At 31.4% G+C, this 57,671-nt stretch carries 33 protein-coding genes and 1 pseudogene (1 of these 34 running past the window's edge); 18 read left to right on the top strand and 16 right to left on the bottom strand.

Features of this window, described 5'->3' with window-relative positions; all coding sequences use genetic code 11:
- Positions 1-4,017: pseudogene (locus GFV01_RS07035) on the bottom strand (hypothetical protein); its annotated part reaches 1,517 nt to the left of the window's first position; the annotation flags it as partial.
- A gap of 279 nt (positions 4,018-4,296) precedes the next feature.
- Positions 4,297-6,420: a Tex family protein gene (locus GFV01_RS07030; RefSeq protein ID WP_160565873.1), complete on the bottom strand. Its 2,124-nt coding sequence runs from the start codon at positions 6,418-6,420 to the stop codon at positions 4,297-4,299.
- A 305-nt stretch (positions 6,421-6,725) separates the two neighbouring features.
- Here GFV01_RS07030 and rsmG point away from each other — a divergent pair, with 305 nt between their 5' ends.
- The 4 genes from rsmG (at position 6,726) to GFV01_RS07010 (ending at position 12,389) form a co-directional block, all read left to right on the top strand.
- Positions 6,726-7,352 (top strand): 16S rRNA (guanine(527)-N(7))-methyltransferase RsmG, encoded by a 627-nt coding sequence (gene rsmG, locus GFV01_RS07025; protein WP_160542450.1) that lies wholly within the window; start codon positions 6,726-6,728, stop codon positions 7,350-7,352.
- Between the two features lie 4 nt (positions 7,353-7,356).
- Positions 7,357-10,326: a tetratricopeptide repeat protein gene (locus GFV01_RS07020; RefSeq protein ID WP_160565871.1), complete on the top strand. Its 2,970-nt coding sequence runs from the start codon at positions 7,357-7,359 to the stop codon at positions 10,324-10,326.
- Between the two features lie 21 nt (positions 10,327-10,347).
- Positions 10,348-12,096, top strand: coding sequence for a hypothetical protein (locus tag GFV01_RS07015; RefSeq protein WP_160565869.1), 1,749 nt, complete (start codon positions 10,348-10,350; stop codon positions 12,094-12,096).
- Between the two features lie 71 nt (positions 12,097-12,167).
- Positions 12,168-12,389: a PspC family transcriptional regulator gene (locus GFV01_RS07010; RefSeq protein WP_105296274.1), complete on the top strand. Its 222-nt coding sequence runs from the start codon at positions 12,168-12,170 to the stop codon at positions 12,387-12,389.
- 33 nt (positions 12,390-12,422) lie between these two features.
- Here the strand turns inward: GFV01_RS07010 and GFV01_RS07005 are convergent, their stop codons facing one another.
- The 5 genes from GFV01_RS07005 to GFV01_RS06990 all read right to left on the bottom strand — a co-directional run bounded on the left by GFV01_RS07005 (position 12,423) and on the right by GFV01_RS06990 (position 15,873).
- Positions 12,423-12,563 (bottom strand): hypothetical protein, encoded by a 141-nt coding sequence (locus GFV01_RS07005; protein WP_160565867.1) that lies wholly within the window; start codon positions 12,561-12,563, stop codon positions 12,423-12,425.
- On the bottom strand, positions 12,556-13,188 hold the full coding sequence (locus GFV01_RS07000; RefSeq protein WP_160565865.1) for a rhomboid family intramembrane serine protease: 633 nt from the start codon (positions 13,186-13,188) through the stop codon (positions 12,556-12,558). Before GFV01_RS07000 ends, GFV01_RS07005 begins: the two co-directional genes overlap by 8 nt.
- A 132-nt stretch (positions 13,189-13,320) precedes the next feature.
- Positions 13,321-13,545: a hypothetical protein gene (locus GFV01_RS10285; protein ID WP_370513735.1), complete on the bottom strand. Its 225-nt coding sequence runs from the start codon at positions 13,543-13,545 to the stop codon at positions 13,321-13,323.
- Positions 13,517-14,179, bottom strand: a complete 663-nt coding sequence (locus GFV01_RS06995) for a DUF2911 domain-containing protein (protein ID WP_370513734.1) — start codon at positions 14,177-14,179, stop codon at positions 13,517-13,519. Before GFV01_RS06995 ends, GFV01_RS10285 begins: the two co-directional genes overlap by 29 nt.
- An 11-nt stretch (positions 14,180-14,190) precedes the next feature.
- Complete coding sequence (locus GFV01_RS06990) at positions 14,191-15,873, bottom strand: glutamine--tRNA ligase/YqeY domain fusion protein (RefSeq protein ID WP_160565862.1); 1,683 nt, start codon at positions 15,871-15,873, stop codon at positions 14,191-14,193.
- Between the two features lie 178 nt (positions 15,874-16,051).
- Here GFV01_RS06990 and GFV01_RS06985 point away from each other — a divergent pair, with 178 nt between their 5' ends.
- From GFV01_RS06985 to GFV01_RS06940, 10 genes are all read left to right on the top strand, one after another.
- On the top strand, positions 16,052-17,608 hold the full coding sequence (locus tag GFV01_RS06985; protein WP_160565859.1) for a sensor histidine kinase KdpD: 1,557 nt from the start codon (positions 16,052-16,054) through the stop codon (positions 17,606-17,608).
- A gap of 7 nt (positions 17,609-17,615) precedes the next feature.
- On the top strand, positions 17,616-18,320 hold the full coding sequence (locus tag GFV01_RS06980) for a response regulator transcription factor (RefSeq protein ID WP_105296279.1): 705 nt from the start codon (positions 17,616-17,618) through the stop codon (positions 18,318-18,320).
- 121 nt (positions 18,321-18,441) lie between these two features.
- Positions 18,442-19,806 (top strand): MATE family efflux transporter, encoded by a 1,365-nt coding sequence (locus GFV01_RS06975; protein WP_185150335.1) that lies wholly within the window; start codon positions 18,442-18,444, stop codon positions 19,804-19,806.
- Positions 19,807-19,979: 173 nt separating this feature from the next.
- Positions 19,980-27,122 (top strand): type I polyketide synthase, encoded by a 7,143-nt coding sequence (locus GFV01_RS06970; protein ID WP_160565856.1) that lies wholly within the window; start codon positions 19,980-19,982, stop codon positions 27,120-27,122.
- 8 nt (positions 27,123-27,130) lie between these two features.
- Complete coding sequence (locus GFV01_RS06965) at positions 27,131-31,456, top strand: type I polyketide synthase (protein ID WP_160565853.1); 4,326 nt, start codon at positions 27,131-27,133, stop codon at positions 31,454-31,456.
- The gene (locus tag GFV01_RS06960; RefSeq protein WP_105296282.1) at positions 31,444-31,743 is read left to right on the top strand and encodes an acyl carrier protein; all 300 of its coding nucleotides are present in this window, start codon (positions 31,444-31,446) and stop codon (positions 31,741-31,743) included. Before GFV01_RS06965 ends, GFV01_RS06960 begins: the two co-directional genes overlap by 13 nt.
- On the top strand, positions 31,721-32,482 hold the full coding sequence (locus GFV01_RS06955) for an alpha/beta fold hydrolase (RefSeq protein ID WP_160542460.1): 762 nt from the start codon (positions 31,721-31,723) through the stop codon (positions 32,480-32,482). Before GFV01_RS06960 ends, GFV01_RS06955 begins: the two co-directional genes overlap by 23 nt.
- Before the next feature lie 15 nt (positions 32,483-32,497).
- Positions 32,498-33,685 (top strand): glycosyltransferase, encoded by a 1,188-nt coding sequence (locus tag GFV01_RS10190; protein WP_160542461.1) that lies wholly within the window; start codon positions 32,498-32,500, stop codon positions 33,683-33,685.
- Between the two features lie 5 nt (positions 33,686-33,690).
- On the top strand, positions 33,691-34,884 hold the full coding sequence (locus tag GFV01_RS10185; protein ID WP_160565850.1) for a glycosyltransferase: 1,194 nt from the start codon (positions 33,691-33,693) through the stop codon (positions 34,882-34,884).
- A gap of 23 nt (positions 34,885-34,907) precedes the next feature.
- Positions 34,908-36,476 carry a hypothetical protein gene (locus GFV01_RS06940; RefSeq protein WP_160565847.1) on the top strand — a complete coding sequence of 523 codons (1,569 nt, stop codon included), beginning with the start codon at positions 34,908-34,910 and terminating at the stop codon, positions 36,474-36,476.
- 77 nt (positions 36,477-36,553) lie between these two features.
- Here GFV01_RS06940 and pyk read toward each other — a convergent pair whose 3' ends face one another.
- The 6 genes from pyk to GFV01_RS06910 form a co-directional block, all read right to left on the bottom strand.
- Complete coding sequence (pyk, locus tag GFV01_RS06935; protein ID WP_105296287.1) at positions 36,554-37,981, bottom strand: pyruvate kinase; 1,428 nt, start codon at positions 37,979-37,981, stop codon at positions 36,554-36,556.
- Positions 37,981-38,463 (bottom strand): IPExxxVDY family protein, encoded by a 483-nt coding sequence (locus tag GFV01_RS06930; protein WP_160542464.1) that lies wholly within the window; start codon positions 38,461-38,463, stop codon positions 37,981-37,983. Before GFV01_RS06930 ends, pyk begins: the two co-directional genes overlap by 1 nt.
- On the bottom strand, positions 38,460-39,212 hold the full coding sequence (gene rnc, locus GFV01_RS06925) for a ribonuclease III (protein ID WP_160542465.1): 753 nt from the start codon (positions 39,210-39,212) through the stop codon (positions 38,460-38,462). The genes GFV01_RS06930 and rnc overlap by 4 nt, the downstream gene beginning before the upstream one ends.
- Positions 39,213-39,231: 19 nt before the next feature.
- Positions 39,232-40,482: a beta-ketoacyl-ACP synthase II gene (gene fabF / locus GFV01_RS06920; RefSeq protein ID WP_105296290.1), complete on the bottom strand. Its 1,251-nt coding sequence runs from the start codon at positions 40,480-40,482 to the stop codon at positions 39,232-39,234.
- A 23-nt stretch (positions 40,483-40,505) separates the two neighbouring features.
- On the bottom strand, positions 40,506-40,745 hold the full coding sequence (locus GFV01_RS06915; RefSeq protein ID WP_055424989.1) for an acyl carrier protein: 240 nt from the start codon (positions 40,743-40,745) through the stop codon (positions 40,506-40,508).
- 234 nt (positions 40,746-40,979) lie between these two features.
- Positions 40,980-41,756: an HAD-IIB family hydrolase gene (locus tag GFV01_RS06910; RefSeq protein WP_160565845.1), complete on the bottom strand. Its 777-nt coding sequence runs from the start codon at positions 41,754-41,756 to the stop codon at positions 40,980-40,982.
- An 81-nt stretch (positions 41,757-41,837) separates the two neighbouring features.
- Here GFV01_RS06910 and GFV01_RS06905 point away from each other — a divergent pair, with 81 nt between their 5' ends.
- Positions 41,838-42,533, top strand: coding sequence for a ribonuclease H-like domain-containing protein (locus GFV01_RS06905; protein WP_160565843.1), 696 nt, complete (start codon positions 41,838-41,840; stop codon positions 42,531-42,533).
- Between the two features lie 6 nt (positions 42,534-42,539).
- Here the strand turns inward: GFV01_RS06905 and GFV01_RS06900 are convergent, their stop codons facing one another.
- The 3 genes from GFV01_RS06900 to GFV01_RS06890 form a co-directional block, all read right to left on the bottom strand.
- Positions 42,540-44,603, bottom strand: coding sequence for an LTA synthase family protein (locus GFV01_RS06900; protein ID WP_160565841.1), 2,064 nt, complete (start codon positions 44,601-44,603; stop codon positions 42,540-42,542).
- Positions 44,604-45,147: 544 nt separating this feature from the next.
- Complete coding sequence (locus GFV01_RS06895) at positions 45,148-45,648, bottom strand: hypothetical protein (RefSeq protein ID WP_160565839.1); 501 nt, start codon at positions 45,646-45,648, stop codon at positions 45,148-45,150.
- A 47-nt stretch (positions 45,649-45,695) separates the two neighbouring features.
- On the bottom strand, positions 45,696-51,479 hold the full coding sequence (locus tag GFV01_RS06890) for a hypothetical protein (protein ID WP_160565837.1): 5,784 nt from the start codon (positions 51,477-51,479) through the stop codon (positions 45,696-45,698).
- Between the two features lie 751 nt (positions 51,480-52,230).
- Here GFV01_RS06890 and GFV01_RS06885 point away from each other — a divergent pair.
- The 3 genes from GFV01_RS06885 to carB all read left to right on the top strand — a co-directional run bounded on the left by GFV01_RS06885 (position 52,231) and on the right by carB (position 57,522).
- The gene (locus GFV01_RS06885; RefSeq protein WP_160542472.1) at positions 52,231-53,106 is read left to right on the top strand and encodes an aspartate carbamoyltransferase catalytic subunit; all 876 of its coding nucleotides are present in this window, start codon (positions 52,231-52,233) and stop codon (positions 53,104-53,106) included.
- 34 nt (positions 53,107-53,140) lie between these two features.
- Positions 53,141-54,214, top strand: a complete 1,074-nt coding sequence (locus GFV01_RS06880; protein WP_160557562.1) for a carbamoyl phosphate synthase small subunit — start codon at positions 53,141-53,143, stop codon at positions 54,212-54,214.
- 131 nt (positions 54,215-54,345) lie between these two features.
- Positions 54,346-57,522, top strand: a complete 3,177-nt coding sequence (gene carB / locus GFV01_RS06875; protein ID WP_160565835.1) for a carbamoyl-phosphate synthase large subunit — start codon at positions 54,346-54,348, stop codon at positions 57,520-57,522.
- Positions 57,523-57,671 lie beyond the last annotated feature (149 nt).

The raw sequence follows: 57,671 nt of genomic DNA, 5'->3' as shown, positions 1-57,671 counted from the left end.
AAATTCTACTTTACGGATTATATAGCACCCCGTTTTTTTGTAAATAAACTTAACCCAAACTTCATCTCCACCAAAAACTTCATATTCTTCTAAATTTGCCTCAGGTATAACGATACCATTAATTGCATTGTATCTACTAGCATAATAGGAAACAGTAAAATCACTTGTTTTATAAGAACTTCCTATCATTTGGGGTGGATAATCCTTTAAGTTAACTTTTACCTTTTTTTCTTCATTACATAATAAGGTAGCAAAATGATTTACCTCTAATTCAGGATATGCTTCAACTACTATAGGTGCAATTGAAAAACAGTTACTTTTTATATTTCTTACTCTAACCCAAAAAGTGGTTGGAAATCGGGTAACCGCAGCACTTCCATATATACGATTTTGATTTTTAAGTGCATCATCCTCTCTAGTAAAATAAATAAATTCAAAATCCTTATTATCTATGTTGGAATCTAGAAAAAGGCTATTATAATATCCCAAATTAATAGTTTCATAAATGCTGTCTTGATCATTTTTCGTGTTATTATTGCATATGGTAACAGTTACATTTTGCTTTAAAATGGGAGATTCAATTAATGAAAAATTTAACATATAATAATCCGAACAATCTTTGGTTTTAATCTTCACCCAAATTTTTGAGGAGTTGGTTACATCAAATTCACTTACCGGATTAGTTCCATTTTTTGCATCATTTTCTGTTACATAATATTCATAACCCATTTGATTCGTCAACTTTGAATTATTTGATATAAGTGGGGCCGTTACCAGTTGATATAAATTTGATGAATTGATTTTTTCTGTTCCGTTATTTCCAAAATCACATATATAGATGTTTGGATTACTAACTGTCGGTACAGGAATTAAGTTTATTGTAACTCGAATAATCTTAAAACACTTAGTTACCGGATCCTCCACTCTCATGCATATCTCATTATTGGTAATATTTGTTGTCGTATTTACCAGATACTTAATTGGAGTATTGCTATCCGTATATGTTCCTAACAATTCACCGGGAGCATCTATTTCATATTCTGCATCGTATATCAACCGATAAAATTGAATGGTTGTCCCTTTTGAATCAAGTATGATTTTAGACAAATCTACTTCTTCTTTATAGTCATCCCCTATGTCACAAACCTCTAAGTCTGTATATTCCGGTAATTGTACTGATGGCACTAAATTAAATTTAATCTCTACAATAATGGGACATTGGTTTTTAAATTCTAATTTGACAAATGCCGATAAAGTACCTAGACCAATTTGAAATTTAGTAGGATCTGTAATCGTTGCTTTACCCCCTTCGTGTGCTTCATTTTTGGTTTTATAATACCTTAAATTTTTTATATCTTTTATAGGAGTTTTTAAACTTGATAACTGATCTTGAGTTAGAAGTTCTTCCAGCTTGTTTGGATCAGTCTTTTTAGAACCTTTTATAAATTCTAATATATTAACAACCTCAATTCCATCATCATTAAAATCACAAATAGTATGGGGACCCAATACTTTTTCTTCAATTGTTATCAAATTGAATTTCAAATCATAAGCATAGCTGCATCGGTTATATCGGACCGCAGGATATATTATTTTTGGATTTTCATCCGAAGTTAGATCAAAACTCTTTTTAATCATTCCTTTTTCATGTTTAGGATCTGCCAAATACATATCCCGATCACGTTGATTGTCAAAAAATACAATTTTATCACCTGAATCATTTCCAAAGGATGGATGAGAATATGAATAAGTATAAAGATCTTTAAGTAAATCTTCGTAATCTTTTAAGAATATTTTCTCGATGCCATCATTGTATGTGTCGCATATATCAAATTCCCTCTTATATAATGTTTGATTTTTAGATACGAAGATAGTTATTGAGCTTACTGCTATAATTCCGCTTTTTTTAATCTTATATTTTAAATAAACAGTAGATTTAGCCGGTGCCTCTACACTGTAGATATAGCCGGGTGATGATTCCTTTAATTTAAGTTTTTCCGTACATGCCAAATCTTTATAAAAACCTTCAATCTCAATATCTTGAGGAGTTAATGAAGTACCGGACAAAAAGTTAGGAAGATACGATTCTAAATCCACTTCTTCTGTATCATTGGCATCACATATTGTTGGAAATAGCAATCCATCTCCGATGCCGCCACCACCGCCTCCGCCACCATCGCTACAATCTACGATGGCTTTTAAAATTAATTTTGTTTTTACTTCTCCACAAAAATTCGGATGAGTCGCTTTGATGTAAATAGTGTTATTTAATCTCAACATACAATTATCCGGATTTAAAATTTCGTTGCTGTAATAGGAATCTTTATAGTATTTCCATTTTACTGTAGTATGGGAAGGATTGATCGGAGAATTTGTTAGTAAGTTAGAGTTATATTTGGTTAAATCCATCATTACGGATTGACCTTCTCTAACATCGCAGATTTCAGCTAAATACTCTTCTAACTCTAATTTTTTCACCAATTTTACAGTAAATGCGATTAAGGTATAACACGACTTATCCCTTATGGATTTATTCCATGCTTTAAGGTAAAACTTTACGTTATCATCGCTAGTTCCTGATAAATCAATCGGATAATTACGTATAACCACATCGGGCAATTCTCTCATCTGATCATCCAGTATTATATACTCTGTAGTCCGTTTATTTATTCCATAATTAAAATTATTCAGGTTTACATTCTCCTTATCGTCATTGCCTTCATCGCAAACAATGAATTGCTGGTTATCTTTTAAATCAGGCCTCTTATTTAATTTAAGATTTATCTCTGTAGAAACAAAGCAAACTCCGCTTTTCAATACTTTTACATAGACCGTCATATCATTAGAAAAAGTAAAGGATTTTGCTTCTTCATCTGAAATCTGATTGGTTAAATTTTTATACCGGTAATAGGTAAATTTTAAAGTTGTATCCGGGTTTATCAGTTGTTGATATGAGGTTAAATCAACTGTATAACTTTCTCCATTATTGATACAAAAAGGTGCAGGTGATTGTTTTACTGCCGTAGGAAATTCTTTGCTAAACTTCACCTGTAGGGTATCAGTAAGTGAAAAACTATTACATCCATTATAAGTAACCTTTGCTCTAAAGTAAGTGTTAGAAGTGGGAGTGACTACCCAAGTATTCCCCCAATTACTTGGACTTGAAGAATTTCCTTCATACCAAGTAACAGAAATATCCGTATTTCCATTCGGAGTAAATCTCCATGCTTCTTTTTTTGCTTCCCAATCTCCCCTATTTCTTCCCGGGGGAGAAATTCCTATGTATCCATTGGAATTGATGATCCCTATTAAAGCGTTTTTATCTTTAGTGGTGTTGGGGTTTTTACTTTTATTTCCAACATATATATCTATGATATTAAAAGTTTCATACAAAACAATTTGAGAAGATGAATAAATTCGATCTGGTCCGTATTGTTTTAAATTATCAAAATTAATTATGAATTTTCTATAGGGAGCTTTCCCTTCATAAGCAACTTTTACCTTGCTCGGCGTGGTATTATTCATGTCATGATAAACACCAAATATTGAATTTTTAGGTAATCCGGAATTTGGATTATTACCTGAAATAATATACGGGCATTCTTTATTTTTTTGTGACAGGTCAAAGCTGACTACTCCATTATCACTGACAATAATTTGATTATAACTTTTTCCATAAAAGCAAAAATTAAAACCTATATCGATGATATCGTTACCAAAAACATCATCGTTTTTACCATTGGAGTTACTGGTTGATACCGGATTACCTTTGGTAAAATCTATATTTGAAGGATATTGAATGGAAGAAACTTCATATTTATCTGTTTGTTTGATTATAGGATAATCTACACTTAGTTTAATATTTTTATTTCTAAAAAACTTATAATCACAGTCAACATACACAGTATCAGAATTTCCATTATGATCTTTGATCAAGATATTGGGTTCTTTAAAATCCTGTGAAAAAATTTTACCAATAAAAAATATTAAAATAACGAACGAATAAAAGTTTTTCATTTTTTAATTTTATTTATATTATTTAACTAAATAATACCCTATTAAATCAGATTTTATGATAAATACGGATAATGAATGGATAAAGATATTAATTCTTATTTTTTTTTACTACTATTAGAGGAATAATTATATAATTTAAAAGTTTTTAGGTCTTTTATATTTTTATATATTTTTTATTTTATGAAATAAAAAATAAAGTATTTGTATTCTAAATATTTAAAATAATTATACATTCTGTAATAGAACACTTATTTTTTTAAATATTATTTTATTAATTTTTTAATCAATCATAGATAATTGAATTCTCTTTCGTTCCTTATCTATATCGATTATTTTTACTTCAACATGCTGATGAAGATGCACGACTGTGCTAATGTCTGTTATGAATTCATTACATACTTTAGAAAGATGTACTAATCCATTCTCTTTAATTCCTATATCAACAAAACAACCGAAATTGGTGATGTTATTGATTATTCCGTGAACTTTCATTCCTGGTTTTAAATCATCTATGGTTTTTAAAGAAGGATCGAAAGTAAACATTTTTACCTGTGTTCTTGGATCTAAACCGGGTTTTTCCAATTCTTTACAAATATCTTCCAAAGTTAAAATCCCTACATCCTCGTTTACGTAATTGTTTAAATTTATTTTTTGAATTAATTCTTTATTTCGGATTAAATCTCCCAATTTTACTCCTAAATCTTTCGCCATTTTCATAACTAGAGAATAGCTTTCGGGATGAACAGCGGAATTGTCCAAAGGATTTTCAGACGTTGGAATTCTTAAGAATCCGGATGCTTGTTGAAATACTTTTTCACCAAGTCTGGGAACTTTTTTCAGGTCTTGCCTGGTTGAAAATGCTCCCATTTCCGAACGGTACTGAACAATATTTTCAGCCATCTTTTCTCCTATACCCGAAACATAAGACAATAAGGATTTACTGGCTGTATTAAGGTTAACCCCTACACTGTTTACGCAAGAAATAACAACTGCATCCAGTTCTTTTTTCAATAATGTTTGATCTACATCGTGTTGATATTGTCCCACTCCTATGGCTTTAGGTTCTATTTTCACCAATTCTGCAAGTGGATCAGACAACCGTCTTCCTATGGAAACTGCTCCTCTTACCGTAACATCATAGGATGGAAATTCTTCCCGAGCCAATTTAGATGCAGAATATACGGACGCTCCGGCTTCATTTACTACAAAAACTTTTAGGGGACGATCAAAAGCTATGGATTGTATTAATCGTTCCGTTTCTCGGGAGGCTGTACCGTTACCTATGGATATGGCTTCAATTTTATAGGCATTAATTAAAGATTTAATTTTTTTAATCGATTCTTTGGTTTCTTTTTGGGGAGGATGAGGATATAGGGTATCATTATGTAATAAATTACCATTTTCATCTAAACAAACCAACTTACAACCTGATTTATATCCGGGATCAATTGCCAGAATTCTTTTTTCCCCCAAAGGAGATTGCAGTAACAATTGTTTTAAATTGGATGAAAACACTTGAATGGCTATTTGGTCGGCTGACTCTTTGGCTTTCTGGAAAACTTCATTACTTAGCGCCGGTTCTAATAAGCGTGAAAAAGAATCTTTTATTGCTAAAAGTAGTTGATCTTTAATTATTTTTTCATCGGTTTTAATTATATGTTTGCTTATTATATGTAAGGCTTCCTCTGAGTCAACTTTAACTTTAACGCGTAGAATTCCTTCCTTTTCCCCTCGTAAGATTGCTAAAAACCGATGAGATGGCGAACGTTTTAAATTTTCAGAAAATTCGAAATAATTTGAAAATTTTTGTGCTTCTTTTTCCTCCTCTTTTCCTTTAATCAGCTTAGATTCCAATACGGCAGTTTGTTGAAAAAAACGTCTTAAATTTGAACGTACATAATTATTTTCGTTAATCCATTCCGCAATAATATATCCGGCTCCTTGAAGAGCATCATCTACTGACAACACCTCATCTGAGGTGTATTTTGAAGCTAATAGGGTTAAATCTGAAATCGGTTTTTGCGCCATTAAGATTTTTGCTAAAGGTTTTAAACCGTTTTCAATTGCAACAGACGCCTTTGTTTTTCTTTTCTTTTTATAGGGTAAGTAATAATCTTCTAAAAGAGTAAGTTCGAAACAATTTTCTATTCTTTGCTTAAATTCTTCGGTTAATGCTCCTTGCTCGTCAATGCTTTTTATAATAAACTCCTTACGTTTTTGAATTTCTTCAAAATCTGTTTTTAACTTAAATATATTGAATAATTGAACTTCATCCAGATTTCCGGTCATTTCCTTTCTATAACGGGCAATAAAGGGTATGGTATGATCTTCGTTTAATAATTTTACCGTATTTTCTATGCTTTTTTGAGAGATATCAATTCGTTTCTGAATGAAGGAAATCATATTTATAGTAATTATTTTATATTTAAGTAGTGTAGGCTCGTTTTTTATTTTATAAAAATAGGTAATATAAATTAATTGTCGAATCAAAAATAACTTGCTTTCAAAATAAATTATAATTTATATTAATAGCATTCCAATTAAATTTTATCTTTACCATCTGATCTTTATAAATTTTGTTAAATGACTTTAAAAAGTCTTCTACATACTCTTAAACCCTTATTTTTGTTGTAATAAAAGCAAATGTCTATTATAAAATAGAGTCTTATATTATTAAAACTTATATTTTTGTATATCTATTAATACCCATGACAAACTTAATACAAAAGTATTTTCCGGAGATAACTGAAAAACAATTGCATAGTTTCGAAAAACTCCCTGATTTGTATTCAAATTGGAATGAAAAAATCAATGTTATATCAAGGAAAGATATAGATTCTTTACTTGAAAAACATGTGCTTCATTCTTTGGGAATAGCAAAAGTAATGCAGTTCGCTCCTTCGACCAAAGTTTTGGATATTGGTACAGGTGGCGGATTTCCGGGGATACCTTTAGCTATACTTTTTCCGGAATCTCAATTTACTTTGGCCGACTCCATTGGAAAAAAAATTAGGGTTGTTAATGAAATTGCACAAGAATTACAGTTAGAAAATGTCATTGGTATTCATACACGAGCCGAAAAAATTAAAGAGAAATTTGATTTTGTAGTAAGCCGAGCGGTTACCCAAATGCCTGTTTTTATGTCTTGGGTTAAAGGAAAATTTACATCTAAGAATATCAATAGTTTACAAAATGGCGTTTTATATTTAAAAGGAGGAGATCTAACTGAAGAATTGAAAAATTTTCCCGAGGCTACACTCTATGAATTAAAAGATTATTTTGACGAGGAATTTTTTAAAACTAAAAAAGTCGTTTATATTAAAAATATGCACTAAAGTTATGCGAAAAAAAATCCAATGGCTTATCCCATTATTAGGAGCAAATTTATTTGTGAATGCTCAACTATCTGAAATTTATTATAACAATTACCAGATAAGCAACGCAAAGGAATTATATGAAAATGAAGCCTATAGAGGAACTCAATATATAATTAATGATTTAATTAACTTTTCTAATCTAAGATCTTATCAATTGGAAATTGCCAATTTTTACGATGCTCTGATAAGCCTTATCTTACAAGATGAAGAAGCAGAAAAGAAATTTGATGCTTTTACCAATAAATATCCGCAAAGCGTATTAACTGAAAGAGCTCACCTCCAATTGGGAAATTACTATTTAATACATCAGGATTATTTTCGTGCAGCAGAAGAACTCTCTAAAGTAGCTATAGATAAACTTCCTCCTAATAAAAGAGCCAATCAATACATCAAACTCGGGTATGCTCAATTTATGAATCAGGATTTTGAAAATGCTGAAAAAAACTTGGAAAAAGGATCCTATAGCAACCAATACAAAAATCAAATAGACTTTTTGTTAGGTCATATAGCTTATGCTAACGGTGAGCATATTGAAGCTAAGAAAAAATTCACATCCTTATTAAATCAACCGGAATTTACAGAAAAAATAAAGCCTTATATGGTTCAGATTTATTTTAATGATGGTGAATATGATTCTGCCATATCTACCGGTAAAACCTTATTAGCCTCTAATCAATATCCTGAATTAAAAAATGAGATAATAAAAATTATAGGAGAAAGCTATTTCAAATTAAAAAAGTATGCCGAAGCCGAACCCTATCTTTCATCTTATATAAAAAATAGTGCTTCTCCAACTTTGAGCGATTATTATCAAATGGGATATGTTTTGTATCAAGCCAAGAAATATGAAGAAGCAGTTACTTATTTTAATAAAATAACTGTTGGAGATATTTCTCCCATTTCACAAAATGCATATTACCAATTGGGGAATTCCTACCTGAAAACAAATAAAAAGAAAGAAGCTTTAACTGCTTTCAAAGCTGCTTCTGAAATGGATTTTGACAAAAAAATTCAAGAAAACGCCTATTTAAATTATGCGAAATTGAGTTATGAAGTAGGTAATCCTTATGAGCCTGTTTCCAAAGTTTTAAATACCTATTTAAAAAGATATCCCGCTTCCAAGCATCAATCGGAAATCAATGAATTGCTGGTTAAATCATATATTAATTCCGGAAATTTCTCAGAAGCCTCTCAACTTCTATCTTCCATACCCAATAAATCTTCGGAGTTGAAACTTAAAGAGCAAGAAGTTGCTTATGCCTACGGAGTACAATTATACAATCAGGGTAAAATAGAATCGGCTTCTCAAGAATTCGAAAAAGCCATACTTTTAAAAAATAATTCTCAATTTTATGCTCGTTCACTCTATTGGTATAGCGATTGTCAATACCAATTAGGAAATTTTCAAAATGCTATTGATAAATTACAACTTTTGCAAAATTCCGGAATTACCATACCGGAAAGTTCGCAAGTGATGTATCAAAAAGGATATTCTTATTTAAAATTGAAGAATTTCGATTTGGCAGCAGTTTCATTTCAAGAATATCTTAAAAATCCAAAGCAAGAATTTAAAGCAGATGCAGAATTACGTCTTGCCGATGCATTATTAGGCAGCAATCAGCTTAACCAAGCAATTCAAATGTATGATCAAGCGTATACCTCTTCTATCGAAGACAGAGAATATTCTCAATATCAAAAAGCTATTGTATATGGTCTGCAAAAAGATTATAAAAATAAAATTGTTGAACTTGAAAAGTTCATTAAAGCATATCCAAAATCGGAAAAAATTAGCGATGCATATTTTGAATTAGGTACAGCGTACGCTGAAACTGAAAATTTTCAGAATTCAAATAATTATTTTCAGAAAGTTATCAGTTCTTCCAAAAATAATGACTTAGTGGTTATGTCATATCTTGGCATTGCTGATAATTTGACCAGTTTAAAGGAATATCAAAAAGCTATTGTAAATTATGGAACTATTGCCGATAATTATCCTAAAACCGATTATGCCTTACAAGCTATAACCGGAGCTAAAACTGCATTTATTGAAAGCGGTAAAGAAAATGAATATATTGACTGGGCAAATAGAAAAGGCTATAATATGGACCGTGCGGAAGCTGAGGAATTGTCTTTTATGTCTGCTCAAAAGAAATTTTTATCTAAAGATTACTCTACAGCCTCTCAAGAATTTGCGACTTTTTTAACTAAGTTTCCAACTACAAATCGTAAAATAACCTCTCTCTATTATTTAGGAGAAAGTTATTTTCAGCTAACTAATTATAATCAAGCGGTAGAGGCATTAAAAGAAGTTTCAGAATCATCCAATGAATTCCAGGAAGATGCTTTGGTTAGACTTTCTCAAATTTATATAAAAGAAGAAAAAGACGAAGCTGCTCAAAATTCGCTTGAATCTTTGTATAAAATTACTTCCAATCAGAACTATAAATCTTTCGCCGAATTAGAATTAATGTATATCTATTCCGATCATAAAGAATATACTAAGGCTAATGAAATGGCCATAAAAGTTTTGAATAATTCCAAAAATCCTTCTACTGTAAAAGAACAAGCCACTTTGATAAAAGCGCGCAGTCTATACAATTCGGGAAAAATAAATGACGCAAAATCAATATTTACAACTCTTGAACAATCTAAAAACAATGCGGTAAAAGCTGAGGCCTTATACTATAATGCATTATTTAAAAATAAAGATAAAAAATACGATGCTAGTAATTCCGTAATATTTAATTTAACATCTAAATATTCTGATCAACAGTATTGGGGAGCTAAAGCTCTTCTTATAATGAGCAACAATTATCTAAACCTTAAAGATAATTATCAGGCTACTTATATATTGGAGCAAATTATAGAAAATTATAAAGAGTTTCCGGATGTTGTTCAAGATGCCCAAACTCAACTTAACCATATTAAATAATTATATCTCGTTTTGAAGTTTATGAATACTCAATATAAAATACTGATTTTAATTTTAATAGCAACTATTTCAACCACATCAGGATATTCTCAAATTAAAGAAGAAATATTAACCATTGGAAAAAAGAAAAATCCGAATGTTAATGTAAAAAATATTGAGAAAAAGAAAACAGATCCGGATAAATATCCACCGTCTAATGAAAAAAACTCAGTAAAAAAAGATTCACTAAATTATACGATTATTGATGTTCCTGCTGTTTCTGAATTTCAAACTTCTCAACTGCCTCCTCAATCCTTAAACACTGATTTTACTAATTCATATTATGACAATCATGCTAAGTTAGGTTATGGAACCAGAAATACGGTACTGGGGGATTTGTATTTTAATTATCCGATAAATAATAATTTGACCGGTATTAAATTGTCTGCACTTTCTACCGATGGTCCTAAAAACAAATACGATTGGAAAACTTCTTCTTCAACAATTGATGCAGAAGCTTTTTACATTTTTAAATTAAAAACGGGAAAATTACATTTTGCGGGAAATTATACCTATAACGGAACTAATTATTACGGTCTCAACACACCGGAAATACATGCAACACCCCACATGAACTTAAGGCAAAATACCAATCAACTTACATTTAAATCCGATTATGACATGTATAGTAATAATTATTTAGACAAAGCTTCTTTAAAAGCCGGATATATGTGGGACAAATTTGATTCAAATGAAACTTTTGTAGACTTAAAAGCAAAGCTGGCTAAGAGTTCTGAAAATGCAAATCTTATGCTTCCCGGTTTAAATTTTGGCGTGGAAGCAGATGTATTATTTAATTATACTTATACGCATTTTGGATTGGACACAAAAGATAAATATTCATTTTTAACAGCCGGATTTTCTCCTGTGTTACGAATTTCAAGTCAAGGTTCTTATTTGAAAGTGGGTGCTAATATTGCCTATAATGGCGAATTGGAAGGTAATAATACAAAAATTTTCTTCCATCCTAAGGCTGAATTTTTATTCAATGCTGCCAGAGAAATTAATGTATATGCCGGTATTGATGGCGGTTTAAAACTTAATAATATGTCCGACTTATTTTCGGAAAATCCGTATTTATACTCCAATCAATTGTTAAGACCTACCAATATATTATATAAAGTTTATGGAGGGGTTAAAGGGGATATAGATGAAAGCATTAAGTACGAAGCGGAAGGGTCATTCAGTAAAGCCGAAAACCTTTATTTTTTCATGAGAAATCCTTATGACCTTACCTTGCCTTCTGTGTTAAAGGCCTATAACCGATTAAATACCTTTAATGCTGTGTACGATGATGGTAATATTATTACTGTTAAAGGTGCTTTACAATATTTTTGGACCGGAGATTTGACTATTGGATTGGAAGGAGAATATCATAATTACAATCTGGATGAGCTTAAACATGCTTATAATTTACCCAATTTTAAAGTAGGTTTAGATAGTAATTATAAAACTTTAGAAGATAAATTAAAATTAGAAGCAAAATTATTTTTTACCGGTGAGCGTAAGAGTAATTATTTTTATTACGATCCTGCTTCTTCATCTGTTAGGGAGGGAATAACTACTTTAGATAGTTATGTAGATCTTAATCTTTCGGCTTCATATAAATTATATAAGAATTTTTCACTATTTGTTAACGGAACTAATTTATTCAGTAAAAATTACGAACGCTTTCAAGGTTATAAAGTCTTAGGAGCTCAAGTATTGGGAGGTATTTTGGTTCAATTTTAGCAAATTGATGTTTGTAAATAAAAAATTGTAATTTTTTACTTTATATGTATTAACTTAATAAATATTTTTTTATGATAGAAAAATTACGCACCCTATTTGAAGCAAACGGATTTGAAGTAATTTCACGTGTATCGGAAAAATTCGGAGTACGGGCGTCTAAATTAAGACTTTTATTTATCTACTTGTCATTTATTACTTTAGGTGGGATTTTTGCTTTATATCTTACCGGAGCATTTTTTCTTTGGATTAAAGACAGCATTATCACTAAACGACCTTCGGTTTTTGACCTATAGTTTCTCTTGATTTTTCAAAGAATCTTTTTCATCTTAGTAATGAACATTGTCTGTTTTATTAATCTCTGAAGTCGAATCAGATTTGGATGGATCTTCTTCTTGAAAATATTCAGGATATTCCAATTGGTATTTTTGCCAAAGTTTTTCATCATCAGAATGATCATATTCATCCATATCCCATTGATGTTCCTCTCTTTTTTCCCCTACTTTTTTTCCTCAACATATAAGCTAATATAAACCCGGTTACTGCTCCCGACAAATGACTTTCCCAGGAAACTGGGTGATTATCGTATATGCCTAAAAGTTCTCTGGGAAATATTCCCCAAACCAAACTTCCATATAAAAAAACAACAATAAAAGATACCGCTATTGAAGCAATTTCACGTCTGAAAATTCCACTAAAAAAAAGAAATGAAGCCAAAACATAGATAATTCCGCTGGCACCTATATGGCAAGATAAAACGTAGGAATTTAGTAAAGAGAAATTGGGTAATAACCAAACCACAAAACCGGATATAATCCAACCATTTAGTAAAATGAAACTTGCCAATTTTTCATAAAACTGAAAAGTAAAAAATGTTAAAACAAATAAAGGAATAGAATTACTGAGTATGTGGGTAAGGTTTCCATGAAATAGCGGAGCGAGCAGGATTCCTCTTAAACCTTTTTGGTTAAGAGGTATAATTCCATAACATTCTTTGAAAACCAATAAATTTTGCAAGAGAAATACTAACCATATGAACCCAACAAATACAATTGGAACAATAATAGCTTTTTTATGAATCGGAACTTTATACATTTACCTTATTTATAAATACAAATTTGAATAGATAATAAAATCCAAAAAATTTATCTACTGTTAACTACAAATACTACTGAAAACGGTAAGAAATCTCTTACTGTTCTGTTTTTTTATTTTTAAATCAATAATTTATAATATTTTTTTCCATTCTTTAATAGATTCAGTGTTTAATCTAATATAATCTTTATTACCTTCTTTCTGAGCTCCATCTAAAGATTTCTCAGCTGAATCTATTGCCCCTTTTATATCTCCTAACTTAGCTTGAATTTGCGATTTAACTCTGTAATACCAATAAGGGGATTCTCCTTGCTTTAAATCAATGGCTCTATTGATCCAATTTAAAGCTTTCTTCATATCTCCTAGACTGTAAATAATAATTGGCTGAAGCATAATAAGCATTAGCATCTGCTCTTGGGTTAGATAATATACCGTCAATACTTGCATTTGCTATTTTTTGTGTTGGTACATGGAAAGTTACATCTACCAAAACCTGATCCCACATAAATTGTAAATGTGCGGAATTATCTGAAAGATTATTTATTCCTATAGTAAATGATTCCACTGATTCTGCCAATTTTTTAACCGGTGCCGTTGTTTTTAAAACCACTTTTTTATCGTCCCATTTTTCAGGTGTCCCCCAATTTTCTGAATCGGAATAAAAAATTACATCCCAGGTATCTTCATGGGGAATTGTATAAATTGCATATTTACCTTTAGGAATAGTTTTTCCATCAATCTCAACATCATCCCCAAACTTAATGGTTGTATTTTCATTAGCCCCTGTTCTCCAAACTTGGCCGTAAGGTACCAATCCGCCAAAAATTACCCTTCCTTTTTTATTAGGTCGAGAATATTCATATTCAACATCTGTTAAACCTACCATTTGTTCAACCTCTGCTTTTAAACTTGCTGCCGGAGTTTTTACTTGTTGAGCTTCACTGAAAAGTGAAAAAGAAGAAAGAGCAATTAGAAAGATTATTTTTTTCATAATTTAAAACTTTATTTATTAGCGATTTTCGCCCAGGTATCTTTTAATGTTACAGTTCTGTTAAAAATTAGATGATTTTCTGTTGTATCGTCATCTACTGCAAAATACCCAAGTCTTTGGAATTGATATTTTGTTCCAATTTTTGTACCATTTAAGCCGGGTTCTGCAAAACCATAAATAGTTTTTAAAGAATCCGGATTTAAAAAATTTAAAAAGTCACCTTCTTGCGTATCCGGAGATTCTTCTTTAAATAATCGGTCATAGATTCTCACTTCTATAGGTAATGCGTGTTTAACGGATACCCAATGCAAAGTACCTTTCACTTTTCGCATGCTTTCTTCTGTTCCGCTTCCACTTTTACTTTTATCGTCATATGTGCAATAAATGGTTTGAATTACACCGTTTTCGTCTTTTTCTACAGATTCTGCTTTAATTATATAAGCTCCTTTTAATCGGACTTCTCCTCCTAAGGTCAATCGGAAAAATTTCTTAGGAGCTTCTTCCATAAAATCTTCTCTTTCTATATATATTTCTCTTGAGAAAGGAACTTCTCTTTCTCCTGCATCCTTATTTTCCGGATTGTTTTCAATAGTAACATTTTCTTCAAAATTTTCCGGGTAATTAGTAATTACAACTTTCACCGGATTGACCACAGCCATGACTCTTGGCGCAATCTTATTAAGGTGATCTCGTACCGTGAATTCTAATAAAGCAAAATCAATAATGTTGTCTCTTTTAGCCACTCCCACTCGTTCCATAAAATCTTTAATAGCTTCAGGAGTATATCCTCTTCTTCTCATACCCGATACGGTAGGCATTCGCGGGTCATCCCAACCGGATACATAATTTCCTTCTACTAAACGCAATAATTTTCGTTTGCTGGTAATCGTATAACTTAAATTTAATCTGGCAAATTCACGCTGCTTACTTTTAACTTTTGACGGATCGTATACTTGATCCAAAAACCATTCATATAAAGGTCGGTGATTTTCAAATTCCAGAGAACATAAAGAATGAGAAACTTGCTCTATGTAATCTGATTCTCCATGAGTCCAATCGTATAAAGGATATATACACCATTCGTTACCGGTTCTTTGATGATGTTTTTTTAAAATACGATACATTACCGGGTCCCTCATATTCATATTAGGAGATTTCATGTCTATTTTTGCGCGAAGTACACAACTTCCTTCCTCAAATTCTCCTTCTTTCATTCTTTGGAAAAGATCAAGGTTTTCCTCTATGCTCCTGTTTCTATAAGGACTTTCGATACCTTCTTCAAAAGGATTTTTTTTCTGCTCATTCATCTCTTCTGAAGTCTGATTATCAACATATGCTTTTCCTTCTCTAATTAATTTTATAGCCCACTCATATAACTGTTGAAAATAATCAGAGGCATAACATTCCTTATCCCAAGTATATCCCAGCCATTCTACATCCTTTCTAATCGCGTCAACATATTCTTGATCTTCTTTAACCGGATTAGTATCATCAAATCGTAAATTAACGGGTACATTATATTTCTGCCCCAATCCAAAATTTATCCAAATGGCTTTCATATGGCCTACATGAAGATAGCCGTTAGGCTCAGGTGGAAATCTAAACCTTAATTTCTCTTTAGGAAAACCATTTTCTAAATCTTCTTCAATTATCTGCTCTAAAAAATTTAAAGATTTTTTTTCTTCTTGGTGCATAATATAATATAGTTATAGACGTACAAATTTAAATCATTTTTAAAATTATTCTCCATATAATATTTTAAACGTACTAAATATTTCTTTAGCTTTATTTTTAATCAGATAAGATTTTAAAAATATTGAAAATTTTCGATATGTCGTAAATTTCATCGGTTAAAATGATTAATTTTGTACTATGAAGGAACGTTTCATCCCTATTTTATCGGGATTAATGACCATTTCCCTTATAGTTTTTGTGGGATTGCAGATTTTTTGGCTGAAACAGGCTATAGATGCAGGTGAACAGGATTTTTCATCTCGTGTATACAAAGCACTAAATAATTCTTCCAAAAAAATTAATACTATAGAGATTAATAAATTTTACAAACCATTTACTAATTTCTATCAAGACATCAATAATCAAAAAGATTCCAGCACCATTCAAACAGCCATGAGTGTTATTGACTCTCAGTCTGTTAAATACATCATTTATAAAAAAACAATCGTTAATAAAAAGCCTCTCATCATTCCTTTTTCAAAAAAAGATACTTTAAAAATCACCAATTTACTAACGGATGAAGGCGTATTAAAAATTAAAAAAGATTCGCTTCAAACCAATATTAAACCGATTGAAAAAAATATTGAAAATAGTTTTGTAAGCCCTAAATTTACCTTGGACGAATTTGCAAGATTGAGTGTAAACCAGATGAGTTTGGAATCCAGGATTAACATGCAGTTAATAGATTCAGTGGTTAGCTTAGAACTTAAAAAGCACAATATTAATACTGAATTTAAATGTGGAGTGCTCAACAATAAACTTAAATTAACTAAAATCCATAGTGATGATTTTATCTTAAGTAATAAGTTTACTCAAAATTACAATGTAGTTTTATTTTCTGACGGAAAAGATAATACCCAATATTATTTATCCGTTTATTTCCCTTCTAAACAATATTCCGTACTAAATCCTATTTTGGGAGCTATTGGAGTAACCATAGCCTCTACTTTGGTTATTATTGCTATATATATTGCTTCCATATATTATATGTCCCAGCAAAAAAAGATTTCTGAAATAAAAACTGATTTCATAAATAATATGTCTCATGAATTTAAAACTCCTATAGCAACCATTAATATTGCTACGGATGCGCTAAATTCGGAGAAAGTTCAATCAGAACCGGAAAAGATGAAATTCTATACTTCTTTAATCAAGCAAGAAAATGATAGAATGAAAAAACAAGTAGAGATGGTTTTGAGAATGTCGAAACTTGAACGAAATGCACTTCAACTGATCCGAAAAGAAACAGATATTCGTCAAATCCTGAAAAACAGCATTAAAACTGTTCGGGTACAAGTGGAACAACGGGGGGGAACAATCAAAGAAGAGTATTTAGCAGATAAATATATTGGAAATGTAGATGGATTTCATCTCACCAATGCTTTTGTTAACATATTAGACAACGCGAACAAATATTCATTAGAAAAACCTGAAATCTCGGTAAAAACTTACAACGATAAAAATGATTACGTAGTTGAAATTTCAGATAAAGGAAAAGGTATGTCTGAAAACGTTATAAAAAAAATATTTGAAAAATTTTATCGGGAAGAAACCGGAAACATACATAATGTAAAAGGTCACGGATTAGGCTTGACCTACGTAAAAAATATTATTAAGTTACATAATGGTGGTATTAAAGTTGTTAGTAAATTACATAAAGGAACCACTTTTATTGTACGTATTCCTCTAAATTAAAAATATCATGGATAAAAAAGTAAAGCTATTATTAGTAGAAGATGATCCAAGTTTTGGTGCTGTTTTAAAAGATTACCTCTCTATTCACGATTACGATGTAACCCTATCTGTTGATGGTGAGGATGGGTTAGAAAAATTTAAAGCAGACAATTTTGATATTTGTCTCTCCGATGTAATGATGCCGAAAAAAGACGGCTTTACATTAGCTAAAGAAATTATTGACATTAATCCGGATGTTCCGATTATCTTTTTAACAGCTAAAAATATGCGTGAGGATATTCTTACCGGATATAAACTTGGCGCTAATGATTATATAACTAAACCGTTTGATTCTGAAGTTTTATTGTATAAAATTAATGCCGTTCTTCAAAGGAATTCCAATTCTTCCGTTAATTCTGAAAATGAAGACAAAGAAATTTATGAAATTTCCAATTTTAAATTTAATACCAAATTACGACAATTAGAGGTTAACGGTAAAATGCATAAATTATCTCCTAAAGAGAATGAACTGTTAAAACTTCTTTGCAAGTATAAAAATGATCTTATGCCAAGAGAAGAAGCCTTAACTAAAATTTGGCATAATGATAATTATTTCACTTCTCGCAGCATGGATGTTTACATTGCTAAAATCAGAAAATTACTTAAAGATGACGACAATGTAGAAATCGTAAATATCCATGGAGAAGGTTTTCGCTTATTAGTGAAAGATTAACCTTTCTCAAAAACTATATGGAATAGATTATTAATCTTCATAAAAAAGATTAATAACCTATTCTTGTCCTTTACTTAACTAACTATTTATTAAAAAAAAATAGACGATCTTATTATTACGAATGGAAGCTATAGATAAATCTCAAAACATTTCAGAGCTGGAGAATGAAAAACCCGGCAAACTTATTTGGAAATATGCCGTTCCGGCTATTATAGGAACTATAGTAATTGCTTTATACAATATCATTGACAGTATTTATATAGGTCATGGAGAAAATTTGGGAGACCATGCTATAGGAGGACTGGGAGTTCTTCTTCCCATAATGAACCTTATCTCAGGAATAGGTATGCTGGTTGGAGCCGGAGCGTCTACACGTACCTCAATTTTTCTAGGCCAAAAAGATATGAAATCTGCCAATATTGTATTGGGAAATTCCATCTTATTAGCTACCGTATTAACTTTCTTGTTAATCATAGGCATGTATACCTACATGGATTCTATACTTATTGGTATTGGAGCTACTCCTCAAACATTCCCATTTGCAAAAGAATTTTTACTCTATTATCTACCGGGAAATATATTTTTAACCGTTAATTATGCTCTCAACAGTATCATGCGAGCATCAGGATATCCTAAAAAAGCCATGTATATGATGCTTATAGGAGTTGTCGCCAATATTATTATAGCTCCCATCTTTATATTTGTATTGAAATGGGGAATGAAAGGTGCTGCCATAGCAACCAATATTTCTATGGCGATAGGCTTGTGCGTTGTATTGAAACATTTTTTTAATTCTAATTCCATTGTATATTTTCACTGGAAAAGTTTAAAACCCAATTACAAGATCATATGGTCCATAATTAATGTGGGGTTTGCTCCTTTTTTCATGTTACTTGCTGCATCTGTTGTCGTTTTTTTCATAAATAACAGGCTGAATGTTTACGGAGGCAGCACGGCCATAGAAGCTTATACCATAGCCAATCGCCTGATCATGATATTTATAATGGTAATAGTAGGTTTAACCCAAGGAATGCAGCCTATTATAGGGTATAATTTTGGAGCTAAAAATATGAATAGGGTTAAGGACACGTTAACTTACAGCCTTAAAACCGGACTTTTTATTGGATGTCTAGGTTTTTTATTCGGTTTTTTATTCCCTGAACTTGTTGTTAAACCTTTTAATCCTTCCCCAAAATTAGCTAAAGAAGCATCTTTAGCTTTACAAATAATGACCATTACTTTACCATTAAGCGGTATACAAATGGTTATTTCCAATTTTTTTCAATGTATTGGAAAAGCTGTTATTGCTTTTATATTAAGTATGAGCAGACAATTCTTACTACTTGTACCCTCATTATTTATTCTACCTAACTACTTAAAATTAAACGGGGTGTGGTACTCTATCCCTTTATCCGATACAATCTCTACTATTTTAGCTATAATTATCTTTATTTGGCAGGTTCGCAAGATCAAAAACTTAATATAAATTAATATTAACAAAATGTTAAAATTATTTTTTTTTGATTATATTTGCGATTCGATTTCTCCTTTTAATAATACGGGGAATATGTTTAGTTAATACTATATGATCCTAGATTATCTTAAGTAGTAAAAAACATTGATAAGTTAAATATTTACTAAATACAATTTTTTTAAGCCATGCAAGAAAAAAAAGAGTTATTTGTTCTTTCTCCTTTTGAATTACCTGACGTTGATCTAGCCTTAAAAACTATTAAAACCGGGGCTTTTCCAATCCTACATTTAGGAAGAGATAAAAACAAAGCTATTCAAAGTTTAAATGAACTTTCTGAAAAAACAAGAGAATCATTTGGTGTATGTTTTGTGTCGGAATCAATGGCTGACCTTACACTTCCTGAAAATGTAACAAAAATATTTATTCCTTTTAATTTTAAAATTTCTGTTAAAAAAAATATAGAAATTTTTCATCAAGTTCACTCCCTGGATGAAGCAGAAGAAGCCATCAAAAAAGGGGTAGAATCTATTATATTAAAAGGAAATGAAGGAGCAGGGAAAGTGGCTTATGAATCCTCATACGTTCTTTTTCAAGGAATTAAAAACAAGCACAAAAAATTAAAAGCTAAAATTTACATACAAGGTGGAATGGGTATTCATACCTCTGCTGCTGCCTTAGCAATGGGGGCACAAGGTATCATACTTGATAGTCAAATCGCTCTTTTTCCAGAATGTAGTATATCTAAAGATTTAAAAAATATTTTTAACAAGCTGAGTGGAAGCGAAACTGTTATTATCGACAATTTCAGAATCTTACTTAGAAAAAATTCACCGGTATTACCAATACAAGCAAAATATGAAGATATTTTACCTTTTCTAGGCGGACTGGATCTTTCTCAAAATATAATTCCTATGGGGCAAGATATTTGCTTATCCGTGGATTTTGTAGAACGATACAAAAAGCTTGAAAATTTAATTATAGCTTTTCAAGAAGCCGCCTATGGGCATTTATTGCAAGCTAAAAATTTAAATATAATCGGAGAGAATAGCCCTCTTGCGAAAGAATTAGGAACCAGATTTCCAATAGCTCAAGGTCCTATGGCCCGAGTTAGTGACGTACCTGAATTTGCTGAAAAAATTGCCAATGAAGGTGGGGTTCCATTTATAGCAATGAGCTTGATGATTGGACAAGCAGCTAAAGATGCTGTTGAAAAAACACATGCTCTATTAAAAGATAAAGCTTGGGGAGTAGGTATCTTAGGTTTTGCTCCGGCACCATTGCGCGAAGAGCAAATGAAATACATCCTCGAAAATAAACCTCCTTTTATTATCATTGCAGGTGGAAGACCTTCATTAGCTAAACCCTATGAAAAAGAAGGTATCAAAGCATTTTTACATGTACCATCTGTATCATTACTGGACATGTTCTTAAAAGAAGGTGCCAGAAATTTCATTTTTGAAGGAAGAGAAAGCGGTGGACATGTTGGTCCTTTACCAAGTATGGTTCTTTGGGAAAAACAAATCTATCGTTTATTAAAAGACGACCAACCAAGTACATTAAATATATTCTTTGCAGGAGGAATTCATGATGCATTTTCTTCCGCATTTATCTCTATTATGTCTGCATCCTTAGCAGCTAAAGGAGCTAAAATTGGTATATTAATGGGAACTTCTTACTTATTTACAAAAGAAGCTGTTGAAACGGGTGCTATCTCAGATGAATATCAAAAACAATCCGTAGCACATGATAAAACCGTTTTACTAGAAGCGGCTCCAGGTCAAGAAACCAGAGCTCTACCTACCCCTTTTACCAAATTATTCGATCAAGAAAAACAACGATTATTTGCAGAAGGTTTGGATTCCAAAGAAGTTTGGTTGAAACTTGAAGAAATGAACTTGGGACGTCAAAGAATTGCTGCAAAAGGAATTGAAAGACAGGGTAAAGAACTTATCAAACTATCCAATGAAGACCAGTTAAATAAAGGGGTATTTATGATTGGACAGGTTGGTGCATTAAGAGGCAATTCAACTACCATAAAAGAACTCCACAAAGACGTAGCAATAGAAAACAATAAAGTTCTTTCAAAATTAGAAAATCTTACAGAACCAACTAAAGAACCTAGTGGTTCTAAATTGGCAATTGTAGGTATGGCAGGTATTTTTCCTCAAGCCCAAACGTTAGAGGAATACTGGAAAAATATTTTGTCCGGTAAAGATTGTGTTACCGAAGTTCCTGATGACCGATGGAATAAAGAACTTTTCTATAACCCCGACACCAGAGATACTGATTTCGTTTCCTCTAAGTGGGGTGGTTTTATACCAACCATAGATTTTGATCCGTTAGAATTTGGTATCCCTCCTCAATCATTAGCTTCTATAGAACCGGTGCAGTTATTAAGCCTTTTAGTGGCTAAAAGAGCATTGGAAGATGCCGGTTATGACATGAAAACTTTCGATGGAGAAAATACATCTGTTATCATCGGTGCTGAAGGAGCAACCGAATTAGCTTCAAGTTACGGGTTTAGAGGATATGCTAAACAAGTTTTCGGAGATCTTCCTGAGGAACTTAAAAATATGCTTCCTAAACTTAATGAAGATTCCTTCCCGGGGGTTTTATCCAATGTGGTGGCCGGTAGAATTACCAACAGGTTAAATTTAGGGGGTACCAACTATACTGTTGATGCTGCCTGTGGTGCATCTCTTGCAGCAGTAGATATTGGATGCCAAGAATTACAAAATTACAGAACAGACATTGCCATCATAGGAGGAGCAGATTTACATAATGGTTTAAATGACTTTTTAATGTTCTCTGCAACACATGCCTTATCAAGAAAAGGAAAATGTGCTTCCTTCGATGCTAATTCTGATGGAATTGCTTTAGGAGAAGGAATTGGAATGATTGTGGTAAAAAGATTGGAAGATGCAGAACGCGATGGAGACAGAATCTATGCCGTAATAAGAGGAACAGGTGCCAGCAGTGACGGTAAAAGCTTAGGTATGACCGCTCCAAATAAAAGAGGTCAGATGAAAGCTCTACAAAGAGCCTATAAACATGCAGGTGTTTTACCTTCAGAAGTTGAATTAATTGAAGCTCATGGAACAGGAACTGTTGTAGGTGATAAAACGGAATTAAGCGCATTGACTGAAATGTTTTTAGAGTCCGGAGCTTTAGTGGGACAAACTCATTTAGGGTCTGTAAAAACTCAAATCGGACATACTAAATGTGCTGCCGGTATGGCCGGATTAATTAAAACGGCTTTAGCAACCTATTACGGTATTCAACCGCCGACCATCAATTTAACTAATCCGAATGCTTTTTATAACAAAGAAAGCAGTCCGTTTAAATTCAATACTAAAGCGGGAATCTGGAGCAGTGAAAGAAGAATATCCGGTGTAAGTGCGTTTGGTTTTGGTGGAACCAATTTCCATGTTGTTATGGAAAATTATAAATCAGAAATTCCTACGACAAGCAGCTTAACTTCTTGGCCTTCCGAATTATTTGTTTTCAAAGGGGATAACTTACAAGAAGCCAAACAAATTGCTCAAAAAGTTAAAAATTTAATTGAAATAAACAGTTCTCTAAACTTAAAAGATATAGCTTATAGTTTAGCAACTGATAACAATAAAGATATTCAAGCTTCTATAGTAGCTTCCAATACTATTGAATTAAAAGATAAAATTGAATCTCTTCTTTCCAATAAAGCAGAAGCGGGGATTTATCTAAGGGATCCTAAGGAAGGTAAAGTTGCCTTTTTATTTTCAGGACAAGGAAGTCAAAGAATTAATATGGCTCGTGATCTTTTTGTGGCATTTCCTGCTATGAGATCCTTATTAATTCAAAATAAAGAGGTTGAAAAAATATTATTCCCTCATGCAGTTTTTGATGATGAAAGTAAGAAATTACAGCAAACTACGATCACGAAAACTCAAAATGCACAACCATCGTTAGGTATCGTTGATTATGCGATCGCTAGTTTTTTACGATCTTTAGAAATTGAACCGGATATGGTTGCAGGACACAGCTATGGAGAACTTCCTGCGCTTTGTTTTGCAGGAGTATTCAAACCTGAAGAATTAGTTTCTTTAAGTAGAAAAAGAGCCCTTGCAATTTTAGATGCTGTTGGACAAGATAAGGGTAAAATGATTGCATTAAATCTACCGGAAGTAGAAATAAAATCATTACTTGAAGGAGAAAAAGAAGTTTGGGCCGTTAACTTCAATTCTAACAAACAAACCATTCTTGCCGGTTCTACTGCTGCAATGAGTGAGTTTATGAAGAAACTTACGGATAAGAAAATCACTTACAGAGAATTGGCCGTAGATTGTGCTTTCCACAGTCCACTATTGAATAAATCTAAAGATTTATATTTGAAAGAGCTTTCTTCTGTTGATTTTACTTCTCCGACGTTGTCCATATGGTCTAATACAACTGCAGAATTATACCCTTCCAAACCTGAAGAAATTAAAAATCGTTTAGCTGAGCATTTAATTAATCCAGTATACTTTACCAAAGAGGTTACGAATATGTATGCAGAAGGTGCGCGAGTATTCATTGAAACCGGTCCGGGTAAAGTTCTCATAAATCTTGTTCAATCTACATTAGGTGCTCAAGAAATTACTACAATTCAAACCGAAGAAAAAGAAAAAGAAGGAATTACCTTTTTACTTAATGCATTAGCTAAATATATAGCTACCGGAAGAAATATAAATCTTGAGAAATTATTTGAAGGTAGAAAAATTACTACAATAAATTTTGATGATCCGGAAAAATATAAAAAGAGAGCTACAAACTGGCTTATCAATGGCCATTATGCTATTCCTTCCGTAGGAAGTCTTCCTCCCAACGGAGCACTTCCAATTAGCAAACCGATAAATTTAAATTTTGGAGCTATTTCCGATACTTATACCATGAATAACAATCTTACTCAAGCGGATCATGTTATCCTTGAATATTTAGGAAACATGAGATCTATGATACAAAACCAAAGAGACGTCATGTTAGGATACTTTGGTCAAAATCCAACAACTATTGCTGCTCCTCAAGCAACAACAACTATTCAAGTGCCTACTCAAAGCAATCAAATTGCTACTCCTCAACCAACGGTAGTTGTTCCGGCTCAAGTCGCCGTACCGGTACATACGGTTGCTCAAAGTTCAGCTCCTGCTTTATCAATTCAAGTAATCAAAGACACTTTGCTTGATACAGTAAGTGAAAAAACAGGATATCCTATTGATATGCTAGGTTTAGACATGGATCTGGAAGCTGACTTAAGTATAGATTCCATTAAAAGAATGGAAATCATTGGAGCTTTAAAAGAAAAATTAAAAATCAATGCTGATTTTGAAGAATCTGAAGATGCTATCGAAAAAATGGCTTCTATTAAAACACTTAGCGGGGTTATCGGATGGGTTGAAGAATTAGTAAAATCAGATCAACCCGTATCACAAGAAGTTACTGTAGCTACAAATATATTACCTGCAGCAACTCCAAGTGCTAAGAAAGAAGCCCTTTCTTTGGAAGTGATTAAAGATGCTCTCCTTAATACCGTAAGTGAAAAAACCGGATATCCAATTGATATGTTAGGTTTGGATTTAGATTTAGAAGCTGATTTAAGTATCGATTCCATTAAAAGAATGGAAATAATTGGAGCATTACGAGAAAGATTAAATATTACTTCTGATTTTGAGGAATCTGAAGATGCTATCGAAAAAATGGCCTCTATAAAAACATTAAACGGGGTTATCGGATGGATTGAAGATTTAGCAAATGGGGATTCTTCAGAAAAAACATACAATCAAATTGCAGCTTCACCGGCTGTAAATGAAATATCTTTTGATGCAGAATCAATTTCAGAATTAGAAAAAAACCTTGATTCAGCTAAAGACGAACCTCTTTTAAGAACTCGTTTTGAACTTGAAAAATATCCAATTAATGGATCAGATAAAATAGAAATAGAAGGCAAAAAATTTGCAATTACTGATGATGGAAAATCTATGGCTAAAGATCTTAAAAAAGCTTTAGAAGCAAAAGGAGCTACAGTAGATATCATTTCAGAAAGTAACACAAATCTTTCAAACTACGATGGTCTTCTTATTCTAGAGGTTTCAGAATCATCTAAGCATTATACTATTAAAGATGCTTTTACTCTTATAAAAAGTGCTGATATGGATCGTATTCAATGGATCTATAGCTTCAGTGATCTGATGGGTGATTTAGAAGGTAAAAAAGATATCAAAGAATTAAAGAAAATTCAAGGTTTTCCGGGATTAATCAAAAGTTTAGCTCGTGAATATTCTAAAATAAATTGTAGAGCCATTATATCTAATACTGTATTTACTTCTAAAAATTTAACGGAAATTGTTTTAAATGAAATACAAGCAAAAGACATTTCTGCTGAAGTCATTTATAAAGATACCGAACGTTTTCGTCTTAATTTAGTACCTGAAGCTCTTGCTGTAAATGGAAGTTCTAAATTAGACCTGGATCAAGAATCTGTAGTACTTGTTTTAGGAGGTGCTCAAGGAATTACCGCTGAATTAACTAATCAACTTTCATCTGAATATCCTTGTCATTATATTTTGGTAGGACGTTCCGCTAAACCTACTGAGGAAGATAAAAAATACATTTCATTAAAAGATAAAAATGAAATCCGTAAATATCTTATCAATGAAGAGCAAATGAAAACTCCTACTGAAATAGAGAAGAAAGCTCAAAAAATTGATAAAACCAATCAAATTATACAAACCATAGCCCAAATTGAAAAATCAGGATCTAAAGTAACATATGTTTCTTTAGATGTAACAGATGAAAAAGGACTAAGGAAATTTATAAAAGATACGTACAAACAATACGGTAGAATTGACGGATGCATTCATGCAGCAGGACTTTTAGTTGATAAGTTATTTACACATAAAACCCTAGAAGCATTCGAACAAGTTTATTCTACTAAAATAAATCCTTTACACGTACTGTTAGACGAACTTCATAGTGATATTAAATTCATTATTTTCTTCAGCAGCATCGCTTCTGTATACGGTAACAGAGGACAAACTGATTATGCTGCAGCCAACAGCGTGTTTGACATGACTTCGTGGGCTATCCAAGGAAAAACCAACGCCAGAGTTTTAGCTATTAATTGGGGACCTTGGAAAGGAGCAGGAATGGTATCCAGCTCTTTGGAAAATGAATTTAATAAAAGAGGTGTTGCTATGATTCCTTTAAAACAAGGAGCTCGTGAATTCGTTAACGAATTAAAATATGGTAATGATAACCAAGTTTTAATTATGGGAGGAAGTGATCAAGGAGTTAAACAATTTTTCGGAATCTGAGTATAACTATGAAAGATACAGATATTGCAATTGTAGGAATGTCTTGTTTCCTTCCAGGAGCAAATAATATCAATGATTTTTGGAACAATTTATTGAAAGGAACTTCTTCCATAACCGAGGTTCCTGAAGAAAAAATTGATTCAATCTACTTTAAAAATAATTTAAATAAATTAGATCATATTTATTGTAATAAAGGAGGATTTATTCCTCCTATTACAATTGATCCATCTAAAATAGGAATAACATCGGAACAGGTACAGCATTTAGACCCTACTCAGCTTTTAGTAATAAAATTAGTCTATCAAGCATTAGAGGATGCTTCTGTATTTGAAAAAAATATTTCTTTAAAGAAATCTTCAATTATAATCGGAAAAGAAAATTACATTAGTTCCAATGACTTAAAATGGATCGATATTGTTCGTACCAGTGAGCAACTTGCTTTAGCCATTAAAAATATACTTCCGTCCATTTCCGATCAAGACATTGAAAAAGTTAAAGAGGCTTTTCAAAAGGATAAAGGGGCTCAAGAAAATAAATTACAACTTGAACATACGACAAAGTCAATTGCGGGAATAGTTTCCTCTCATTTTAATACTGAAGGAACTGCCTATACCATCGATGCATCCGAAGTAAGTTCTTTACTTGCCGTAGAACAATCAATACAGGAATTACTTGCTAATAAGGTCGAAATTGCAATCGCCGGAGGTATGCAATTTAGCCAAAATTCTCCTTATTGGAGTATGTTTTCAAACTCGGGTTTATTATCTCATAAACAAGAAATTAAACCTTTTAATGAAGACGCTGACGGTATTTTATTAAGCGAAGGAGCCGGATTTATTGTACTAAAAAAATTAAGTAAAGCTCTTTCCGATAATGATCGTATCTATGCTGTAATTAAAGGGGTGGGAATTGCTTCCAATAGAAATAATTTTTCAAACGGACAAAAAACTGCTATTCAGGAGGCTTGGAAAAATGCAAAAGTTAAGGCTGAAAATATCGGATATATAGAGGCTAACGGCACAGCTATTAAAAGCGATGATAAAATTGAGATTGATGTGCTTTCTGAACTATTCAAGGATGGAAAAGTTTTAATCGGATCGGTAAAATCCAATATCGGACATACTCTTTCTGCGTCAGGTATGGCCGGTTTAATTAAAACTGCACTTTCTTTATATAATAAGAAAATTCCTGTAACTCTGAATTGTGAAAATCCTAATAATTCACTAAAAAATACACAAATTTCACCTGTTACTGAAATAATCGATTGGAATGAAAAAGAAATTCCGTTGCATGCAGGTGTTAGCGCATTTGGTATTGACGGTATGAGTGCACACGTTGTTTTACAAGCACATAGTCATACCGAGGAAAACAACTCTTCAATTCCGGTTTTTGACAACGAAGCGATTGCTATTTCCGCTTCATCTAAAGAGGCGTTAATTGAAGCTTTAGATAAAAGAGATTTTTCCTTATCTGATCCAAACGGTACTTATCGATTAGTTCTTTTTAATCCGACATCGGATCGTATTGAAAAAGCTAAAAAATTAATTTCAAAAGATAAGCCCTGGAAAGGAAGACAAGATATTTGGTTCTCAAACAAACCTCTTTTAAGAAAAAATGAAAAAATAGCTTTCTTATTTCCGGGATTCGATCCTTCATCTAATCCGGAAGTAGAAAGTATTGCAAAATATTTTGGGTATAAAATACCTAAAGAAAGAATTACAGGTAATTTATTACTTGACCAGTCTTTTAAACAATTTCACGGAGGTGAAATTATAGACGGAGCGTTAAAAAAAATGGGTATAATACCCGATTTAACTGCAGGACATAGTTTAGGAGAATGGTTCGCAGCAAAATCAGGTGGTCTGGTTTCTGATGAATCCGTTGAAAATTTATTAAATTCAATGGATCCGGAAAAATACAATATGGACGATGTGTATTTTATCGCCTTAGGTGCCGGTACAGAAACAGTAAATCCCATTTTAGATGGAATCCAGGATCTTTACCTGTCCAATGATAATTGTCCCAACCAAGTTCTTTTGTGTGGAACAGAAACAGCAAAAGATCAATTAATACAAATCTTAAAATCTAAAAGTATATTTTATCAAGTTTTAGATTTTAAATCCGGCTTTCATTCACCATTCCTAAAAAAGAAGCTTTATTTACTGGACGATCTTAATTACATTAAGATTGAAAAAAATGACATTCCGGTTTGGTCGGCCACTACCCTAGATGTTTACCCGCATGATTTTGAATCTTTCAAAGAATTAACCATGCAACATCTAACTCAAGCCGTTCTTTTTCGTGAATTAATTGAAAAATTATATGAAAAAGAAAATGTTAGATTTTTTATACAAATAGGAAGTGGAAGTTTAATTGGTTTTGTGGATGATATTCTTAAAAATAAAGAATATGCTGCAATATCGGCTACAGTTCCTAAACTTTCAACTTTGGAACAATTGAGAAGGGTACTTTCTTTATTATTCATTGAAGGTAAAGAAATTAATACTTCTTTCATAGGTCTTAAAAATAAAGAAACTTCTTCTATCGAAGAAATTCAAGTTACTGAAAACCAATCTTTAGTAAAAAACTTTCCTTTATTACAGGAATTATCCAATAAATATAAAATTCAAACTACCGAATCAGATTCTATAAATTCTCTTTTCATTAAATCCAATCATCCGGTTATTCAAGCGATGAATGAGTATACCCAAGAACTTATTCTCATGCAAAAGGAATTTACTGAAATGGTTGAAACAAGAAAAGCATTTGCATCAAATTCTGATTATTTAGTTACTGATTTTGTACCCTTAAAAGAATATGCTCCTCAACCAATTATTCCAAATACGGTTACTCAAGAGATAAAAGTTGGAAGTTCTTTTGAAGAAAAATTAGATATCGACTTAAAGAATTATCCTTATATAATAGATCATTCTTTATTCAGACAACCTAAAAATTGGAAAGTTGTTGAAGATATGTGTCCGGTTATACCTATGACCATGACTTTTGAGTTGTTAATAGAAGCGGCTCATAAACAAAACTTAAATAAAAAAGTTCTTCGTTTGGGACCTGTAAGTGTTTTCCAATGGATGAAAGTATATAAACCTTTCCAACATACCATTGAAGGAACTTGGAAAACTGAAAATGTAGTTTCTTTAAAAATCAAAAATTTCGCAAATGGAGATGTAACTTTAGGCGATGCATATCCAAGTGTAGACCCTGCTTATCTTGAAAATATTGATTTTGGAGAAAATGCGGTAGCTCTCCCTACTCCGGAAATTATTTATAAAGATCATATGTTCCATGGTCCCGGATATCAAGGTATTTTAGAAGTTACAAACATTTCTAAAAAAGGATTAAGAGCCATTGTTAAGAAATCCTTTGGTAAAGGTTCTTTAATGGATACTATTGGTCAACTTTATGGCTTATATCTTCAATTGATGTTAGAGGGAGAATCTAAAGTTAGTTTTCCGGTAAAAATTGAAGAAATTAATTTCTATCAAGATGTAGAAGATCAAGAAGGAATTTTTGAATGTATTTGTCTTCCTACCTCCTATGTAGATAAATTGGCAACTGCCGATATTATCATGAAACGCGACGGAAAAATTTGGTGTATAATTAAAAATTGGAAAAATCAAATATTTGAAGGTTTTGACACCAGACTATGGAATACGAATATGAGTCCGGCGGATCATATTTTGGCAAATGAAATAGCACCGAATGTTTATTTCTTCGATGACCGATATAAAAAAGCTGTAAATCAAGATTTCTTGATGCATATATATTTAAACACTGAAGAAAAACGTCGATATGATTCTTTAATGTTAAATAAGAAAAAAGATTTCTTAATCAGTCGTGTATGTGTAAAGGATAGTGTTAGAGATTACATCAATAAACAAAATGGTATAAAATATTTCCCTATTGAATTTTCTATTCAGCACGACGAAAAAAATAAGCCATCCATACACGGGGTTCCGGAAACTAAGTCATTAGAAATTTCAATTGCTCATAAAGGAAGCAATACGGTAAGTATGGTATCTAATAAGCCGGTAGGGATTGATATAGAAACCATTGAGGAACGTGACAAAGGCTTTTTAGATATTGCATTCACAGATAAAGAACTTACTCTTATTAAATCAAAAGAAAATATTGCAGAATGGAGCACTCGTTTTTGGGTGGCTAAAGAAGCCTATGGAAAAATGCTTGGTGTTGGATTAAACGGAAATCCTAAGCAATATGAAGTAACATCTATTGATGGTGAAAATTTAACTATCAATGAAACTATAATAAAAACAATTAAACATAATAATAAATTCATAATCGGATGGACTCTATAGAAAAACAAAAAGAAACTATTTTTGAATCACTTAAAAAATTTATTACTGAAGTAATTGGCGAAGACGTAGCGGAAGAATTAACTATTGAGCCGGAAAGTGTTTTTACCAGAGATTTGGAAATGGACAGTATTGAAATTGTTTCATTTGCGGAGAAAGTAAAAGCTACCTATGGTGACAATATAGATTTTAATGGATGGTTATCAGGTATGGATATGGATCAATTAATCAATTTATCAATCAACGATGTTGTTAATTATATTGTAGATGCCAATAATTCAGATAAATAACAGAAAAACTCACATCTTAGAACTCAATCCGGAAGCTTCCGAAACAATTGTAATGGTTCATGGTATGTTTACCAATTTATCCATATTTTATTTTAATATAGCTCCGGAACTTGCTAAAAAATATCACGTGGTTATGTATGATTTACGTAGCCACGGCCTTAGCGGCAAAATTGATAATGGATATGATTTAGAAACTCTTTCTAATGATTTGTTGGATCTTTTGAATCATTTAAATTTATCGAAAGTTGATCTTGTAGGCTATAGTTTTGGTGGTTTAATAGCTTTATATACTGCAATTCATCATCAGGATAAAATAAAAAAACTTGCTATTATCGATTCTCCTATTACAGATAAAAATGGAGATACAGAGCAAATTCTTGAAAAATATGGTAATGAGTATATCGAACACTATATGAAAAATTATAGTATTTCAACAAATATTACTCCTAATAACAAACAGCTTGAAAAAAGTAAAAAATTATTTGATTTTCTACTTCATGAAACTTCGATGCCTCAAGATTTAATAAAGGATAAGAATTTTTCAACAGAAAAAAATATGAGTCTCATAAAAAATAAAACGTTATTACTTTATGGGAATGAATCGGATTGTTTACCGGATGGGAAGTTATTAAATACCTATATTCCTGATTCAACCTTATTTTCAGGAACAGGAGATCATAACATTCCAATTCAAAACCCTGAATGGATTAACGAAAAACTGAGTGAATTTTTTACTTAATAAATTAATTACTAGATGGCAAAATTTACTTTCATAGTTCCTCCCCTTACTGGTCATATTAATCCAACATTAAGCCTTGGCAATGAACTTTTAAAAAGAAACCATGAAGTTACCTGGTATAGTTTAGATGCTAATTTAAAAGCTCAATTGCCTGAAAAAGGCCAATTAGTTGTTCTTCCTTTAGAAATGGATGAAATGGCAAAAAAAAAGCTTTTTGAACATGCTCAAGAGCTTCAAAAAAAGAAAGTATACGGAATTGACAGTCTTAAATTTTTATATGAAGAAGTTCTCACTCCCATGAATTCATTAATGATGAATGGGATTGAAAATGCATTAGATGAATATAAACCGGATGTGGTGATTTCCGATCATCAAATTTTTGCCGGGGCTGTTGCTTCATTCAAAAAAAATATTCCTTATGCTACTTCCGTTACTGCACCAGCATCAATTAAAGTTAATCCTTCGTTTCCAAAAATTCATGAATGGGAAGGTGAACAGGTTATAGCTTTTCAAAATAAATACGGTGTTTCCGGATATAATCGCCTTGATTGTTCTCAATTATTAACTTTGGTATACACCTCAAGAGAATTTTTCGGTGAAACCGATTTGCCATCCAATTACAAATTTATAGGACCTGTATTATCACCACGCGCTCAAAAAATTGATTTTGATTGGGAAAAACTAGAAAAAATGGGTCAAGATCGTCCCAAAATTTTAGTAAGTATAGGAACCACATTTGATCATACACAAAAGAAACAATTTTTCAGTAAAGTTGTTGAGGCTTTTGAAGGAGAAAATATTACTGTTATTGTAGTATCCGATCCTGACTTATTTGAAAATATTCCAGATAATTTTATTATTCAAAAGAACATACCCCAACTTGAAATAATTCAACAGATGCAAGCAGTGGTATGTCATGGAGGAAATAATACGGTCTGTGAATCTCTGTCTTACGGTATTCCTTTAGTAGTTATTCCCATTGCTTACGACCAATCTTTTGTATCCAGTTGCGTTACAGATAGTGGTGCAGGTATACGTTTAAATTTTAATCGTTTTAAAACTTCTCATCTAAAAGAAGCTGTTGAATCACTATTAAATCAGAAATCATTTAGTGAAAATGCAAAAATGATTCAAAGTTCATTTGAAAAAGCAGGAGGAGTGAGTAAAGGAGCAGACTATTTACAAACATTAGTAAAAAATTAAACATTATGTCAAAATTCTTATTTGTTGTCCCTCCTTTTTTTGGGCATATCAATCCCAGTCTAAGTATAGGTAGAACTTTATTAGAAAACGGTCATGAAGTTGCATGGGCCGGATTAACCGAAATAAAACCTGAAACTATACCCGCAGGCGGTACTTTTTTTATATTAAAAGAATCATATCAAGAAAATAAAGAAGAAATACAAGATATTATTAAACTACAAGACAGAGGGGCTAAATTACCTGCTTTAGAAGCATTAAAATTGGGTCTTCAGGGTACTTATATTCCTTTTGCCAGAATAATGTATGCCGAGCTTTCTAAGTTAGTAGATACTTATAAACCGGAAGTTATTATCAATGACTGTATTACATTTGCGGGAGCATTTGTAGCTCATGTTAAAAAAATTCCATTGGCTACGATCACTCCTGTTACCCCAAATACACTTCATGATCCGGGGACAGCACCAAAAGTGACTCAATGGGTGCATGATTCCATCATAAATTTGCAAAAATCTTTAGGTATAACGGGTGATGAAGAATTAATTTCTTCTAAAGAAGTTAATATGTTTTATACCTCTCAAAAATTTGCAGGATATAATGATGGAGAATATCCTTCTTATATGAAATTTATCGGAGCTTTAACCGGTCGCCCGGATAATACTCCTTTTGATTGGGACAGATTAAATAAAGATAATAATCCTAAAATATATATATCTTTAGGTACTGTCTTAGTAGATATCAGAAAAGAGTTTTTCACTAAAATGATTGAGGCTCTTAAAGATAAAAACGTAACTGTTGTTGCGGCAACAGACCCTTCTATTATAGAAAAATGGCCGGATAATTTTATTGTACAAAGTTATGTGCCACAGCTTGAGCTTTTAAAGCATATTGATGTAGTAATTGGTCATGGAGGATTGAATACCGTTTGTGATACTTATATGAATGGTATTCCAATGCTCATAATACCTATAGCTTTTGACCAATCTCATACCGCCACTTTAATTGAACAATACGGATGCGGTATACGGTTAAAATACAAACGCATGAGAATTATGGATATAGATCATGCGGTTGACGAATTATTATATAATGATAAATATAAAAAAGCAGCAAAAGAAATTCAAGAATCTTTCATTGAAGCCGGAGGAAATAAAAAAGCTGCAGAGCTCATTGAAAATCTAGTTATTAAGAATAAGGTTTAAATAAAATATTTAATTTTTATAAAATGGAAAAAACTTCTGAAAGAAATATTTACTTTTTACTATTTATATATGTATTAAGTGTTTTATTCATTTGCTCAAAGATGTCCCCTCTTTATATTACTAATGAATGGGCAGATCCTAACATATATTTTAATGTTGCAAAGGGAATGGTAAATGGTAGGGCATTATATACAGAAATTTTTGATCATAAGGGGCCTTTTATATTTTTTATTTATGCAGCCGGATATATAATTTCCAATGAAAATTTCTTCGGAATGTTTTTAATTGAATTAGCCTCCTGGTTTATTTTAGCATTATCTTTATATTCAAGTGCTAGATTATTTTTAGGTAAATTCATTTCTTTTGTTATTACCACCGCATTCTTTATTTTTTTAATTAAGATTATGAAAGCGGGAGGGTCTGCTGAAGAATTTATTTTATGTATGGAAGGGGTTACCTTATATTTATTTTTAAAATATTTTAAATCAGGCAATCCTATTCACAAACCCTTATATATGTTTATTAATGGTCTGTTAATAACAGCTGTTTTATTTACAAAATTAAATCTTATAGCATTTTGGATTTTTCCTCTTTCAGCGATATTTATTAATATTTTATATCATAAGGAATACAAAAACCTTTTACATAATATTTTAGCTTTTATTTTAGGGTCTTTATTCATTAGTATACCAATTATAGGATATCTTTATACACATAATTGCTTAGAAGAAGCATATAAAATATACATTGAGTTAAATGGTGCTTATGCAAAATTAGGAACTCCAAAGGATATTGTTTTAAGGTTATTGGCAAGAATACTTTATTTATTTTTAGAACCCACGTGTTTATTTTTACTTGCTTTTATGGGAATATTTTTATTTCCATTTAAATATCTTAAAAATATATTTGCTAAAGTAGGTATAGTATTTTCCGGAATTATTTTATATACAGCTATATTTATGGGGAAATTTCAATATTATTATCCTATACCTTTTTTAATATTCGGATTTATAGGATTTATATATGTTGGAACTATATTCCAAAGATATTTTGGCTCATTTTATTTAAATTCAAGTAAAACATTATTTTTTACTATGTTGATATTCGTATTTACCTGTGCGGGGATTTCAGGACTTGATAATACGCGCGTAGAAGAATGGATATTAACGGATCAAAATTATGACCGAAAAGCTTTAATGACCATGAGGTTAAAAAAGGAAATTATGAAAGAAAATAATCCTACTTTACTAAATTTAGGATTTGGTCTGGCAAATAATCTTTTTACTACATGTAATATAGTGCCTAATATTAAGTATTTTGTTACTCCTAATCTTTCTCATAAATTTTATCCTCAATTAAGAGACGAACAATTACAATATTTAAAAGATAAAAAAACGGATTTTGTTATCATACAGCAATACATACCTAGTAATGGGTATTATGATAAAATGGATCCTATTGATACGCCGTATAGTTTAAAAAGAAATCCTTTTTTATTGGAAAATTATAAATTAATTCTTACTGATACGATCATTAATACAATTGATGAAAGATCAGTTGATATTTATTTTCTATATAAGAAAAAACCATAAATATTTATTTAGGGTACCATAAAAAAAGAGTTCAGTTTATAACTGAACTCTTTTTTTATGGTAAAAATTTAAATATGTTAAATTTGGGTAAGGCGTAATGTGTTTGTTAAACTATTCGCAAAAGAAGGCATTGCATTTAGGTTGATTACAAAATCACCTGATTTAATATACCCTTTTTGCTTAATATTATTGTTAACCTCAACAACTGTTTCATCAGTACTGTTCGCTCCTTCATATAAATACGCTTTAACGCCCCATAGTAAGCTTAGCATATTGATTATTCGTTTATTGGATGTATAAACTATAATATTAGCTAGTGGACGATGGGATGATATTTGAAATGCTGTATATCCTGATTGAGTTAAAGTAATAATAGCTTTCGCTCCTACTTGTCCAACCATAACTGCAGCATTGTAGCAAATCATATCAGTTATATAACGCTCACTGCCTTTTTTTGGATAATGCAAAGGTATTTGAATACGGTGATCATCTTCTACGCTTAAAATAATTTTAGACATGTTCTCAATTACTTCAACCGGATGCTTACCTACTGAGGTTTCTCCACTTAACATAACCGCGTCAGCGCCGTCTAATACAGAATTAGCTACGTCATTAACTTCCGCTCTGGTAGGTGTTAACCCGTCAATCATGCTTTCCATCATTTGAGTTGCTATGATCACAGGTTTACAGTGAGTTTTACATATGCTAACCAAATTCTTTTGAATTAAAGGAACTTTTTCCATCGGAATTTCAATTCCTAAATCTCCTCTGGCCACCATGATTCCATCTACAACATGAACTATTTCTTCAATGTTAGTTATAGCTTCCGGTTTTTCAATTTTTGCTATAATTGGGATTTTATGATCACAGTGTTTCTTAATTAAATTTTGTAAATCTATAACATCCTCTTTATGTCTAACAAAAGAAAGCGCAATCCAATCAAATTCGTATTTTATTGCAGTTATCGCATCTTTAATATCCTTTTCCGTTAAAGCCGGTAAAGAAATTTGAGTATTTGGTAAGTTAACTCCTTTTTTAGATTTTAACGGACCTCCTTGAATAACTTTTGCTACTACTTTATCTGTTAAATTAGTTTCTAAAACTTCAAAAATTAATTTTCCGTCATCCAATAATATTCTTTCTCCCACTTTGACATCTTTAGCAAATTGGGGATAACTCATATAAACCTGCTTTGCGTCTCCTTCTACATTTTCATTGGTAAACGTAATTGTATCTCCAGCATTAACAATTGTTCCTTCTTTAACAATACCTACTCTAAGTTTAGGCCCTTGTAAATCGGCTAATAAGGCTACGCTAAAGCCATGTTCTTCATTAAGGTCTCTAACTGTACGTACCCATTTTTCAACAACTTCTTCTTCTGCATGAGAGAAATTCACTCTAATTACATTTACACCTGCTTGGAACATCTTTAATAATGTATTCTTATCTTCAGATGCAGGACCAATAGTAGCTACTATCTTCGTTTTTTTTCTAAATCCACTCATTATGTAGGTAATATCAAATTTTCTAAATTTTTTATTTTAATTTTATCTATATTTATTTCACTAAATTTATAAATATTTTTAAGATTTCCCAAATTTATATAGAATTCTTCATCTAATATGACATCTGATTTTAAGAAATAATTGTAATATTTATATTCGGGGATTAAAATTTTAACTTTTTCGATCTGGTCAAAAAAACTATCATTTTCATGTATGGTTTGAGGAAAGGAGAAGTTACTTATTAATTCTAATTTTTGTTTAGTTTTTTCATGGAAAAACCTATAAATTGAGAAAATATAAGTAATCCCATCTTCTATTATTTGTTGGTCATTGACTCGCTTAAAATTAAGGTTGCAATTCTTATTTAAATAGAATACAAAATCATAATCTTTATTAATACAGGTTTTAAATCCTAATAAATTAAAATCAAATATTGGATCATTTACTTCCCAATCTAAAGAATATGTTTTTAATATACTCATTTATTTTGCAGAGAATTATAATACTTGCTAAGACTGTGATAGGCTCTCCTGGAAGCGCTCTCTTCGGCTTTTTTCTTAGAAGTAGCTCTTCCTTTAGCAATAATCTTATTATCCAGTTGAATTATAGAATTGAAGATTAATGATTCTTCTGCATTTTCTTCTTGAAATGTATTAAAAATAATTTCGAGTTTATTTTTTTGAGCCCATTCAATAATCAGACTTTTGTAACTTGCAATTCTTTTTTCAAGCTGTTCAAAGTTTTCTTGCTTAATGAGTGTTTCTTTTATAAAATTTCGACAAAATTCAAATCCACTATCTATATAAATTGCACCAACCAACGCTTCATATAAATTTCCATTTATATTTTCGCCCAAACTTGTATTTTGCCTCTTTTGAAGAAAAGAGGTTAATTTTAAATCTGCTCCTAAAACATTTAAGGATTTTCGACTTACCAGTTTGGAACGCATCTGAGTAAGATAACCTTCTTTTTTATCAGGTGCTTGATGGTATAAATAGTCAGATACTATACTTGATAATATGGAATCTCCTAGAAATTCTAATCTTTCGAAATTCTTATTATCATTTGTATTAATTGAGGAATGAGTAAAGCACTCATAGAAAATCGACAGGTTGGATGGTTTATATCCAATAAGATTTTCAATTTTCTTATTAAAAGTTGTTTCCTCTTTTTTTTTAGAATTTTGTTTAAATAAATATGAACATAAAAGTATTTTTTTCCAAATACTCATTTGTTAGTAATCTCTTATTTTAAAATTTCTTTAAAATAACACATGCATTATGACCACCAAAACCAAAAGTATTACTCATTGCATAATTTACTTGTTTTTCTTTTGCTACATTAAAAGTAAAATCTAATCTTTTATCAAACTCTTCATCGTCAGTAAAGTGATTGATTGTAGGCGGAACTTTATTTTCTCTGATAGCCACAATACAAGCCAAGGCTTCAATGGCACCTGCAGCACCCAATAAATGTCCGGTCATTGATTTGGTTGAATTGATCTGGATGTTGTATGCATGTTCACCAAATAATTTTAGGATAGCTTTTGATTCAGCTAAATCTCCTAATGGTGTTGAAGTCCCATGGACATTAATATGGTTGATATCTGTTAATTCAATTCCGGCATCCTCAATAGCATTTTTCATAACATTATATGCTCCCAATCCTTCAGGATGAGGGGCTGTCATATGATAGGCGTCGGAACTTAATCCTCCCCCAACTACTTCGGCATAAATAGTAGCTCCTCTTTTTACTGCATGTTCATATTCTTCTAGAATAAGGGTTCCTGCTCCTTCTCCAAGAACAAATCCATCTCTATCCTTATCAAAAGGTCTAGAGGCAGTTTTAGGATCATCATTACGAGTAGACATAGCGTGTAAAGCGTTAAAACCACCAACACCACTCGCTACTATCCCGGCTTCAGAACCTCCTGTTATAATTACATCTGCTTTACCTAATCTTAATAGCATTAAAGCATCAATTATAGAATTGGAAGAAGAAGCACAAGCTGAAACAGTTGCATAATTCGGCCCTCTAAATCCATATTCGATTGAAATAAGACCTGCGGTCATATCTGCAATCATTTTTGGAATAAAGAATGGATTAAATCTAGGAGTTCCATTTCCTAAAGCATAAGCGGTAATTTCTTGCTCAAAAGTGTTTAAACCTCCTATTCCGGATCCCCATACAACTCCTACTCTATCTTTATTTAAATCAGAATATTCTAATATTTTACTGTCGATTACCGCTTCTTTGGTAGAAATTAATCCAAATTGAGCACATCGATCATATTTGCGAATATCTTTTTTTTCAAAATAATCCTCTGGATTATAATTTTTTACTTCGCAAGCGAATTTTGTTTTAAAATTTGTTGCGTCAAATAGAGTAATTGGACTAGCCCCACTAACTCCGCTTAATAAAGCTTTACAGTATTCTTTAAAATTATTTCCGATTGGAGTTATTGCACCCAGTCCAGTTACTACTACTCGTTTTAAAGCCATACTTGAATGTGTCTTTGTGTAAATTATTGTTTGTTTACTTCTTCAATATAAGAAATGGCTTGACCAACTGTTGAAATCTTTTCTGCTTGATCATCAGGTATTTGAATATCAAATTCCTTTTCAAACTCCATGATTAATTCTACTGTGTCTAATGAATCTGCCCCCAAGTCATTTGTAAAACTTGCTTCTGGTGTAACTTCGCTTTCATCTACTCCTAGTTTATCTACGATGATAGCTTTTACTCTTGATGTAATGTCAGACATAACCTTTTATTTTTTTATTATAGTTCAGTCGGCAAATATAAAAATTTTTTTACTATAATAATATTTTTTAATACTTTTTGATTGAAATGCTCATTCTTCAAAGAATTTATTGCAATTTTATTAACCTTAAAATCAACGCATTAAAATGCATTTAAATAGGACTTAAATTATTAATAATTTTTATGTTTTTCTGTCATATTTTATTAAATTATAGTTAACAATTACAATAAAGTATCATTTAAAAAATTTTCTTTCAATGTAATTTAGCGAATCATAAACTCCTTTTCCATACTTATATGAAGAAATATAATGTGCTTTTTCTTGTAAAGATTTTACCGCATTGTTTACTGCACATCCAAAAAAAGAATTTGTAATCATTTCCAAATCATTATAAGAATCGCCAAATGAAAAAATTCTACTTTTTGTATTTTTTACTACCTCTTCTACAGCTAAATATTTATTTATATTTGAAGAAAATATTTCTATGTAAGAATTTGATGAAGTAGTTATGTGAACCCCTTTAAGATTGTTTTTTAAATCTTCGGTTACTTCTTTTAAATTTTTTTCTTCAACAATTAATATTTTTAATACCTCTTGAAAATTATAATCTTTTAAAGGCAATGCCTGATGATTAACTCCTTTTACTTCTTTGCAGTAAACTTCTGTTTCTAAAGATGAAGCATACCAAGCTTCTTCTGTGTAAAACCATAAGTTTAAATATTGCTGCTTGACTTGCAAAAAATATTTTATGATATCAAGAGATATGGGATAGGTTTTAAATGTCTTGTTTTTATATAAAATATGTGCTCCGTTTAATGCAATTATATAATCAATGATAAGGTCTTCCTGTGAATACATGCTTATAATTCCTTGAAAAGGGCGGCCGGAAGCTAATATAACTTCACCTAATTTTAAAGCTTTATGTAAAGCTTTAATTCCGTAAGCATCTAAGCTAGGTTTGCATGGATCAGTTAATGTTCCGTCAATATCTGTAACAAATATATTTTTCATAATATTTTACTATTTCTTAAAATTAATCAATATTATCTGAATTATAAGTTTTGATTACCTTTGAGATATTAAATATTTAGTATGTTATCTTCTATACCCTTAAAACAAATTTTATTTCTTGATTTGGAAACCGTTCCTCAACATGAAAATTGGAACGAATTATCTGAAAGAACTAAAGTTTTATGGGAGAAAAAAACTCAATTTCAAAGGAAAGAAAATGTTTCCCCGGAAGAGTATTATTATGAAAGAGCAGGAATACTTTCTGAATTTGGTAAAATTATATGTTTATCTTGTGGATTAATTATCGAGGATAAAAAAATTCGTATTAAAAGTTTTTATGGTGATCACGAAGAAAAAATATTAATTGAATTTAATGAATTATTAAAATCAAATTATTTTAAATCCAATTTGATTTTATGTGCTCATAACGGTAAAGAATTTGATTTTCCTTATCTCGCCCGGCGAATGATGATTCATCAAATAGAGCTGCCTAAAATTTTAAGATTTCACGGTAAAAAACCATGGGAAATTCAACATCTTGATACTATGGATTTGTGGAAATTCGGAGATTATAAACACTATACATCACTGGATTTATTATCTCATGTTTTCGGATTGCCTTCTCCTAAAGATGACATGAATGGCAATGAGGTATCTGATGTATATTATAAAGATAAAAATTTAGAACGTATAAAAACATACTGTGAAAATGATGTGATAACGCTTATAAATGTATTTCGTAAAATGAGATATGAATCCGTTCTTGAAAGAGAATAAATTTGTTTATTTATTTTCTACCCGCAATTTATTGTTTTCCAAAAAATAGAAGCATGTCTGATAATTAGCTATTGCTTCATCAGCCATAGAAGTATCAATGGATTTTGATTTTTTCATTTGAGTTCCTTCTATCACATTATATTGTTCAATTTTTTGGTTGGGTGATAAAACAATTAATTTATTATCTTTTAAATATCCTAATTTCTGATAGGTTGCGATTAATGCCCGTGGTTGATAAGTAGATTCAAATACATCTTGCCCATAAAAACGTGATGAATAGGAAAAATGTAATTTACCAAAAAGTGTAGGCATAAGATCAATTTGGGAAACCAGTTTTGAAAACTTTTCCGGTTTTATAAATCCCGGAGAATATATAATTGCAGGTATTTTGTATTTATCCAAAGGAATATCTTCTTTACCGGCACTTGAGGCACAGTGATCTGCTACAAACACGAATACTGTATTAGGGAACCAAGGACGTTTTTTTGCTTCTTCGATAAATCTACCAATAGCATAATCCGTATATTTTACGCCTCCTTCTCTGGATTTACTGGTATTAGATATATCTATTTTCCCTGAGGGATAGGTAAATGGCCTATGATTACTTACTGTCATAATATGTCCGAAAAAGGGAGACTTATGTTTACTATTTTCATCAAACACATGGATGGCTTTCATAAACATATCTTCGTCACAAACTCCCCATATATTAGCAAAAGTTATTTCATCTTTTTTAAAAGAACTTCTATCTATAATATTATACCCATTTCCTTCAAAAAAAGTATTCATATTATCAAAATATCCATATCCACCATAAAAATATTGAACGGTATATCCTCTGCGTTTGAATAAATACCCCGTAGAAAACATATGATCATTGTTATTTCTTTTTATTAAACTTTCACCGGGTGATGGCGGGATACATAGGGTGACAGATTCTAAACCTCTAACGGTTCTATTACCGGTAGCATACATATCAGTAAAAAAAAGTCCTTCTTTTGCCAACTTATCTAAGTTAGGTGTCAAATTTTGAGTATTTCCAAATTCCTTTAGAAAACCGGCACTCATACTTTCTATGGTTACAAGAATAACGTTTTTATGAAGTTCCGGAAGAGTATCCTTTATAATTTTGGTATTATTTTTTGCAGACCATTGATTTTCATAAATTTTATTAATTAATGAAAATGCTTTTTGTAAGGGCAATTTTGCATAAAATTTATCATAGTTTAAGGAACTGTCGCTATATGCATTACAAAATCGAACTAATCCATTTGCTTGTAATTCATTTACAAAGGCATTATCTGAATTTTCATACTTTTCATTTACTTTTAAAAGAAAAATCGCACCGATAAATAGTATTATATAAACTATACTGTTTATTAATTTTGTTTTAAAATTAGGTAAATCTTCAAAGTAATTTTTGGATTTTTTGAGATAAAATATGGTAATCAATACTGAGATTACTATTAATGCAGAGAACATGGGAATAATAGGATAGGATTCTAAAATATTCCCGATTACCTCATTGGTATATATTAAATAGTCAACAGCTATAAAATTATATCTTACCCCGAATTCATTCCAGAATAAAAATTCACTGATTACATTGAAATTAATTAAAAAAATGTATAAAAAGAAAATAAAAAAGTATATGCAATAACGCCATGTTTGCCTTATTTTAGGGATCAATAGTAATATTATATATGATGAAGCTTTTATTAGTACAAATGTCTTTATTATTTTAGGAACAGCACTTCCATAATCATCAAAAACCGTTTTAAAAAGAAACAAATAACCAATTAAAATCAAAAAAAGACATAATATAATGTATTTTAAAGGTGATTTAAATTTTGAATCGGTAATAAAGATTAAGTGTATCCAAAAAAACGCAAATATTATAATTGATACACCAAAATCATTAAGTATGCCAACAGAAAATATTTTTAAATAATCAATAAATGAAAAATTAGAATCCGTAACAGGTGAAAAGAGAAGAACAATTCTTAAAATTAAACCAACTATTATGTAAAAACTTGAAATCTTTATAAATGGCGCTAATAATTTTCTCATTAATTATTTATTATATTTTCTATTAATTTTTTGTTATTTATAAAATGAAAAATATTATTTTTTTTTATACTAATTAAAACAAATAATTTAATTTAACAATATTATAATCATTATTTCTACTAATATAATTCTTTTCAGTTATAATATATGATCAAACATAAAAAATATTTTAATTCACATTTTGTATAAATAAATTTAGCAATATTTTCATTTTTTATTCCTGTTACGTAAATAAATATTAACTTAAATTAATATTTACATTTATAAATTCTTAATTTGAAATAATTTAAATTATTTACAATTTAACATCTTGTTGAATTAATTAATATTTTTAGCATTATATAATAAAAGTTACAATTTTTTATCAATTATATGATATAAAAAAAGGTAAATTAATTTACCCTTTTTTATCTATTAAATTTATCCATTCTAAGGATTAGTAAAAGATTTATTCATCTATTCAAATAAGAAATCTAGAGAATGAAAAAAATTTAATTCTAATCATATTTAAATTTATTTAGCATGTATCCACTAAAATTTTCTTTTACTTCCAATAATTCCATTGTAAACCATCAAAAATTGCTATACATTGACTTGCTGTATCATAACAAATCATCCCCGGATGTGGACTTTTTACATTTAAATGAGGATCGGAAATTTTTGGTAAAATTAAAGCTTTATCGGCCGCCTCTAAGACTAATACTCCTTCGGGTGTTGAACTCGTATAATCTCCGATGACAACCCCATTTCCTTTTTCAACAGAATTATTAAACTCTACATTGGAAACACTGCCCGTTCCGGATAAATCCATCCAACTTTCATTTACTTTCACTTTAACTACCGCATCTTCTTTATCCATTAGAAAAGTTCCATCAACCGCTTTCTCCGGTAACGTTTCAACGATAGGCAATAGTATACCTTTAGTAGTCCCTTGACTAAAATCTAAAATTCCACCTTTATCCACCTTCTTTTTACCAATAGCAACTTGCGCATTTGAAGTTACTGTTAGGAGCAATATAAATAAGATCAATATTTTATTTTTCATATCATTTTTCATTTTTTGAGTTATTTTCAATTTTGCTCGTCAAAAAATTATTGAGGACAAGTTCTTTCTATACAATGCCATTCCTCACCGTTATACAATTTAATACATTTATCCGTAGTATCATATATAACCATTCCTTCAACTAGTTTTTCCTGAGGAATTAAATCAGAACTTGTTCTTGTAATTACAAAACCTTTATTTTTTGATTCCAAAACTATAAATCCATTGTATGTATTAAAAGGCCACCCTTTCAATTCTTTTTCAAGAGTGGTAATTCCAATTTTAGAAACTTCAGTTGAAGGTTCCAGATTAGGATCTAATGTACAAAATGGAACAGGTGTACAGAATGAAACCAAAACAAAGTTATTACCGTCTATATCAATGGAGGCACAATCAATTTCGGAAGATGTCGTCATATCTATATTTATTTCCATTTCCGTAAAATTATTAGGCAGAATTTCAGGCGCTTTAATTTTAAAGCTTAATGTATGATTTCCATTCGGTAAGCTAAAGTCTTCTATTTCGAACTCATTATCTTCAATATCTTCTGTGTTAATTGTACCGTCCGTCATTTTAAAAGAAGTTTTTAAACTTCCTTTTACATATTTAAATCCTTCACTAAATGATGCATTTAAGGTTACATTATCCAATAAAGAATTAGGATTGTTTATATCCATTGTAACTAAAATGGCATCATCTTCTGCAATACAAGTTTTATCCACTCTAAGATCGCTTATTATAACCGGACTTGGTAAACCTGCTGCAACAGCATTTACAGTGGTATTACCACAACCATCTATAACATCACAACTTTCATAGGTTACATTTTCATCATTACGATTTAAATATTGTATAGAAGCCCTTGTAAAATAGGATGCTGTTTTATCTTCTGTAAATTTTGCTCTAGCCGTAATAATAGTTGTAGTTCCACCGGGAACTTTTATTCCTTTTATAGAAAGCAAATCACTGTCTCCATATTCTTTAGTTTCAGTAGTAAAATCTCCGTCTTCAACATTTAAAGATTCTTTCACCCATTGCATACCTTGCGGTAGTTGGTCTGTCAAATCTATTAATTTGGATTCGCAATTGGTATTCATGATTTTAAATATAAAAGGCACTTCTTCACAGGTAAGGGTGGATTCAGCAACTTTAAGTGTAAAAGCAAGACCATCCTCATTAACTTCCACCGGTTTTGGACAATATAGCTTTATAGCCCCAATACCTACCATTTGTGATCCCGTCGCAGGACGTCTATTATAATGAACTTTATATTCAATAACTATCTTCTCGACAGCTACGGAAAAATCTACTAAAACTTTTCCTCTGGCAGCGGTATATCCTGAAGATCTATAACCACCCGTAGCTTTTGCTGTTGCTATATTCTTATCAATAGTATAAGAACTTTTCTTTTTAGGTGCTACGTGTATAAGCTTTGGTTTAACAATTCCTCCTCCGCAAATTCCGTAAACATTAATTTCATCTGATCTGTACGCCTGGGTATCAATATCAAATATTTCAAACATTGCAGCAGCAGCTCCTCCAGTAAATGAAATGGTAGTAGTGATAGGTTCTTTATCTTTATCAAAATTTCCATATCGGTAAAATTGCAAGGTTTTACCACTTCTTCTCGGGTATTTATATCGTAGAACTTTGCCCGGATCTGAAATATTAATATTGGCAGAGAAATCATCTCCTAAATCAACCGTTTTATCTAGCTGACCATTATTTGCCGCTCCCTTCCAAATTTGAGGTAGATCAATGGTTTTATATCCGCTGAAACTGCAATTTGTACAAACTCCATCTGACTTAACAGCCCCAAAGGTAAAATAGGTAGTATCTTCTGTAAATTTATAATTAAATTGAACTTTGTTATCTACCCATTCGCCGGGTATAGTATAAGCCCAATTTTCATTTTTAATATCATCATCTGAATTGGCTATTAATAAATAAACTCTATAATTTTGATTAAAAACGAATTCATCTGCAGATTCATCAGCTGAAATAATAACCGATTGTTCATCTAAATTGGTTTTATTTACTAACCATATTCGATTCATTCTTCTGTCTAATCCTCCACAAATAGATTGTGAAAGCTCACTTAAATCTGTAGTTCCCGTATCTCCGTTATTTCCCCAAAATAATCCACTTAGATCATTTTTTAAAACAGACTTTTTACCTTGTCCACATTCGGTACTTTCACCGGCTTGAATAGTCACAATTGATTGTATGTCAGTAGATCGAGCTTTGTTAACAAATATATTTGAATTATCATCACGTACTAACCCGGCAATATTTCTATGATAGTCAGAATAAGGCTGTGTTGATCCTTTCCAAACTTTAGTTTTAATGTCTGATAATATGTAATCAGTCGGTTGTTTTTGTAATTTTACTATTTCCGTACCCGTATTTATATACTTAGTTGTATACAAAGTAATAGCATATTTCATTGCTAAATAGGTTTGTATACGAACTTTTTCATTCTTACTTAACTTTCTTTCATAAAAAAACAATTCGGAAATTAATCCATCAAAAAGCCCGGAATTTAAACTCGCTGCACCTATAGTTCCTCCACTAGCCATTAAGAAATCCGAACCAAAGTTAGTTTCCGGCCTGGATAATGTATCAACAATACCTCCAAAATCATGTTCGATTAAAGGAAATTTCGGATCTATACCTTTATAAGCTTTACTAAGCCTGGTCATATGCAAGGCTGTAGCTCCAAATTCAAATCCTTTTACTGTACCTTGAGTTATAGCTATGGAAGTTGCTATTCTTCCTGTTCCATAATTAGGATTGAAACCTACCGCCGGGTGTCTGGTTTTCACCGTAACTGGATCCACTCCACCAAAGCCGTGGGTATAGGTTCTAACTGTTGATGGAGACGCGAAGCTATTATAAATGATGAAAGAAGTGGTATGTTCCGGCGCATTAGTACTCATAGGCCCCTTCTTTATAGCAAGTGCGGAATTTTGACTAAAATATATACTTGGAAAGAAATTCATTTTACTATTACATGAATCATACACCGGCTCCATTTTAAAGTTATTATCCACTAATGAAAAATAATAATCGTTTTCATTAACGGTTTGGTCTTTCCAAATCAATAATTTAGAGCTTTCACCATCAAACACTAAACTCTTCTTGTCATCTGCTTTTAACCACAATCTTAATCCATTCAATACTCCCCCCGGAGCAAATCCGTATAAAGCATAACTTATATAATCTCCATCATTAATTTCAACATTTCTGGCAACTTTATTTTCTACTAGATAAAATCTGGTGTTTTGGGGCTCAAATTTTCCATCAGGTGAAACTAACAAAATCTTTGCCGTCAAACTTGGTTGTATATTTACTACATAGGAACCGGATCCTGATGTCTGTGCTTTTAAGGTCACCTGATTTCTATAATCGATTCTAAATGGCAATTTACCGTTTGCATAAGCAGTGCCTTCAAGATAATTATAATCTAATAAATAATCTTCTAATCCATTAGAACCTAACATCAAATAATCTTTGTTTTTTAAGGTTCCGTTAGCTAACTTATTCATATCTGCGACTTCATTACCAACAAAAATGGTCATAAGGTCTCTATCATAACTTACAGATTGCTTTTGATATAAATCAGAACTATCATCTCTGGCTATACCAAAAATATCATGATTAAATCCTGCATTTATTTTACCATCCCAAACTTTGTTCCCATAAGAGTCATAATAATCCGGTTCAGATTCACTATGTAATGTAATTCCATATTTAATCGCTAAATAAGAATTAATTCTATTAAAGTCTTTGGAATCTATGGGTGTTCCTTTATTTCCAGAAAGAACAATTATTTCCTGAACATTACCTACAAAAGGATTGAAATAATTTAAAGTTTTAGTATAGAGTTGTCGAGCTCCGATAAGACTTAACGCCGGAATTTTATTGTCCATTGCAAATCCGTTAAACGAATTGGAAATACCATTGAATATGATTCTTTGTTCAACATATTTATCATTGGTTCGTTCAACTGCTACCACTCCATACGTTTTATTTATACTATTGGAATGCATTTGAACAGTATTAGACGGATTATACCCATTGGTTAATGCGGGATTTCCAAAATACCATCCTTGGTTATTATCATTATTGGTATTACTATAATTACTGTTTAAAGCATATAATACCGATAATCCGCTTGTATTTATTTCAGATACATAGAATATGTAGTAAGATTTATCTGAACTAAAAAAACTTGGTGCAGTTAATACCGGAATTGTAGAATTTGACTGACCGGTATTAGTAAATTGCAAATGTGAATGATAATTCATTAATCCATTTTGATTACGAATAATTGGTCCTTTAAACTCTTTAGCATCAGCAATGACCGAGTGGTCCCGTTTGTATACTGAAATATCTTGCCAAGTACTAATTTCAGTACTATCTCTTTCAGTGCTTGGTATATCATCAGCTCGTAACCAAAGTTCTGTTAGTAAATTTACACCTCCCGGATTAGGTCGTTCACTGGTAAATGAAAGGTAATCATCATTCTCTATTTCAACTCCTTTAACGATTCCTTCATTAACAGGATAAATACGAGTTTTTGACGGATCAAACGTTTCTACAGAACTAACTATAACATATTTAGCATCAACATTTAATTTCATGTTGACAGTTAGACTTTTGGTTCCTGTTACCTTTGTTTTTAAAGTTCTTTTTAATTTAAAAAATATATCTTCACTCAATATGCTGTTAGAATATTTTTCTCCTTGCAAATGTTCATACCGTTCTACACCAATCTCATCATTAGATCCAAACATCAAAAAAGTGTTATTGTCTAGAATTCCATTATTGTTATCATTTAATTCTACTAATTCATCTCCGACATAAGCGGTTAAAGTTGATAAATCATAGTTAGTAGATTGTTTTTGATATAAACCGTATTGATCATCTCTTCCTAAACCAAACACATGGTTTTGATAGGACATGAAATTTTCTCCGTCCCAAATTTTTTCACCTTTTGAATTAACATAATTTGGAAAAGATATCTCGTCAGCTGGCTCTAAAGAAATACCATATTTAACGGATAAGTAAGAATGAATTTTTTGTAAATCCATATCTGTTAAATAGGTATTTTGAGGGGCAGATAATACAATTATCTCTTGTATATCACCTTCAAACGAATTTGCAGGTGCTGTAGTTGAAGCTCCAATCAAACTCTGTCCGTCTCCCAGCCTTATAGAATAAGATCTTAAAGTGTTTTCGGGAATAGAGTTGAAATAAAGCATCTGGGTTAAAGTTGTACTATTAGGACGAATTATCCCGACTATACCATAATTTTTGCCTTGACTGATTTTACTTCTATAAGTTCCAGCCGCTGTAGTAAAATATGGGATTCCCGAATACCATCCCGAATAATTATATTTTCCGGCATTTAATGTATAAACGTAAGATATACCTGTTGTTTTTTCTAATTTTGATACGTAAAATACATAATACGCTTTATTTGCAGAGATTTTCAAATCCGGCCCTACTAAAAAGGCTCTTGATCTTGGCGCAAAATACATAGACGGTTGAAAATTCATTAAATCCCCTGTTTTTTTATAGACCGGCAATAAATTATTAAATTTCTTATGATCTCTTCCATTACCGGATACATCCTTCCATAAATCCACCGTTTGATTATCCTCCAATGAGCCGACTCCCCCTTCTTGAGGCTGGTCTGCTTTTAACCATAACTCTACATTGCTATCAAACCCACCGGGACTTTGTCCCAACAAAAGTATGGGTATTACAAAATAAAACAATAATGAATAATAAGTAATTGATCCATAATTAGCTTTTCTTTTCATATAATTTAGTTTTTTATACAGTTACAATTCTATTGAATTAAATAGAATTTTAGCCATACATCAATTCATCATAGTAATACATTTTAAAAAATTATTTAGGGTTTAATTTATCTTCTATAATAAACAATGATCTATTATTTATCTGCAAAGAATAAAAATGATATTAACAATATATTATCTAATCAATTATAATGTATGTTTTTTAACCTGCAAATGTAACAAAGTATTAACAAAGAAAATAAGCATTATATACATTAAATGTACATTATATCTCATTTAAAATTATAAGTAGTTAATTTTAAATATCTTAGTTTTTAACGCTTATTTAATATTTTTTTAAACTAATTTTAAAACATGAGGTATATAAATTTTTATTCTGCTTTAGAAACATATTTATTTAAAATAAATAAAAATTTAAATTGCACAATCAAAAAAAACAACTTATCTTTGTAGGATTTTAAAAAATCGATTTAATAAAAAAGTTTGTATAATCACACTAATTAAATCTTTTGAATAATTCTGAATCATTACCTAAAACAATAAACAAAAAAGGAAGAATTACTTTTAACAAAAAGTTTATCCCTCTACTATTCCAGATTCAGGGCAAGAAATCATCTTTAGAAGATATCGGAAATATTTTTTTAAAATATTCATTTAAAACATCTTATTATTTAAGATGTTTTTTTTTATTTTTAAAAAGCAATAATAAAAAATATACTATTATAACACCAATTAAACTAATATATAAATAATGAATCATTTTATCACTTTAGAAAATCTTGATCTAAGTTTGATTGAGGAATTAGTGGATGATGCGATAAGCTTTAAAAAGAAAAAAGCTTTTCCAAATCTGTCTAATCATTATATATCCAACCTTTTTTTCGAGAACAGTACTCGAACCAAACTCAGCTTTGAAATGGCTGAGAAAAAAACAGGAATGGAAATTATATATTTTGATGCAGAAAGTTCAAGTGTTAAAAAAGGTGAAACTCTTTATGATACAGTTAAAACTTTAAATTCCATAGGGGTTGAATGTTTTGTTATAAGACATATGCAAGATAGATTTTATGATGATTTAATTACAAAAATAGAGGTGCCTATCATTAATGCCGGTGATGGTTGCGGAGACCACCCTACCCAATCTTTATTGGATTTAGTAACCATATATGAGGAATTCGGCACTTTTAGAGATCTGAATATAGTAATTGTTGGCGATGTGATACATAGCAGAGTAGCTCATTCAGATGCTAAAATTTTAAAAAGACTGGGATCTTCTATAACATTTGCGACTCCGGAATTTTGGAGAGATTCCAGCATGACTATGGGAACCTATGCTTCTCTTGATTCAGTAATACAAGATGCAGACGTTGTGATGTTATTAAGGAATCAAAACGAAAGACATGCGAAACAATATGACGAAAAAAATTTTTTAGAATTATATGGATTAACAAAACAGAGAGCCGATAAAATGAAATCCTCGGCAATCATTATGCATCCGGCACCTATTAACCGTAATGTTGAGATTGATGAGGATCTTATCGAATCTTCAAAATCAAGAATATTTACGCAGATGACGAATGGAGTTTTTGCCAGAATTGCTGTGCTTAACTATGTTTTTAATTCATAACCATATTCAAACCACTATAATAAATTAACAACCCTTGAAAAGAAAATTAGTATTAGAAAACGGATTAGTATTTAATGGCGAAGGCTTTGGGAGTGACCAATTCACAATCGGTGAAGTTGTTTTTACCACAGGAATGACAGGTTACCAAGAAACCTTATCAGATCCTTCCTTCCACAAACAAATTATTGTTTTCACCTATCCATTAATAGGGAATTATGGAATTAATTCCAGCGATTTTGAATCCCTTAATTCTTTTGTAGGTGGAATTATCGTTCATGAATACGCTGAAACAGAATCTCACTGGAAAAGCCAAATGAACATCGATTCTTTTTTGAAAAAACAAAATATTCCCGGTTTAAGCGGTATTGATACCCGCGCCTTGGTAAAAACCATACGAACCAAAGGCAGCATGAAAGGTAAATTCTGTGATGAAAATGAAAACATTGATGAAGTAATTAAATCTCTACAAGAGACCAAGTTAGGACATCATGTTCCCGAAGTTTCTACACCAAGAGCCTATAGTGCTCCAGCAGAAGGACACAGAATTGTATTGATAGATTATGGAATGAAAAAAAGCATTTTGAAAGAATTATGCTTACGAAATTGTGATGTAGTGGTAGTACCTTATAATACAGATTCAAGCTCTATATTAGAATTAAACCCCGATGGAATTATGCTCTCCAATGGTCCCGGTAATCCGGAAGAATTAACCGAATCTATAAACACTATAAAAGAATTGAGCGGAAAAGCCCCGATATTCGGAATTTGCTTAGGTCACCAATTATATGCCCTTGCACATGGAGCTAAAACTTTTAAGATGTTATTCGGACACAGAGGTGCAAATCATCCGGTAAAAGAACTTGCCACTAACAGAGTGTATATCACTTCTCAAAATCACGGATATGTAGTTGATGAAGAATCTTTACAAAACACAACTTTAGAAGTAACGCATCGAGCTTTAAATGACGGAACTATAGAAGGATTACAGGATAAAAAGAATTGGGCATTTACTGTCCAATACCATCCCGAATCCAGTCCGGGGCCTCATGATAACGAATATTTATTTAACCGCTTTATGTCTATGGTAGAAGAATTTAAAAATAAATAATAAAATTCTTTATATCCGAATAGTTAAGCACTATCGAATTATTACTAGGTTAAAAAGGATTAATGTAAAAGAATTAGTAAAAATTCATATAAACTGAAGTCATTACTTCAAACTAAAAATTAAAAAACAACATGCCAAAACGCACAGATATAAATAAAATTCTTGTAATAGGTTCAGGACCTATCATTATCGGACAAGCTGCCGAATTCGATTATGCAGGAACCCAGGCTTGCCTGGCTCTTAAGGAAGAAGGATACAAAGTCGTTCTTGTTAATTCGAATCCTGCAACGATCATGACCGATAAAGAAATTGCCGATAAGGTATACATGGAACCGTTAACATTAGATTTTCTTCAACAAATTATTGCATTAGAGCGTCCCGATGCATTGTTACCTTCTTTGGGAGGACAGACCGGACTTAATCTTGCCGTTGAATTAGCTAAAGCAGGTACTCTAGCCCAATATGATGTTGAAATCATCGGAACCAAATTATCTTCCATTGAGCAGGCCGAAGACAGAGATTTGTTCAAACAATTAATGGAAAACATTAATGAACCTATTGCAGAAAGTATAATTGTTAATGACGTGGAGTCATCGGTGGAATTCGCTAAACAAATTGGTTATCCGATAATTGTTAGACCTGCTTTTACTCTGGGAGGCACCGGAGGTGGAATAGCAGAAAATGAAACCGAACTAAGGGAAATTACTGATTCCGGATTAAAATACAGTCCGGTTCATCAATGTCTTATAGAGAAAAGTATTGCCGGATATAAGGAAATTGAGTATGAAGTAATGAGGGATGCCAATGACAATGCCATAGTAGTTTGTAATATGGAAAATTTTGATCCGGTGGGAATACACACCGGAGATTCTATTGTTTTCGCTCCAAGTCAAACTTTAGCAGATCAAGAATATCAATTACTTAGAAATTCTGCATTAAAAATAATCCGCGCTTTAAAAATTGAAGGAGGGTGTAATGTTCAATTTGCTTTAGATCCTTCCAGTAGAGATTATATAGTCATCGAAGTAAACCCAAGAGTTAGCCGTTCGTCTGCATTGGCCTCTAAAGCTACCGGATATCCGATTGCAAAATTAGCGGCTAAAATTGCGGTAGGATTAACTCTGGACGAAATGAAAAATCCGGTAACTAATACTACTTATGCTTGTTTTGAACCTTCGCTGGATTATGTTGTTGCCAAAATCCCTCGATGGCCTTTTGATAAATTTCAAAGTGCCAACAGGCATTTAGGAACTCAGATGAAAGCCACCGGTGAAGTTATGGCTATAGGAACTTCAATTGAAGAATCATTATTAAAGGCTGTACAATCTTTGGAAATAGGTTGTTTGCATTTAACTAAAAAAGATATGACGCCGTATGATCCTTCGACTTTGGAAAAGAGACTTAAAAATGCCGATGATGAACGTCTGTTTTTAATTGCCGAAGCTTTACGAAACGGTGTAAGTATTCAAAAAATACATGAAATAACCAAAATAGACTTATTCTTCCTGGCTAAAATATTACATATCATCAATATTGAAAAAGAAGTTAAAGAAAAACCAAAAGATATTGAGGTTTTAGCAAAAGCCAAAAAATACGGATTTTCTGATTGGGAAATTGCCCAATTATGGAATATGGAAGAAAAGCAAGTGTATTCTTTGAGAAAGGAAAACTCTATTATTCCGGTGTATAAAATGGTCGATACGTGTGCTGCTGAATTTATATCCACAACCCCATATTTTTACAGTACTTACGGTATTGAAAATGAATCGGTACGTTCTGATAAGAAAAAAGTGATTGTATTAGGTTCCGGACCTATACGAATTGGACAAGGGGTGGAATTTGATTATGCTACCGTACACAGTGTTTTAGCCCTTAAAGAGTCAGGATATGAAGCTATTATCATCAACAGCAATCCGGAAACCGTTTCTACAGATTTCAGCATTTCTGATAAACTTTATTTTGAACCTTTAACCAGAGAATCCATCACTTCTATTATAGATTTAGAAAAACCGGACGGTGTTTTAGTTCAATTTGGTGGTCAAACGGCCATTAACTTGGCTCAAGCTGCCATAGATGCCGGAGCAAAAATATTGGGTACTACGCTGGAAGATATAGATCGAGCTGAAGACCGTAAAAAATTCGAAGAACAATTAAACGAATTAAATATCGCTCGTCCTAAAGGCGATACGGTATTTACGTTAGAAGAGGCCTTACATGTAGCTAATTCCATTGGTTATCCGGTTGTTATTCGTCCTTCTTATGTTTTAGGAGGAAGAGCCATGCAAATTGTATATCAAGATTCTGAATTGGAACGATATATGAAAGAAGCGATCAATGTTCATGAGAAACAACCTATTCTAATTGATAAATATTTAATTGGAAAAGAAATTGAAGTGGATGCAATTTCCGATGGCGAAAATGTTTTTGTTCCCGGAATTATGGAACACATTGAAAAAGCCGGAGTTCATTCCGGAGACTCTATTGCTGTATATCCATCCCAAACGTTAACAAAAGAAGAAAAAGAAGAAATTATCAGACAAACTCAAGCATTAGCCAGAGGATTTAAAATCATTGGATTAATGAATATACAGTTTGTTTTAATGAGCGGAAAAATATACGTTCTGGAAGTTAATCCGCGTTCCAGCCGAACCATTCCATTCATGAGCAAAGTAACCGGTATTCCTTTAGCAAAAATAGCAACAAAAGCTGTTTTAGGCCAATCTTTGAAAGAGCAAGGGTATGCTATGGATTGTTATTCGGAACCTCGTAATATATACATTAAAGCCCCTGTTTTTTCATTTGCTAAATTACGTTCTGTAGATATTACGTTAGGCCCTGAAATGAAATCGACCGGGGAGGTTATTGGAAAAGATACTACTTATGAAAGAGCTCTTTATAAAGCTTTAAGAGCGGGGCAAATCAATATACCTATTTTAGGTAATGCCATATTCACAGTAGCAGACAAGGATAAAGCCGAGGCTCTCCCATTAGCGAAGAGATTCTATGATATAGGTTATACAATTATGGCTACCGAAGGAACTGCCAAGTATTTCCGCGACTATAACATTCCTGTTGTTGAAATTAACAAGATTGAAAGTGAAGACAACAATATTGTTAAAATTATGCAACAAGGGAAAGCTCAATTTGTTATTAATACACTTTCTAATGACGGTACAGCTCAAGAAGACGGCTTTTTAATTCGACGAAATGCTGTTGAAAACAGTGTAGCTTGTTTTACTTCTTTGGATACTACCGCAGCCGTAATTCAAGTATTAGAATCAATAGTATTTGATATTAAACCTTTTTAAATTTAAATTTTATAAAATATACTTTCAAAAAAGCCCTGTAAAAACAGGGCTTTTTTGTATTTATAGTTTTTCGATGTTTGTTTTTATTTCTATAATAGTATCTTTTCATATCTGATTACGACTAATATAAATACACAATATGGTAAAAG

The organism is Apibacter sp. B2912, assembly GCF_009827835.1.
Lineage (GTDB): Bacteria > Bacteroidota > Bacteroidia > Flavobacteriales > Weeksellaceae > Apibacter.
The sequence above is the reverse complement of the archived record's forward strand: the minus strand, read 5'-3'. Positions and strand labels throughout refer to the sequence as shown.

Coding starts and splice junctions, on each gene's coding strand:
- GFV01_RS07030 (WP_160565873.1), bottom strand. CDS start 6,420: ATGATTTCCTTCATTCAGAAACGAATTGATATCTCTCAAAAAAGCATA.
- rsmG (WP_160542450.1), top strand. CDS start 6,726: ATGACAAACTTAATACAAAAGTATTTTCCGGAGATAACTGAAAAACAA.
- GFV01_RS07020 (WP_160565871.1), top strand. CDS start 7,357: ATGCGAAAAAAAATCCAATGGCTTATCCCATTATTAGGAGCAAATTTA.
- GFV01_RS07015 (WP_160565869.1), top strand. CDS start 10,348: ATGAATACTCAATATAAAATACTGATTTTAATTTTAATAGCAACTATT.
- GFV01_RS07010 (WP_105296274.1), top strand. CDS start 12,168: ATGATAGAAAAATTACGCACCCTATTTGAAGCAAACGGATTTGAAGTA.
- GFV01_RS07005 (WP_160565867.1), bottom strand. CDS start 12,563: ATGGATGAATATGATCATTCTGATGATGAAAAACTTTGGCAAAAATAC.
- GFV01_RS07000 (WP_160565865.1), bottom strand. CDS start 13,188: ATGTATAAAGTTCCGATTCATAAAAAAGCTATTATTGTTCCAATTGTA.
- GFV01_RS10285 (WP_370513735.1), bottom strand. CDS start 13,545: ATGAAGAAAGCTTTAAATTGGATCAATAGAGCCATTGATTTAAAGCAA.
- GFV01_RS06995 (WP_370513734.1), bottom strand. CDS start 14,179: ATGAAAAAAATAATCTTTCTAATTGCTCTTTCTTCTTTTTCACTTTTC.
- GFV01_RS06990 (WP_160565862.1), bottom strand. CDS start 15,873: ATGCACCAAGAAGAAAAAAAATCTTTAAATTTTTTAGAGCAGATAATT.
- GFV01_RS06985 (WP_160565859.1), top strand. CDS start 16,052: ATGAAGGAACGTTTCATCCCTATTTTATCGGGATTAATGACCATTTCC.
- GFV01_RS06980 (WP_105296279.1), top strand. CDS start 17,616: ATGGATAAAAAAGTAAAGCTATTATTAGTAGAAGATGATCCAAGTTTT.
- GFV01_RS06975 (WP_185150335.1), top strand. CDS start 18,442: ATGGAAGCTATAGATAAATCTCAAAACATTTCAGAGCTGGAGAATGAA.
- GFV01_RS06970 (WP_160565856.1), top strand. CDS start 19,980: ATGCAAGAAAAAAAAGAGTTATTTGTTCTTTCTCCTTTTGAATTACCT.
- GFV01_RS06965 (WP_160565853.1), top strand. CDS start 27,131: ATGAAAGATACAGATATTGCAATTGTAGGAATGTCTTGTTTCCTTCCA.
- GFV01_RS06960 (WP_105296282.1), top strand. CDS start 31,444: ATGGACTCTATAGAAAAACAAAAAGAAACTATTTTTGAATCACTTAAA.
- GFV01_RS06955 (WP_160542460.1), top strand. CDS start 31,721: ATGCCAATAATTCAGATAAATAACAGAAAAACTCACATCTTAGAACTC.
- GFV01_RS10190 (WP_160542461.1), top strand. CDS start 32,498: ATGGCAAAATTTACTTTCATAGTTCCTCCCCTTACTGGTCATATTAAT.
- GFV01_RS10185 (WP_160565850.1), top strand. CDS start 33,691: ATGTCAAAATTCTTATTTGTTGTCCCTCCTTTTTTTGGGCATATCAAT.
- GFV01_RS06940 (WP_160565847.1), top strand. CDS start 34,908: ATGGAAAAAACTTCTGAAAGAAATATTTACTTTTTACTATTTATATAT.
- pyk (WP_105296287.1), bottom strand. CDS start 37,981: ATGAGTGGATTTAGAAAAAAAACGAAGATAGTAGCTACTATTGGTCCT.
- GFV01_RS06930 (WP_160542464.1), bottom strand. CDS start 38,463: ATGAGTATATTAAAAACATATTCTTTAGATTGGGAAGTAAATGATCCA.
- rnc (WP_160542465.1), bottom strand. CDS start 39,212: ATGAGTATTTGGAAAAAAATACTTTTATGTTCATATTTATTTAAACAA.
- fabF (WP_105296290.1), bottom strand. CDS start 40,482: ATGGCTTTAAAACGAGTAGTAGTAACTGGACTGGGTGCAATAACTCCA.
- GFV01_RS06915 (WP_055424989.1), bottom strand. CDS start 40,745: ATGTCTGACATTACATCAAGAGTAAAAGCTATCATCGTAGATAAACTA.
- GFV01_RS06910 (WP_160565845.1), bottom strand. CDS start 41,756: ATGAAAAATATATTTGTTACAGATATTGACGGAACATTAACTGATCCA.
- GFV01_RS06905 (WP_160565843.1), top strand. CDS start 41,838: ATGTTATCTTCTATACCCTTAAAACAAATTTTATTTCTTGATTTGGAA.
- GFV01_RS06900 (WP_160565841.1), bottom strand. CDS start 44,603: ATGAGAAAATTATTAGCGCCATTTATAAAGATTTCAAGTTTTTACATA.
- GFV01_RS06895 (WP_160565839.1), bottom strand. CDS start 45,648: ATGAAAAATAAAATATTGATCTTATTTATATTGCTCCTAACAGTAACT.
- GFV01_RS06890 (WP_160565837.1), bottom strand. CDS start 51,479: ATGAAAAGAAAAGCTAATTATGGATCAATTACTTATTATTCATTATTG.
- GFV01_RS06885 (WP_160542472.1), top strand. CDS start 52,231: ATGAATCATTTTATCACTTTAGAAAATCTTGATCTAAGTTTGATTGAG.
- carB (WP_160565835.1), top strand. CDS start 54,346: ATGCCAAAACGCACAGATATAAATAAAATTCTTGTAATAGGTTCAGGA.